Genomic DNA, 57,671 nt, shown 5'->3' on the forward strand with positions numbered 1-57,671 from the left:
GAGCCGATCCAGGGCGAGGCCGGGGTGCTGGTGCCGCCGGCCGGTTATCTGCGCGGGGTACGGGAGTTGACCCGGGCGCGGAACGTGCTGTTCATGGCGGACGAGATCCAGTCGGGGCTCGGCCGGACCGGGAGGACGTTCGCGTGCGAGCACGAGGGCGTGGTGCCGGACGTGTACATCCTGGGCAAGGCGCTGGGCGGCGGTGTCGTCCCGGTCTCGGCGGTGGTGGCGGACCGCGACGTCCTCGGGGTGTTCCGGCCGGGTGAGCACGGCTCGACGTTCGGTGGCAACCCGCTGGCCTGCGCGGTGGCCCTGGAGGTGATCGCGATGCTGCGGACCGGCGAGTACCAGCAGCGCGCGACCGAGCTGGGCGAGCATCTCCACGCCGAGCTGGGGCTGCTGGTGGGCGGAGGAGCCGTGGAGCGGGTGCGCGGTCGCGGGCTGTGGGCGGGAGTGGACGTCGTCCCGTCCCGGGGCACGGGCCGGGAGATCTCGGAGAGGCTGATGGCCCGGGGCGTGCTGGTGAAGGACACGCACGGTTCGACGATCCGGATCGCTCCTCCGCTGGTGATCAGCAAGGAGGACCTGGACTGGGGTCTGGAGCAGCTTCGGACGGTCCTGTCGGACTGAGCGGAGCAGGCGGAGGGAGGGGCGCCGGGGCGGCTGTCACGTACAGCGCTCCGGCGGCCCGTCCCCCTCGCTTCTCACAGGATGACGTGCGGCAGGAAGCGGGCGTACTCGTCGGTGATCAGGCCCGCCGACTCCCGGATGCCGAGCCCGGCCGCCTCGTCCTCGACGACCCACGCGCCGAGCACGACCCGGTTGCCGTCGAAGTCGGGCAGGGGGCACAGCTCCTGGTAGCAGCAGGGCTCTTCGCGTACGACGGCCGGGGCGCCGGGCTCGTGGATGGTGACGCCCGCGCCCTCGCGGCCGAGGAGCGGCTTGGCGACGTAGCCGCCGTGGGCGGCGAGGTCGCGCGGGCCGTCCAAATAGGCGGGGAGCAGGTTCGGATGGCCGGGGTACAGCTCCCACAGGACCGCGAGCAGCGCCTTGTTGGACAGGAGCATCTTCCAGGCGGGCTCGATCCAGCAGGTGGTTCCGGTGCCGCCGCCGTTGTCGAGGGTGTCGAGGACGTAGGGGCCGAAGCGGTCCGTGGTCAGCCACTCCCACGGATAGAGCTTGAAGCAGCTGCGGATGAACCGCAGCCGGTCGTCCACGAACCGCCCGGAGAGGCGGTCCCAGCCGATGCGCTCGACCGACAGGGCCTCGGTGTCGAGTCCGGCCTGCTGGGCGGTCTCGCGCAGATACGCGACCGTCATCAGGTCCTCGCCGAGCTCGTCCCCGTCGGAGTGGACGAAATGGACCGGGCTGCCGGGCGGCAGCAGCGCCGCCTGCCGCTTCCAGGCGTCGACGAGCCGCTCGTGGAGGGAGTTCCACTGGTCCGCGCCGGGGAAGCGCTCCTCCATCCAGAACCACTGCGGGCTCGCCGCCTCGACGAGGGAGGTCGGGGTGTCGGCGTTGTACTCCAGCATCTTGGCCGGGCCCGTGCCGTCGTAGCGCAGGTCGAAGCGGCCGTAGAGGGAGGGGAGTTCGGCCCGGCGGCGCCAGGACTCGGCGACCAGGGGGACGAGCCGGGGATCGGTCAGGCCCAGCTCGGCGAAACGGTCCTTCTCCACGATGTGGGCGGCCGCCGCCAGACACATGGCGTGCAGCTCCTCGACGACCTCCTCCAGCGCCTCGACCTCGGGAAGGGTGAAGGAGTAGTACGCGCTCTCGTCCCAGTACGGGCGCAGCGAGCCGTCGGGGTATCGGGTCAGGGGGTAGACGAGTCCCTGCTCCTCCACGGTCCGCTGCCAGCCGGGACGGGGTTCGATGGTGTGCCGTTCCATGGGCGTGGGTCAGCCGCCGCCGGAACCGGAGCAGCCGAAGCCGCCGGTGTCGACGGCCGACTTGTCGAAGCTGCCGCCGCTGACCCTGTTGTCGCTGACGCTGCCGCCGTAGTAGTACGTGCCGCGCGTGGTGCTTCCGCCGCCGCTCTCGCACTCGTAACTGGGCAGCTTCTCCCGGCTCAGCGGGTCGACGCACCGCCTGTCCGGCTCGGAGCCGCAGGAGGTGATCGTCGCCGCGAGCACCCCCATACCGCCGAGCACCACGGTGCTCGACCTCAGTCTGCGCATGTCCGTCCTCCCCATCCCGTGGTCGCGACCGCACAGTGTAGGCCGAGGGGTGCGGGCGCTACGGCAGCACCCGGCACAGCGCCCGCAGCGCCCCCGCCCAGCCGCTGTCGGGAGGCGTCGCGTAGCCGACGACCAGGCCGTCGAGCGTCCTGGGCACATCGGGGTGGCGGAAGCGGTCGAGGCCGAGGACGGCGAGGCCGTGCCAGGCGGCGGAGCGCAGGACGTCGGGCTCGGTTCCAGGGCGGAGCCGCAGGACGGCGTGGAGACCGGCCGCGATGCCGCTCACCCGCGTGTCCGGGGAGTGCGCGGCCACCGCCGCCACCAGCTCGTCGCGCCGCCGCCGGTAGCGCAGCCGCATCGCCCGTACATGGCGGTCGTACGCGCCCGAGGCGAGGAACTCCGCGAACGTCAGCTGCTCCAGCGCGCTGGACATCCAGTCCACCGTCCCCTTGGCGGCGGCGACCTCGTCCACCAGGCTCTCCGGCAGCACCATCCAGGCCAGCCGAAGGCCGGGCGCCAGGGACTTGCTGGACGTCCCCAGGTAGACGACCCGCTCGGGGTCGAGGCCCTGGAGGGCGCCGACCGGCTGGCGGTCGTAGCGGAACTCGCCGTCGTAGTCGTCCTCCAGGACGAGGCCGCCCGAGGCGCGCGCCCAGTCGATGACGGCGGCCCGCCGGTCCGCGGGGAGGGCGCCGCCGAGCGGGAACTGGTGGGCGGCCGTCATCAGGACCGCGCCGACGTCCTTCATCCCGCCCAACTCCTCGGTGCGGGTGCCGAGTCCGTCGTAGGGCAACGGCCGGGGCCGCAGCCCCGCGCCGGTGAGCACGTCCCGGTGCACGGAGAGTCCGTACGACTCGACCGCCACCTCCCGCGCCTTCCCGCCGGGCCCTGAGGGCGCGGCGGGGCTCCCGGCCCGCAGCACCTGTGCCATCAGCATCAGCCCGTGCACGAACCCGGAGCAGATCACGATCCGCTCGGGCCGCGCGTACACGCCCCGCGCCCGGGCGAGGTACTCGGCCAGCACGGTGCGCAGTTCGATCCGGCCGCGCGGATCGCCGTAGCCGAACGCCTCGTGCGGCGCGGCCGTCAGGGCACGCCGCGACGCCTTGAGCCACTCGGCGCGGGGGAAGGACGCGAGATCGGGCATCCCGGGTCTCAGGTCGTACGCCGGGCGGGGGGTGACCGGGCGGGCCGGTGCCGGCCGCGTGCCCGGCCCGGCGGTCGGGCGGGGGGCGGCCCGGCGGGCGACGCGCGTTCCGGAGCCCTGCCGGGCGGTGAGCCAGCCCTCGGCGACCAGTTCGGCGTAGGCGTCGGCGACGGTGTTGCGGGCCACCCCGAGGTCGGCGGCGAGCGAACGCGACGACGGCAGCCGTACGCCCGCCTCCAGACGGCCGCTGCGGATCGCCTCCCGCAGGGCGTCCATCAGCCCCGTGCGCAGCTTCGGACCACGCAGCTCCAGATGGAGGTCGGCCCCGAAAGTGGCCCAGCCGTTTTCCATGGAAATGGACCATACTCCCGGGCCATCCGCCTCGTACGGTGATCACCATGACCACCATCCCGCAGAACGCCGCACCGACCGGACACGCCCACGAGCACGGCCCCCGCCTCCCCTTCGCCGAGCTGGTCCCGGACTTCCACCGGGCGATGGTCCGGCTGGAGGCCGCCGCCGCGAAGGATCTCGACCCCACCCTCTACCACCTGATCAAGCTCCGGGCCTCGCAGATCAACCACTGCGCCTTCTGCGTCGACATGCACGCCAAGGACGCGCTGGCGGAGGGCGAGTCGATCGAGCGGATCGTCCAGCTGTCCGCGTGGGAGGAGTCGCGCCACTTCTACACGGAGCGCGAACTCGCCGCCCTGGCGCTGACGGAGGCCGTCACCGTCCTCACCGACGGCTTCGTCCCCGACGAGGTGTACGCGAAGGCGGCCGCCCACTTCGACGAGACGGAACTCGCCCGGGTCATCGCCGCGATCACCGTCATCAACGCCTGGAACAGGATCGGCGTCACCACCCGCATGACGCCGGGCCATTACGTCGCCGGGCAGTACCGGAAATGAGCGCCGGGCGAACGCGCAGCGCCCCCGGCCCTGAAGGACCGGGGGCGCTGCGTCGCGCTCAGTGCGCCGAGTCGGTGCGCCGGGCTCAGATGAGGCCGAGCTCGCGGACCGCGTCGCGCTCCTCGGCCAGCTCCTGGACCGAGGCGTCGATGCGGGTGCGGGAGAACTCGTTGATGTCCAGGCCCTGGACGATCTCGTACGTGCCGTCCTTGCAGGTGACGGGGAAGGACGAGATCAGGCCCTCCGGGACGCCGTACGAGCCGTCCGACGGGATGCCCATGGAGGTCCAGTCGCCCTCGGCGGTGCCGTTGACCCACGTGTGGACGTGGTCGATGGCGGCGTTCGCGGCCGAGGCGGCCGAGGACGCGCCACGGGCCTCGATGATCGCGGCGCCGCGCTTGGCGACGGTCGGGATGAAGGTGTCGGCCAGCCACTGCTCGTCGTTGACGACCTCGGCGGCGTTCTTGCCGGCGATCTCCGCGTGGAAGATGTCCGGGTACTGGGTCGCCGAGTGGTTGCCCCAGATGGTGAGGCGCTTGATGTCGGTGACCGGCGCGCCGGTCTTCTTGGCCAGCTGCGAGATCGCGCGGTTGTGGTCCAGGCGGGTCATCGCGGTGAAGCGCTCGGCCGGCACGTCCGGGGCGGCGGCCTGGGCGATCAGGGCGTTGGTGTTGGCCGGGTTGCCGACGACGAGGACCTTGATGTCGTCCGCGGCGTTGTCGTTGATGGCCTTGCCCTGCGGCTTGAAGATGCCGCCGTTGGCCTCCAGCAGGTCGCCGCGCTCCATGCCCTTGGTGCGGGGGCGGGCGCCGACGAGGAGGGCGACGTTGGCGCCGTCGAAGGCGACGTTCGGGTCGTCGGTGATCTCGATGCCGCGCAGCAGCGGGAAGGCGCAGTCGTCGAGCTCCATGGCGGTGCCCTCGGCGGCCTTGAGGCCCTGCGGAATCTCGAGGAGGCGCAGCTTGACCGGCACGTCCGCGCCGAGCAGGTGGCCGGAGGCGATGCGGAAGAGCAGCGCGTAGCCGATCTGGCCGGCCGCGCCGGTCACGGTGACATTCACGGGAGTGCGGGTCATGGCGATCTCCGTAAGACAGCTGGCGGTGGGGGTCCCTGCCCCTGATGCTGGACGTCTCTTGATCGATCGGTGTCTCGATGTGAAGAGATATCCAGCGGTCAGGCTATCCGACCCGGGGCCGGTCGAACCCCCACCCCCTTGTGGTCCGGCTCACTGCCGCCCGACTGCCCTCCCGCGCGCCCCTCGCAAGTACCGGAATGGTCACCTCCGTGCCACAGGCCGCTGACGCCCCTTGAAGCACTGTTGTCGCGTCCATGACCCTGAATACCGACGGCGCCCGTCCTCCCTCGGGGGAGAGGACGGGCGCCGTCGTCCGTTCCGGACCGGGGGCCGGTGCCTACGTGATCGTGAGGTGGAGGACGTCCTCCAGGAACGGGATCCGCAGCCAGGGGGCCGGTTGCACCATGAGCGCGAGCAGCACGATGAGGGCGCCCATCAACCCGTACGTGATCATGTCGGTGAAGCGCGACCGTACGGCGAGCATGCCCACCGAGGGCAGCGCGCGGCGCAGTCCGGCGCCGGTGAGCAGGGCGACGCCGACCAGGAGCGTGCCCACCCGGAACGACTGCGGGAACAGGTCGGTCCCGACGACGAGCAGGCCGAGGGCGGCCAGCCCGAGGACCGTGAGCAGCGGCCACTGCCGGGCCGGCGCGGGGGCGTCCCCGGGCGCGGCGCGCCCGCCGCCCTCCGGCCGCGCGGTGTCGGTGGTCATGGTGGGCGGCCGCCGCGTCCGCGCGGAGGCCACGCCTCCGCCGGCCTGCGCCTCGGCGCCACCGGTGCCTGCGAGGCCGGTCCCTTCGGCACGGGGCGCCTTGGTGCCGGGCTTCGCGGCGGCGGGCTTCGCGGCGCCGGGCTTCGCGGCGGCGGGCTTCCCCGTGCCGGGCACCTCGGGTCCGGCCCCGGCCCCGTCCGAAGCGGGCGTACCGGCGGCCATCGTCAGAGCGCCGCGGCCGCGCGCTCGGCGGCCTCGACGACGTTGACCAGGAGCTGCGCCCGGGTCATCGGCCCCACACCACCCGGGTTCGGGGAGATCCAGCCGGCGACCTCGGCGACCCCGGGGTGCACATCGCCGACGATCTTGCCCTCCCCGTCGCGCGAGACGCCGACGTCGAGCACGGCCGCGCCCGGCTTCACGTCCTCCGGCTTGATCAGGTGCCCCACACCGGCGGCCGCGATGACGATGTCGGCCCGGCGCAGGTGCGCGGCGAGGTCCTTCGTCCCCGTGTGGCACTGCGTCACGGTCGCGTTCTCCGAGCGGCGGGTCAGCAGCAGCGGCATCGGGCGGCCGATCGTCACTCCGCGTCCGACCACCACGACCTCGGCGCCCTTGATCTCCACACCGTGCCGGCGCAGCAGCGTGATGATGCCGTTCGGCGTGCACGGGAGCGGCGCGGGCTCGTTCAGTACGAGACGGCCGAGGTTCATCGGGTGCAGACCGTCCGCGTCCTTGGCCGGGTCCATCAGCTCCAGGACGCGGTTCTCGTCGATGCCCTTGGGCAGCGGGAGTTGGACGATGTACCCCGTGCACGCGGGGTCCTCGTTGAGCTCCCGTACGACCGCCTCGATCTCCTCCTGGGTCGCGGTGGCGGGCAGTTCACGCTGGATGGAGGCGATGCCGACCTGCGCGCAGTCGCGGTGCTTGCCGGCGACGTACTTCTGGCTGCCCGGGTCGTCGCCGACCAGGATCGTGCCGAGGCCGGGCGTGACGCCCTTCTCCTTCAGCACCGCCACGCGGGTGGTGAGATCGGACTTGATCGCGGCTGCGGTGGCCTTGCCATCGAGAATCTGGGCGCTCATACGGCCATCCTCCCGGATGGACCCCGCCTTGTTCCAATTCGCCGGTGCCGGACCACCGGCGCGCGGATCCCGAGTTGCACTTGCACAACGCCCGCACAACCGACTGGACAAAAAGTCGGCGTTGCGACGACGATGATCCGCGCAGTGCCGCGGCAGCGCAGGGGGGCGGACCGCTCGAGATCAGTGATGTTCCTCCGCTCGGACCGCACAGTCCCCGCACCACCCCCACGGAGGAAACCGTCATGAGCTTCGGTGAACCGAACAACCCGTACGGCCAGCAGCCGCAGCAGCCCCAGGGGCAGCCGGGTTACGGCTACCCGCAGCAGGCCCCCCAGGGTGTGCCGCCGCAGTACGGCTACCCGCAGCAGCAGCCCGCCCAGCCGTACGGCGCGTACCCGCAGGCCCCGCAGTACGCGCAGGCCCCGATGGGCTACGGCGGCATGCCCCCGCTGGCGCACTGGGGCTGGCGTGTCCTGTCCCGCCTGATCGACAGCGCGGTGATGCTCGGCCCGTTCTACCTGCTGTCCGGCATCGGTGCCGCCATCGGTGGCAACGAGGGCAGCGCCGCCGCGACCGTGCTCGGTCTGATCGGCTTCCTGTACCTGGTCTTCATGTTCTTCTTCCAGATCTACAAGGAAGGCGCCACCGGTCAGACGATCGGCAAGAAGGCCGTCGGCACCCGTACGCTGCGCGAGTCGGACGGCCGCCCGCTCGGCTTCGGCATGGCGTTCGTGCGGCAGCTGGCGCACTTCCTCGACGGCATCGCCTGCTACATCGGCTACCTGTGGCCGATCTGGGACTCCAAGAAGCAGACCTTCGCCGACAAGGTGTGCAGCACCCTGGTCATCAAGGAGAACGGCTGACAGCGGCCGCTCCCCGCAGCCGAAGGGCCCCCGGTCTCGTCGAACCGGGGGCCCTTCGCCGCTTCCTCGGCTGCTTCCTCGCCGCTTTCTCCGCGCGTACGCCCAGGCGCCCGCCGGTCAGGCGCGCCGCAGCACCACGAAGTGGCCCGCCTGGAACGACACCGTGTAGCGCGCCTCCGGATGCAGCGACGCCGCCAGTCCGACCGGGTCGGAGACGGGCTGCGACCAGCCCGAGGCGAGGTCGAACGCCAGGTAGTCGGGGGTGACGCCCTTCGCGCCGCCGACCCAGTAGACCGTGTGGTCCGCGGTGAGATGCGCCATGAGCGTCACGTTGGTCTCCACGCTCGCCCCCTCGGGCACCGCCTCCACGGCCTTGCGCGCCTGAAGCGTCCGGCTGTCCGTCCGGTACGTCTCCGGTCGCAGCAGGTCCCGCAACGGCAGGTCCAGGGCGAGCACGACCGAGACGGCCGTGACGACGGGGACGACGACCTTCCCGTACGAGACGAGCCAGCCGCGCCGCGAGGTGCGGACGGCCCGGACGGCGTCGACGAGGGCGAGGAAGACGACCGGCATCAGGATGGCGCTGTAGTGCCAGAGCATCCCCCAGTGGTTCGGGTCCTGGGAGAGGAAGCGCCAGCCGAGCGTCGGCAGCACGAGCAGCATCAGCGGGGAACGCAGGGCGAGGAAGCCGGTGATGCCGACGAGGAAGAAGAGCATCTCCCACTTCTCGCCGGCGCCGAGCGAGGTGAGCAGCACCTCGGTGAAGGGGACGTCCGCGCCCGCGCTCGACTTCTCGATCTTGGCCCAGTAGTCGTACTGCCCGACGCGGCTCGCGGCCGGGATCAGGACCAGGACCGTCAGGGCGAAGGCGGCGACGCCGAAGGCGGCCAGGGCCGCGCCCAGCCGGCGGGCGCCGCGCAGGAAGAGGACCGCGCCGACCATGGCGACGGTGAGCCCCATGTCCTCCTTGACCAGGACGAGGGGGGCGGACCAGGCGACGGCGGCGGTCCACCGTCCCAGGAGCAGGGCCCGGCAGGTCATGGCGAGCATCGGGACGGCGAAGGCGATCTCGTGGAAGTCGGATCTGACCGCTTCCTGGAGACCCCAGGACAGGCCGTGGGCGACGGCGATGCCCAGGCCCGCGGCCCGGCTGCCGAGCACCTGCTGGGCGGTACGGCCCACGACCGCGGCGGAGGCTGCGAAGAGCGCGGCCTGGGCGAGGAGGAGCGCGAGGGGGGAGGACCAGATCCAGTACAGGGGCGCCAGGAGGGCGGTCACCGGACTGAAGTGGTCCCCGAGTATGAGGAAGCCGGGCCCCTTGATATCGACGATGGGCGCGCGGAGCTCGGAGTAGGCCCGGACGGCCTGCTCGAAGATGCCGAGGTCCCAGGAGGGGGTGCGGAACCGCTCGTACTGCACCCAGGAGTAGAGGAAGTACAGGACGCCCAGGGCCCCGGCGAGGAGCGCGTACGGGCGGACGGGCGTGCCGGGCGGGCTCTCCCCGGCCCCGGTGGGGACGGTCTCGCGGCTGGGCGTCCCGGGCGCGGGGATCGCCGTCGCGGCCCCGTTCTGCACATCCAACACCGCGCGCCCCCACTACCAGCCGCCGACAAAAGAGCAACCCATTAGACCAGAGAGCCCAAGGCCGGTGGAATCGCCGAGCCGAGCAGGCCGACGGGCCGCCTGACGGGGAGGGCCCGCCGGTACGGGAACGTACCGGCGGGCCCTCGGACCCTTCGCGGATCAGTGGAAGAAGTGGCGCGTGCCCGTGAAGTACATCGTCACGCCCGCCTTCTTCGCCGCCTCGATGACCAGCTCGTCCCGGACCGAACCGCCCGGCTGCACGACCGCCTTGACGCCGGCCGCCGTGAGGATCTCCAGGCCGTCGGGGAACGGGAAGAACGCGTCCGACGCGGCGTACGCGCCGCGCGCCCGCTCCTCGCCCGCGCGCTCGACCGCGAGCTTCGCGGAGTCGACGCGGTTGACCTGGCCCATGCCGACGCCGACCGAGGCGCCGTCCTTGGCCAGCAGGATCGCGTTGGACTTGACCGCGCGGCAGGCCTTCCAGGCGAAGGCGAGCTCGGCGAGCTCGTCGGCGGACAGGGCCTCGCCGGTCGCCAGGGTCCAGTTCTCGGGCTGGTCGCCGTCGGCCTGGAGGCGGTCGGTGACCTGGAGCAGCGCACCGCCGTCGATCGGCTTGACCTCGACCGGGGCGGCCGGTGCGCCCTCGGCGCGCAGGACGCGGATGTTCTTCTTCCTGGCCAGGATCTCGACCGCGCCGTCCTCGTACGCCGGGGCGACGATGACCTCGGTGAAGATCTCGGCGACCTGCTCGGCCATCGCCACGGAGACCGGACGGTTGACCGCGATCACACCGCCGAACGCCGACAGCGGGTCACAGGCGTGCGCCTTGCGGTGCGCCTCGGCGACATCGGCGCCGATCGCGATGCCGCACGGGTTGGCGTGCTTGATGATCGCGACGCAGGGGTCGGAGTGGTCGTACGCGGCCCGGCGCGCGGCGTCGGTGTCCGTGTAGTTGTTGTACGACATCTCCTTGCCGTGCAGCTGCTCGGCCTCGGCCAGGCCGCCCGTGCCGTCGACGTACAGCGCGGCGCCCTGGTGCGGGTTCTCGCCGTAGCGCAGGACGTTGTCGCGCGCGTACGTGGTGCCCAGGAAGTCCGGGAAGCCGCTGTCGTCGGCGGCCGCGTAGTCGTCGGCGAACCAGGAGGCGACGGCGACGTCGTACGCGGCGGTGTGCTGGAAGGCCTCGGCGGCCAGGCGCTTGCGGGCGGCGAGCTCGAAACCGCCCTCACGGGCCGCGGTGAGCACGTCGGCGTAGCGGGCCGGGCTGGTGACGACCGCGACGGACGGGTGGTTCTTGGCGGCGGCGCGGACCATCGAGGGGCCGCCGATGTCGATCTGTTCGACGCACTCGTCGGGGGTCGCGCCGGAGGCGACGGTCTCCTTGAACGGGTAGAGGTTCACGACGACCAGGTCGAACGGCTCGACGCCCAGCTCGGTCAGCTGGTTGCGGTGGTCCTCCAGGCGCAGGTCGGCGAGGATGCCGGCGTGCACGCGCGGGTGGAGGGTCTTGACGCGGCCGTCCAGGCACTCGGGGAAGCCGGTGAGCTCCTCGACCTTGGTGACCGGGACGCCGGCCGCGGCGATCCTGGCGGCGGTGGAGCCGGTGGAGACGAGGGAGACACCCGCCTCGTGCAGACCGCGGGCCAGCTCCTCGAGGCCGGTCTTGTCGTAGACGCTGACGAGTGCTCGACGAATCGGGCGCTTCGTACCTTCGGCGGTCACGGGATTGTTACCTTTCGTCCCTCAATGCGGTAGCCGTGCCGGGCCAGACGCCCCACGACCTCGACGAGCAGCGAACGCTCGACTTCCTTGATGCGCTCATGGAGAGCGGCTTCATCGTCCTCGTCCCGGACCTCGACCACGCCCTGGGCGATGATCGGTCCGGTGTCGACGCCGTCGTCGACGAAGTGGACGGTGCATCCGGTGACCCGCACGCCGTAGGCGAGTGCGTCACGCACCCCGTGGGCACCGGGAAAGCTGGGCAGCAGCGCGGGGTGCGTGTTGACGATCCGGCCGCCGAAACGGGAGAGGAATTCCTTCCCGAGGATCTTCATGAACCCCGCCGAGACGACGAGGTCGGGCTCGTGGGCGGCGGTGGCCTCGGTGAGCGCGCGGTCCCACGCCTCACGGCTCGGGTGGTCCTTGACCCCGCACACGAAGGTGGGCAGACCGGCGCGCTCGGCGCGCTCCAGGCCCGCGATGCCCTCGCGGTCGGCACCGACGGCGACGATCCGCGCGCCGTACCCCTCGGGGTCGGCGGCGATGGCGTCCAGCAGGGCCTGGAGGTTGGTGCCGGACCCGGAGACCAGGACGACGAGGCGGGCGGCGGCCACTGAGTCACTCTTTCCGTGGGTGTTTGTGTGGTCGTACGAACGAATCGTGCCCCTCGATACGGGGAACCCTACGAATGGCTCGACCGTCAGCAACGATACCGGCACACCGGACAGCCCCCACGGGACGGGGGCGGGGCCGGGAGGTAGCGTCTGGGTTCGACACCAGATGAGACATCCGTTGAGACAGCACGTGCGGCCGTACGCGCGAGCGCACATGAGACCGCAGTTGCGACGACAGAGGGAAGACGTTCAGCAGATGCCGGAACGCCAGTCCACGGACGACAACAATCCGTTCGCGCCGCCGCCCGAGGGGCAGCCGGACCAGCCGTGGCAGCCACGGCGGCCGGAGGGCTCGGACGACGACTCGTCGTCCGAGCCGTCGGGATCCTCCGGAGGCCGCTGGAGCAGCCGCCAGCCCGGCCGCTCCTCCGACGGCTGGGGTCGCCGCCCCGAGCGTCCGACCGGTCAGGGCGGCCCGGGAGAGGGGCAGGGGCCCGGTCTGAAGTGGGACCCGACGGACCCGGCGCAGCGACGGGCGCGCTACGCGCTGCTCGCCGGCATGTGGGCGTTCTTCTTCGCCGTCTTCGAGATCCAGGAGCTGGCACTGCTCCTCGGCGCCCTGGCCCTGTACTGGGCGGTCAGCGCCCTGCGCGCCAAGCCGAGGACGGCCGCGGCCACCGATCCGTCCACCCCGCCGGCGCCCGCCGCCCCCGCCGCCACCGGTACGGGCGCTCGAAGCGCCCCGGCCCGCGCGCAGCGCACGGCGGCCGTCAGCGGTCTGGTCGCCGGAATCCTCTCCCTGCTGATCGTCGCGGGCGGCTTCACCCTTCAGCTCGTCTACCGCGACTTCTACACCTGTGCCGACGACGCCCTGACGGTGTCGGGCCAGCTGGCCTGCAACGAGCTGCTGCCGGAACCGCTGCGGGACGTCTTCGGCGTACGGAAATGACTTCGGGACGGCCGGCCGAACCAGGGGCGCCCGCGCGGTAGGCCGCGGCGGTTCACACGGCTACGCGAAGGGGGCCGGGCGCTCGGGCGCGGGCGGGGGCTGCGGCCCGGGCGGAGTCTCCGGCATCGGCGGGACGGCCGGGGGCGGAGGCTGAGGCGGAGACGAGGGGAGCGGCGGGGCGGAAGGGGGCGGCGGCGGAGTCGGCTCCCAGGCCGCCGGAAGGTAGTCGTACGGCTCGAAACCGGAATCGTCGTCGTTCTCCTCCGGCTTCCCGCGTCCGGCGGCTTCCCCCGGCTCCGGGGCCGGCCCGTGCCCCGGCGCCGGAACCGAGGCCGCCGGAACCGGGCCCGGCGGCGCGGAGGCCCCGGCCGGTACCGCCGGCCGCGGCCGCGGGGTGAGACCGCGCCGCGCCCAGACCCGTACCCCGAGCGCCGTCGGCACCCCCACCACCACGCTCCACAGCACCGCCGCGGCCCCCGTACGCCACCACACCGGGCCGAACTCCGCCAGCCGCCCGGACCCCAGCGGCCCGCCGGCGACGGCCGCGAGCACCGCCATCGCCACTCCGCACAGCCCGGCGGCCGACAGGACCGTCAGAGCCGCCTCCCGGGCCTTCCACAGCCGGGCGGACCGTCCCACGCTCCAGCCCAGCGCGAGCGCCGCCGCCGACGGCACGGCCACCGCCGCCCACTGCGGCCAGGAGCCCGGCCCTTCGGGGGGCAGCGCGGCCAGCAGCGGGAACGGCGGAACGGCCGCCGCGCCCGTGAACGCCAGCGGTGTCGCCACGGCGCCGGTACCGAGCGCGAAGCCGGGCCCGAGCCCGTACGCCGCACCCCAGACGGCCGCGTTCGGAAGCAGCGTCACGGCGAGGAGCAGCAGGGAGACCCGCCCGGACCAGTCCCCCGCGAGGCTCGTGAAGGACTCCCGCGTCGCGCTCGCGTGCCAGCCGAGGGAGACGCCGATCAGCACCGCTCCGCCGCCGAGCAGGGCCACCAGGGCCGGCACCGCCGCCCGCAGCGCCACGGCCGACTGCTCCCGCTCCGGCAGGGGCCGGCCGACCGCCGTCCAGACGCCGAGCCCCGCCGACGCCACCACCACGGCGGGCGGCCACAGCGCGGTCGTGAGCGGGTCGGGCGAGAGCGGGCCGCTCGCCGCGTAGGCCGCGACTCCGGCCGCGACCAGCAGGTACCCGGCGGTGACCGCGGCCACCGCGCCGCCGAGGGACGGCTTGGGGCCGTCCTCGTCCGCTTCCAGCGTGTCCCGGGCGGCGCGGTGCGCCAGCCAGCCCGGCAGGACCATCAGCAGCAGCGGGGAGACCCCGAGGGGCGCGGGCGCTCCGGACAGGGTGTCGCCGCGCACCAGATCGGCGCCGTGGGCGAGCAGCCAGAGGCCGGCCGCCGTGTGCAGCGCCCCGCCCGGTCCGCTGTCCGGGTACGGGGAGCCGATCCACGCCGTCATGACCAGGACCGCGAGCGCGCCGAGCCCGAGCCCCGCCGCGACCCCGCCCCGCACGAAGGCGGTGCCCAGCGCTGCGGAGCGGCCGCCCCGGACCAGCGGATCGGCCGGCGGCGACAGGGGGCGCTCGGTCATTTCGGTCACGCGCCCATGCTGCCAACGACACGCGCTTTTCACGCGTAACAGGCAAACCGCCGTTGTGTCGCTCAATATACGTTTATGTACTTTTCCGCCCAGTGGAGCTCTGCGGGAGGTCGTCACCGATGAGTGCGAGTCGGAGCACCGCCGATTCCACCTCCTCCGCCGCGCTGCCCTCGCCGAAGGAGCGACGCAGACTGCGGGAGGCTCTGGCCCTGAGCGAGGACCAGGTCGCCGATGCCATGGGTGTCACCCGGGCCACCGTCCGGTCCTGGGAGACCGGCCGGACCGACCCGCGGGGCCGGAAGCGGGAGGCGTACGCCAAGCTTCTCGGCGCGTACGACGAAGAGCCCGCGCCCCTGGGTACGGACCCCGCGCCCCTCTCGGAGGCGCCCGAGCCCACGCCCGCCGAGTCCCCGGCGCGTACCAGGACCGCCGCCGCGCCCACCCGTCCGAGGACGATGGCCAGACGGGCCGCCAAGCCCCCGAAGACCCCGGGCCCGGCCGCCGCGGCACCGTTCCCGGGCCGCGAGGCGGCCCAGAAGCCGCTGGAACGCCTGAAACCCGCCGCCGAGGGCCGGGCGGTCCGGGCCACCCATGAGGCCGATCCGGCGCCGTCCGCCACGGCCGCCGGGACCCTCACGGAGACCGCTCCCGGGGCGGATCCCGACCCTGAAGCCGGGTCGGAACACGTCGCGCAGCGCTCCTCCCTCACTCCGGAGGAGGCCTTCGACGCGCTCTACGCCTACGCCGCCCCCGCTCTCGTCCACCAGACGTACCTGCTCACCGGCCGCCGCAGGCTCTCCCGGGAGTCCGTGGAGCGGGCCTTCCACCACGCCTGGCAGCACTGGCCCCAGGTCGCGGTCGACCGGGACCCGGTGGGGTGGGTGCGGGCGGCCGCGTACGAGTACGCGCTCTCCCCCTGGTACCGGCTGCGCCGCGCGCACCGGCACCCCGACGCCCTGCCCACCGAGGCCGGGCGGCGGGCCCTGCTCACCGCCCTGCTGGAGCTGCCGCCGCCGCACCGCCGTACCGTCCTGCTCTACGACGGGCTCGGCCTCGACCTGCCGGACACGGCCGCCGAGACCGAGGCGAGCACCCCCGCCACCGCCAACCGGCTGATGCACGCCCGTACCGTCATCGGGCAGCGGGTGCCCGAACTCGCCGACCCGGACGCCCTGCACAGGCGGCTCGTCGCGCTGGTCACCGAGGCGCCGACGGCGACGCTGCCGGCGGCCGGGGCCGTACGGACCAAGAGCGAGCGGCGTGCGCGGCTGTGGACCCGGGCGGCGATCGGCGCCACGGCGGCGCTCATCGGGCTGACGGCCTTCACCCTCGCCACCGCGCCGACCCAGTACCTCCCGGTCCACGCCCCCGGTGAGACGGTCAACGGCGTCCCGGTCCGCGGCGGCTCGCCGAAGCTCACCCCGGAGGACAAGGAGCTGCGGGAGATGCTCCGCGCCCGGCCGCATCCGGGGCCGGAGCGGCTGGTCCCCGCCCCGCACTGACCTCGTACGCGACCCGTATGCGACCGGGGACGAGAGGGCCGAGCCCTGGGCGCGACGGGGCCGCCGTGGACGCGTTCTGGACGCGAGAGGGCCCCGCCCTTCCCGGAGACCGGGAGGAGCGGGGCCCTCTCACCTGTGCGGCAGCCTGGTTCAGCCCGCGAGGATCGCGCGCGCCAGCTTGGCCGTCTCGGTCGGCGTCTTGCCGACCTTGACGCCGGCGGCCTCGAGGGCCTCCTTCTTCGCCTGGGCCGTGCCGGAGGAGCCGGAGACGATGGCGCCGGCGTGGCCCATGGTCTTGCCCTCGGGCGCGGTGAAGCCCGCGACGTAGCCGACGACCGGCTTGGTGACGTTCTTCGCGATGAAGTCGGCCGCACGCTCCTCGGCGTCGCCGCCGATCTCACCGATCATGACGATCAGGTCGGTGTCGGGGTCGGCCTCGAACGCCGCGAGGGCGTCGATGTGCGTCGTACCGATGATCGGGTCGCCACCGATGCCGACGGCGGACGAGAAGCCGATGTCACGGAGCTCGTACATCATCTGGTACGTCAGCGTGCCGGACTTCGAGACCAGGCCGATACGGCCCGGCTTCGTGATGTCGCCCGGGATGATGCCGGCGTTGGACTGGCCGGGGGTGATGAGACCCGGGCAGTTGGGGCCGATGATCCGGGTCTTGTTGCCCTTCGACTGCGCGTACGCCCAGAAGGCGGCGGAGTCGTGGACGGCGATGCCCTCGGTGATGACGACGGCCAGCGGGATCTCGGCGTCGATCGCCTCGACCACGGCGGCCTTGGCGAAGGCCGGCGGGACGAAGAGGACGGAGACGTTGGCGCCCGTCTTCTCCATCGCCTCGGCGACCGTGCCGAAGACCGGGACCTCGGTGCCGTCGAAGTCGACGGACGTGCCGGCCTTGCGCGGGTTCACGCCACCGACGATGTTGGTGCCGTCACCCAGCATGAGCTTGGTGTGCTTCATGCCCGTGGCACCGGTCATGCCCTGGACGATGACCTTGCTGTCCTTGGTGAGGAAGATAGCCATGGTGTGCTGTGACCTCGTCCCTTACTTCGCAGCCGCGAGCTCGGCGGCCTTGTCGGCCGCGCCGTCCATGGTGTCCACGCGCTGCACCAGCGGGTGGTTCGCGTCCGAGAGGATCTTGCGACCCAGCTCGGCGTTGTTGCCGTCGAGGCGCACGACCAGCGGCTTGGTGACCTCTTCGCCCTTGCTCTTGAGGAGCTCCAGGGCCTGGACGATGCCGTTGGCGACCTCGTCGCAGGCGGTGATGCCACCGAAGACGTTGACGAAGACGGACTTGACGTCCGGGTCGCCCAGGATGATCTCCAGGCCGTTCGCCATGACCTCGGCGGACGCGCCGCCGCCGATGTCGAGGAAGTTGGCCGGCTTCACGCCGCCGTGGTTCTCACCGGCGTACGCGACGACGTCCAGGGTCGACATGACCAGGCCGGCGCCGTTGCCGATGATGCCGACCTCGCCGTCGAGCTTGACGTAGTTGAGGTTCTTGGCCTTGGCAGCAGCCTCGAGCGGGTTGGCTGCTTCCTTGTCCTCGAGCGCCGCGTGCCCGGGCTGGCGGAAGTCGGCGTTCTCGTCGAGAGACACCTTGCCGTCCAGGGCCAGGACGTCGCCGGAGGCGACCTTGGCCAGCGGGTTCACCTCGACGAGGAGCGCGTCCTCGGCGATGAAGGTGTCCCACAGGGTCACGAGGATCTCGGCGACCTTCTCGGCCACGTCGGCCGGGAACTGCGCCTGCGCGACGATCTCGCGCGCCTTCTCGATGGTGACGCCCTCGTTGGCGTTGACCGGCACCTTGGCGAGCTTCTCGGGGGTCGTCGCGGCGACCTCCTCGATGTCCATGCCGCCGGCGACCGACGCCATGGCCAGGAAGGTGCGGTTGGTGCGGTCGAGGAGGTACGAGACGTAGTACTCCTCGAGGATTTCCGGAGCGGTCTCCGCGATCATCACCTTGTGGACCGTGTGGCCCTTGATGTCCATCCCGAGGATGTCCGTCGCGCGAGCGACGGCCTCGTCCGGGGTGGCGGCCAGCTTCACGCCGCCGGCCTTGCCGCGGCCGCCGACCTTCACCTGCGCCTTGACGACCGACTTGCCGCCAAGACGCTCGGTGGCCTCGCGCGCCGCCTCAGGCGTGTCGATGACTTCACCGGCCAGCACCGGTACACCGTGCTTGGCGAAGAGGTCCCTCGCCTGGTACTCGAACAGGTCCACGCGCGTCCGTCCCTTTTCTGATGATCGCGGTTCGTTGTCTGCGTGGGCGTGCCGCGAAGGGCAACGTGACTGCGCTGTCACAAGGGAGGCGTACACGGTGTCCGTGGACGCGGCATGTCCGTCTCGCAGGTTATCCCCGAGGGACGTGGGTCCCTAAATCGCAGATCACAACGGGGCGGTGATACGGGTCACAGATTGTAGGGGTGGGGAGGCGTTCCGTAGGAGGCCCCTGGGGTGCCCTCGAGCCCCACCGCACAGGTGGGAACGGGACGTTGCCCAGCTCACGACGCACCCGCCCCCGAAGTGAGGGGCCTGCGGGTCCGGTTGTGACATGGACCTCAGTGCGCCCTGGGCGCACCCGGCCGACCGTGTCCGGCTACGGATTCCGCAGCCGCTGCGGAGCGTCCGGATGTGTTCTAGAGGGTGTCCGGCACCGGCAGGGGGCGTTTCTCGATCGCCGCCGCCATCACCTCCGGGAAGAGGTCCGGGGTGCAGGCGAACGCGGGGGCGCCGAGCGCGGCGAGCGCGGCAGCGTGCTCGCGGTCGTAGGCCGGGGCTCCCTCGTCGGAGAGCGCGAGCAGGACGACGACCTGCACCCCGGAGGCCTTCATCGCCGCGACCCGCTTGAGCATCTCGTCGCGTATCCCTCCTTCGTAGAGGTCGCTGATGAGGACGACGACGGTGTCGGCGGGCCGGGTGATCCGCGACTGGCAGTAGGCGAGGGCCCGGTTGATGTCGGTGCCGCCGCCGAGCTGGGTGCCGAACAGGACGTCGACCGGGTCGTCGAGCTGGTCGGTCAGGTCGACGACCGCCGTGTCGAAGACGACGAGCCGGGTGGCGATCGAGCGCATGGAGGCGAGGACCGCGCCGAACACCGACGCGTACACCACCGATGCCGCCATCGAGCCGGACTGGTCGACGCAGAGCACGACGTCCTTCTTCACCGACCGCGCGGCCCTGTCGTAGCCGATGAGCCGTTCGGGGACGACCGTGCGGTGCTCGGGCAGGTAGTTCTTGAGGTTGGCGCGGATCGTGCGGTCCCAGTCGATGTCCCGGTGCCGTGGCCTGCTGATCCGGGCGGAACGGTCGAGGGCACCGGTGAGCGTGGCCCGGGTGCGGGTGGCGAGGCGCTTCTCCAGGTCGTCGACGACCTTGCGGACGACCGCGCGCGCCGTCTCCCTGGTCGTCTCGGGCATGGCCTTGTGGAGGGAGAGCAGGGTGCCGACGAGATGGACGTCCGCCTCGACGGCCTCCAGCATCTCGGGCTCCAGGAGCAGGGTGGAGAGGCCGAGGCGGTCGATGGCGTCGCGCTGCATGACCTGGACGACGGAGCTGGGGAAGTACGTGCGGATGTCGCCGAGCCAGCGGGCCACGGAGGGGGCCGAGCCGCCGAGCCCTGCCGATCGGTCCCGTCCGCCGGACGCCCGGGGGTCGGCGCCCGGGCCCGGCCCGCGTCCGTAGAGCGCGGTCAGCGCTCCGTCCATCGCCGCGTCCGTACCGGTGAGGGAACACCCCGTGCCGTCCGCCTCGCCTCCGCCGAGGACCATGCGCCAGCGGCGCAGCCGCTCCTCGTGTCCGGTCCGGTTCACGGGCCCACCTCCACGGGAGTGGAGAGGGGCTCCCTCACCGGTGCGTTCACGGGTTCCCGCATGGGTTCCTGCATGGGTTCCTGCATCGGGTCCTTCATGGGTTCGGCGGTGTCGAGCAGCAGGCGCAGGACGGGCAGGACTCCGTCGGCCCGGGCCTCGTCGAGGCCGGGGGCGAAGCCGGCGACGCCTGCCTCCAGGTGCGCCCGGCCACCGGAGGACGGCCCGCGGGCGACCAGTTCGCCCAGGATGCGGCGGACGCCCGGTTCGTACGCGGAGAACGTGCGGCGCAGCAGCGGCAGCACGTCGGTGAACGCGTGCGCGGGCACCGAGGTGAGCCAGTCGTCGACCAGGGCGAGAAGGCGTTCGTCGTGGACGAGGAGCATGCCTCCGCCCGGGGCGCCGCCGACGAAGCCCTCGATCCAGGCGGCCGCGTCGGCGGGCGGGGTGCCCGGTGAGAGGGCGAGGCCCATGAGGCGGGCGGCCTCGCCCTCGTCGAGCCGCCCCTCGTCGAGAAGGAGCCGGGCGCATCGGCCGCGGAGGGTGCCGGGGACGGTCTCGCGGGTGGCGAGCCCGCGCAGCACGCCCGTCCAGCGGTCGGTCAGCCGGGCGCTGTCGGGGAGCAGCCCGAGGGCGGTGTGGACGCCGTCGAGATGGCCGCGCATCTCGGTGGCGGCGTCGGTGTCGAGTCCGGTGCAGGCGGGTGGCAGTCCGACGCAGATCCGCTCGGCGAGTCCCGCCGCGACCTTGCCGAGCGCGGCGGTGTCGGTGGCGCGGACGTCTCCGTAGCGCAGGGAGCGGGCGAGCGCGGGCAGGGCCTGGGCGAGGTGGCCGACGTCGGTGTCGAGCGCGGCCCGGTCGGCGAGCGCCGTCATGACCGTGGGCAGCGCCTCGGCGAGTCCGGCGAGGAGGCATCGCTCGGCCAGGGCGGTGATGTCGGCGAGGGCGGTGGCCTCCCGGGCGCGGCTCTCGGCCTTGGCGGTGGCGGCGGAGGCGACGGTGGTGCCCCAGACGCCCGCTTCCGCGACGCGCACGTGCAGTTCGGGTTGCCAGCGCAGCCGCCAGCTCTCCCTGAAGGTGCCGGTGCTGCCGCGGCCGGTGACCGGTTCGCCCCAGCCGACGGCGAGCAGGGTCAGCCGGTGCAGGAGCCGGCTGCGGGCCGCGTCATTCTCCTTGCGCAGGTCGAGTTCCAGCTCGCGCTCCCGCGCCTCGGGTCTGAGGCGCAGGCCGCGCTGGAGCCTGGTGAGGTCCCGCTGGAGCGGTACGGCGGGGGCGGCGGCCGGGACCTCGCCGAGGACGTCGCCGATGACGAGGCGGTCGCGTACGAGGTCGAGCGGGACGTCGGAGCCGTCGCACATCACGGCCCGTACGGCGTCGGTGGTCTCGCCGAGTCCGGCCAGCGGGCGGCCGCGCATCACCGCGAGGGTCTCCGCGAGCCGAACGGCTTCGATGACGTGGGCGGAGGACACCATCCGGTCCTCCTCCCTGAAGAGGCGGGCGACCTTGGTCATCCAGCGTTCGACCGGCCGGTCGGGGGCGGCGAAGAGGTGTGCGTACCAACCCGGCGAGTCGATGCCTGCGCCGTACCCCGAGCGGCGGGCCAGCCGGCGGTGGGTCCAGGGAACCCACGTCATCTCGGTCTTCACCTTGGGCAGGCCCTTGAGCAGGGCGCGGTCGGCGGTGGCGGTGGTCCTCGCGGTGAGCGCCGGCACATGCCAGGCGCCGCACACGACGGCGACCCCGTCCCCGAACTCCTTGCGGGCGGCCCGCAGCCGGAGCCGCATATGGGCCTCGCGTACGAGGTCACGGGGGTGTCCGCCGTGGCCGTACGCCTCCCGCAGGGCTCCCATGGCCTCGGCGAGCGCGGTGAACGGGGCCAAGGGGTCGCCGGGGCCGCGGTGTTCGACGGCGTCCTCCCACCAGCGCTCGGGGTCGTCGTAGCCGGCGGCGTCGGCGAGTTCGGCGACCGGGTCGATCCGGACCGCCCGGTCGGCCCCCTCCCCTTCGCTGTCGCCCTCGCCGTCGCTCCAGGTCGGGTCGGTGGCGGCCAGGGTGTGAGCGGCGGGCAGGTCGATGAACCGGACGGGGACGTCGTGGGCCAGCGCCCAGCGGAGGGCCACCCATTCGGGCGAGAACTCGGCCAGCGGCCAGAAGGCGGCACGGCCGGGGTCGTCGACCGCGTGCGCGAGCAGCGCCACGGGAGGCCGCATGGCCTCGTCGGCGGCGAGGCCGAGCAGCCCGTCCGCCTCGGGCGGTCCTTCGATCAGCACGGCCGTGGGCCGCTCGGCGTCGAGTGCGGCCCGCACGGCGCGGGCGGACCCGGGGCCGTGGTGCCGGACGCCGAGGACGAGCGGCTCCCGGCGTGGTGCCCCGTCGCCTCGGCCCCGGGTTCCGGCTCCGTGCCCCGCTCCGGCTCCGGCTCCGGGCCCGGCGCCGGTGGGGCGGGGGCCGTGGGGGCCGGCCGCGTCGTGGGCGGAGACGGGCGTGAGCGCGCGGGTGGCGGCCGTCATGCGCTCACCTCACGACAGGCGCGGTAGAAGTCCTTCCAGCCGTCTCTCTCCCGTACGACCGTCTCCAGGTACTCCTGCCAGATGACGCGGTCCGCCGCGGGGTCGCGGACGACCGCGCCCAGGATGCCGGCGGCGATGTCGCCGGCGCGCAGGACGCCGTCGCCGAAGTGCGCCGCCAGGGCGAGGCCGCCGGTGACGACGGAGATCGCCTCGGCCGTCGACAGGGTCCCCGAAGGGGACTTGAGCTTGGTGCGGCCGTCCGTGGTGATCCCGTCGCGCAGCTCGCGGAAGACGGTGACGACCCTGCGGATCTCCTCGACGCCCTCCGGTACGGCGGGCAGGTCGAGCGAGCGGCCGATCTGGTCGACGCGGCGCGAGACGATGTCGACCTCCGCCTCCGGGCTGGCGGGCAGCGGCAGTACCACCGTGTTGAAGCGGCGGCGCAGCGCGCTGGAGAGGTCGTTGACCCCGCGGTCACGGTCGTTGGCGGTGGCGATGAGGTTGAAGCCTCGGACGGCCTGCACCTCCTGCCCCAACTCCGGTACGGGCAGGGTCTTCTCGGACAGGATCGTAATGAGTGTGTCCTGCACGTCCGCGGGGATGCGGGTGAGCTCCTCGACGCGGGCGGTCAGGCCCTCGGACATCGCGCGCATGACGGGGCTGGGCACGAGCGCGTCCCGGCTGGGCCCGTGGGCGAGCAGCCGGGCGTAGTTCCAGCCGTATCGGATCGCTTCCTCGGGTGTGCCGGCGGTGCCCTGGACGAGCAGGGTGGAGTCTCCACTGACGGCGGCGGCGAGGTGCTCGGAAACCCAGGTCTTGGCGGTGCCGGGCACGCCGAGCAGGAGCAGCGCCCGGTCGGTGGCGAGTGTGGTGACGGCGACCTCGACGATCCGGCGCGGCCCGACGTACTTGGGCGTGATCACCGTTCCGTCGGGGAGCGTGCCACCGAGGAGATAGGTGGCGACGGCCCAGGGCGAGAGCTGCCAGCGGACGGGCCTGGGCCGGTCGTCGGCGGCCGCGAGCGCCTTGAGTTCGTCGGCGAAGGCGTGCTCGGCGTGTGGCCGCAGCGCCTCGCCGCCGGCGTCCGGCGCAGCGCTCGCGATGGTTTCGGGCACGGTCATGGATCCCCCTCCAGATCGTTCGACCTGATGTGGGATCCACCGTGCACCATGCCACTGACAATCGGCCGTCGCCGCAGCTCAGGGCCTCAATTGGGCGCTCTGGGACGGAAGTCAGCCGGCGATCGGGGAGACCGCGACGCAGCCTCCGGTCATCGCCTCCTCGCCCTTCGCCTCCTTGATGACCTTGCCCTCGTGGATGACCTTGCAGGTGATGTCGGCGGGGGTGAGCGAGACCGGCATGACGGCGGGCGGCATGACCCCCTTCAGCGTCACCGTCTTCTTCCACGGCGTGGTCGGCTTCTTCTCCGACTCCATCTTCGGCTCCATCGCCGTGCCGCCACCGGCGTGGTACTCGATCGAATCGACGCCCTTGCCGCTGACTTCGTACGTGACTTCGTAGGTCTCGTTCACGGCCTTGTCGACCTGGTCGACGGCCGTGGAGCAGGCGCCGAGGCCGAAGGCCAGGCCGGTGACGGCGAGGGCCGAGGCGGCGGTGCGGACGGTGCGAGCGGTGCGCTTCATGGCGCGGTCCCCCTGAACTGCCGGTGTGCGGCGGATGGTGTGGTGAGCCCTCGCAGAAAATCGTAAAGAGAGAGTAAAGTCAAGCGGCCTTTCGGTCGGCCCGGGGGCGCGAAACAGCAGGCCGGGGGCGTTGTCAGTGGTGCCCCCTACCGTCGGGGGCATGGACACACAGGGGGTGCGCTGGACGGCGGATCAGGTGCTGGCTCTGGCTCCTGACGACGCCTCGCGCAGAGCGGGAAGCAAGCTGGGGACGGCCGGGCCGTGGTCCGGCGCGGGCAGCAGCGGCGAGGGCGCCGTCTGGGGCCTGTGCCGGGGCAGCGGCAGCAAGCCGTACCGGACGGTGGTCGACACCACGGGCCCGGCGTACACGTGCAGTTGCCCGAGCCGGAAGTTCCCGTGCAAGCACGCGCTGGGGCTGCTGCTGCTCTGGGCCACGGACGGCACGGCCGTCGGCGGCGGCGAGGTCCCGGACTGGGCCGCGCCATGGCTGGAGACGCGGCGGGAGCGCGCCGCCGCCCGCTCGGGCGACGGGGGAGGCGAGGCCGCGGCCACGCCCGCCGACCCGGAGGCCGCGCGCCGCCGGGCCGAGCGCCGGGCGGCCAGGATCACCGCGGGAGCCGAGGAGTTGGAGCAGCGGCTCGCCGATCTGCTCTGCGGGGGTCTGGCGTCGGCCGAGCAGTCCGGTTACACCCTGTGGGAGGAGACGGCGGCGAGAATGGTCGACGCCCAGGCCCCCGGTCTGGCGGGCCGCGTCCGGGAGTTGGGGTCGATTCCGGGCTCGGGGCCCGGATGGCCGGTGCGACTCCTGGAGGAGTGCGCGCTCACCCATCTCCTCGACAGGGCCTGGCTCGGCGTCGACCGGCTCCCCGATCCGCTCGCGACCACCGTCCGCGCCCGGGTAGGCCTCACCGCGCCCGCGCAGGGTCCGACGGTACGGGACGACTGGCTGGTTCTCGCCCAGTACGACGCGGCCGACAGCAGACTGACGACCCGCCGCGTCTGGCTGCACGGCCGGGAGAGCGGACGGACGGCCCTGCTCCTCTCCTTCGGAGCGGCGGGACGAGCACCTCGACTCTCCCTCCCGGTGGGCTCCGTCCTCGACGCGGCGGTCACCCTCCACGCGGGCGCGGGCGCGCTGCGGGCCGAATGGGCCGAGCAGTTCTCCGCCCCGGCACCGCTCGACGCCCCGCCTCCGGGCGGCACGGTCGCCGACGCCCTCACGGCCTACGGCGACGCCCTGCGGGAGGACCCGTGGCTGGACTCCTGGCCGGCGACCCTGACCGATGTCGTGCCGATCCCGACGGAGTACGGCTGGCAGCTGGCGGACGCGAGACCGACGGGCCGAGGTGACCACACCGGCGCCTCCGGAAGCCAGGTCGGCGGCGAGGCGGTGCCGTTGAGCGCCCCGGCGCTCGCGCGGGCCGGCCTGTGGCGGCTGGCGGCACTGTCGGGCGGCCGGCCGGTGACCGTCTTCGGCGAGTGCGGCCACCGCGGCTTCACCCCGCTCGCCGGCTGGTCCCCGGAGGCCCCGGGCGAAACGGTCCCGCTCCACTGACCGCCCGACCCCTGACCGGACCGCTCCGGTGCCGACGCGACTCCTGCCGGGCTGACGCGGCCGCGGGTTGTCGCTCACCGCCCGGCGCCACCGCCTCGCACCCGCGCCACCGCCTCGCCCCGTACGACGACCGCCACCGCCCGGCGCCACCACCTCGCCCGTACGACGACCGGCCCCGCACCGGCGCCGCCGCCACCCACCCGGTACGGCGGTTCCGCGCGGCCCGACCAGCTGACACCAGCCCACATCCGGCGGCGCCCACCACTCGACCGACGACAGCCTGGAGGACTTTGATGGACGCCTGGGAAGAGCTCGTCACCTCGGCCCTGCTCGGCACCGATCGACGACCGCCCACGTCGCCCGCGCTGTCCGGTACGGCGGCGGCCGCTGACGACGCTCCCGTCGTCCTGCTCGACGCCGCGGCCCTGCACACCGTGCGCCGCAGGGCTGGCCTGCGCCCCGGCCCCGCCGCCCCCGCGCCCGAGCCCGCGCCCGACGATCACCGCCGTCCGCTGCCGGAGGCGGCCCGTCGCCGCCTCGGTCGGCTGCTCGCGGACCGGGCGGCCCCGGCCCCGTCCGGCGGGCGAAGGGGAGCCGCGCCCGACCTCGCCGAACTGCTCCCGCAGTGGCTCGCCGCAGCCAACGAGCACGGCTACAAGGCCCCCGCGTCCGCGCTGCCCGCCCTCCTCGACGCCGCCCGCGCCCGCACCGACCTGCGGCCCCAGGCGCTGGCCCTGGCCGGACCGCGCGGGCGGTGGCTCGCCGGGCTGAACCCTGAGTGGAAGTTCGCCCTGCGCGGCGCGTCCGGCAGCGCCGTGCTGCCCGACCCCCGGGACGGGGCGGCGGTCCGGGCCCTGTGGGAGGAGGGCCTGTTCGCCGAACGGGTCGCGCTGCTCTCCTCCCTGCGGGCGGCGGACCCGGCGGCGGCGCTCTCCTTGCTGCGCTCCACCTGGCCGGCCGAGCGGGCCGAGGACCGGCTGATGTTCGTGGACTCCCTCCGGAACGAACTCTCCGATGCCGACGAGGAGTTCCTGGAGGCGGCCCTGTCCGACCGCAGCCGCAACGTCCGCTCCACGGCCGCCGAGCTGCTCTCCGCGCTGCCCGGATCGGCGCTCGCCGGCCGCATGGCGCGCCGGGCCGCGTCCTGCGTCAGCCTGGACCGTACGGAGGGGGCCGAGACGATCGTCGTCGAGGCGCCGCACGAGTGCGACGCGGGCATGCGGCGGGACGGTCTGATACCCACCCCGCCGACCGGGCGGGGCGAGCGGTCCTGGTGGCTCGGCCAGCTCGTCGAGTCGGCGCCGCTGGCCTGCTGGCCGGCCCGGTTCGGCGGGCGCGGCCCCGAGGAGATCGTGGCCCTGCCCGTCGCCGACGAGTGGCGGGCCGAGCTGCACGCGGCCTGGTGCCGGGCCGCCGTACGGCAGGGCGACGCCGCCTGGTCGAGGGCGCTGCTCGGGCCCCCGTCGGCCCCGCCCGCGACAGGTCCGGGCACCGCGTCCCTCGCCGAACGCGCGAAACTCCTCTCGACCCTCCCGGACGAGGAGCGGGCCCGCTGGGTCGCCTCCTTCATCGCGGCGCACGGCCTGTCGGAGGCGTTCCAACTGCTCGGCGTCTGCGCGGTTCCCTGGGCGGAACCCCTGGGCGGCGCGGTGATCGACGCCCTGGACATCGCGCGGGAGGCGGGCAGCTACCCATGGAGCTTCAGCGGCGTGATGGGCCTGGCCGAACGCTGCCTCTCCCCCGACGCGGCACCCCAACTGGAGTCCCTGACGGCCCTCCCCGCCGAACCGGAGGACGCCTCCCCCGGGGCGGGCGGTTACTGGTCCGAGGCGTTCCAGCGCCTGGTGTCGACGCTGCGCCTGCGCGCGGAGATGCTCGCCGAGCTGACGGTCTGAAACCGCCCCGGAAGAATCCCTGATGGACAGGCCCGCAGGCCCGCCCGTCCGGCCCCGGCTACCGGCTGTCGAGCCCGACCGCTCGACAGCCGGTGGTCCGCCGGCCCTGACGCTCCTGAGCACGCGTCAAACCGCACACCATGGCTGCCCGAGCGCGCCTCGGCCGACCGGGCGCCCGGCGGTCCACGACCTTCAAGCACCCGTCACCCGGCGGCCCCGCCGTTACGCCGCGACCCGTACGTTCGCGTTGACCCAGTCGACGATCGACGCCGTCGTCGCGCCCGGGGTGAAGATCGCCGCGACACCCTTCTCCTTCAGCGGCGCGATGTCCGCGTCGGGGATGATCCCGCCGCCGAAGACCTTGATGTCCTCCGCGTCGCGCTCCTTCAGGAGCTCCAGGACCTTCACGAAGAGCGTGTTGTGCGCCCCCGAGAGGATCGACAGGCCGATCGCGTCGGCGTCCTCCTGGATCGCCGTGTCCACGATCTGCTCGGGCGTCTGGTGCAGGCCGGTGTAGATGACCTCCATACCGGCGTCGCGCAGCGCCCGCGCGATCACCTTGGCCCCGCGATCGTGGCCGTCGAGACCCGGCTTGGCCACCACCACGCGGATCGGACCGGTCACACCCATCACTGCCTCCACATGCGACCCCCGGGCCTGATGGCCGGGGAGGTGAACGAACGTTATCGCCAGCATCCCGCAAGCGGCCGTTTCGCGGTGGGCAGGGAGGGGGAAATCACACGGAGGGACATGTTCGCTCTGCGCCGCACCCTCCCCGGGCCCTCCTCCTGGGCCCTTCAGCCGCAACCGGGTCGTGCGCAAGGGAGCCGCGACGGGGGTCGCGGGCCCCGTGCCGTACGGCACAGGGCCTGGCGCACCGACCGCCGTACGGCGCCCGCGTGCCGTTCGGGAGGCCGCTCATGGTGCTCACCAGGCTCACCAAGGTCACGACCGCGCTGAAGGCCAACGCGCTGGAGCTGGCGATCCTCACCGGCCACATGCTTCTGTATCCCTCCGGAATCGTCCGTGAGCGCCCCGTGACCGTCTCCGCCTCGGGTCAGGGGTCCGGCCGTCCCGTGGTCCTCCTCCACGGCCTGGTCGACAACCGTTCCGTCTTCGTCCTCCTGCGCCGCGCACTCGTCCGCAACGGCCGTGACTGTGTCGACTCGCTCAACTACTCTCCGCTCACGGGCGACCTGCGGACGGCCGCCGACCTCCTCGGCCGCCGGATCGAGGAACTCTGCTCGCGCACCGGCCACGAGCGGGTCGACCTGGTCGGACACAGCCTCGGCGGACTCATCGCCCGCTATTACGTACAGCGACTGGGTGGTGACGCACGGGTGCGCACGCTGGTCATGCTCGGCACCCCGCACGCCGGGACCACCGCCGCCCCATGGGCCGGCGCGCACCCCCTGGTGCGGCAGATGCGTCCCGGTTCCGAGGTGCTGCGGGAGCTGGCCGGGCCCGCACCCGACTGCCGGACCCGCTTCGTCAGCTTCTGGAGCGATCTGGACCAGGTGATGGTCCCGGTCGAGACGGCCCGGCTCGACCACCCCGATCTGCTGGTCCACAACGTGCGCGTGAGCGGAATCGGACATCTCGCCCTGCCCGTTCATCCGACGGTCGCCGCCGGGATCCTGGAAGCCCTCGACGCCGAGGAGCGGGAGAGCGACGCTCCGGGGAACGAACCCGGAGCCACCTCCGTCGCCTGACGACCCGCCAGAAGAAGCCTGTTCTTCGAACGTTCCTCGAACACAGAGCCAAAGCTCTTCCCTCAGATCGCCGAAACACGGCCGATTGCCCGTTTCCTGCGGACCCAAAACCCTCCGAAGATTGTCGCTTGCGCATACCGCCGGGTACAGTCGCGCCACTGCTTACCCCCGGGACACCCCTCGTCGGGCCCGCCCCGGACTGGTCCTGCCGCCGAGGCGAGAGAGAAGTTGGTGAACGACCAGCACCCCCACGCCGGATACGTCGGAGACGACGCCCACACCACCGGCAGCTTCGCCACCGACCCGCTGTTCGGTGCCCTCCCGGGCGGTTACGAAGCAGGTCACAGCGGTCAGTACGACACCACTCAGTGGAACGGCAGCCAGCAGTGGGACGCCGGCACGTACGACACCTACGTCGCGCCGCAGCCGATCCCCCAGCAGTACGACGCCCACAGTCAGTACGACACCACCGGACAGTACGACACCACCGGACAGTGGGACGCCACCGCCTGGAGCGAGGCGCAGCAGACCGGCCAGTACGAGACGGCGCACCTTTCCTCGTACGACACGACCGGTCAGTGGACGACCCCCACCTTCGACACCGGTACGTACGACGCCACCGCCTGGAACCACGCCGCCGCGCTCGAGCCCGAGCCGCGGGTCGCCGAGCCCGTCGTTCCGCAGCAGTACACCCCCGCGTACGAGTTCGTCCCCGACCAGGGCGACGGTCACGGCATCGGCCCCGGGGACGAGCACGCCACGGAGGCCGAGCACACCGCGCGATTCGAGGCCGTTCCGGCCGACGAGCAGCCGTACGACTACGGCTACGACTACGAGACCCCGGCCGAGGCCGGGGAACCGGCCGTCGAGATCCTCACGGAGTCTCCGGCCGCCCCCGCCGCCCGCCCCGTACGCCGCTCCTCGGGCGGCAGCCGAGGCCGTCGCCGTACCCCCGCCAAGCGTTCGGCGCTCCTGACCGTCGCCGTCCCGTCGGCCTGCGTCATGGGTGTCGCCGGGATCGCCGCCGCTTCCGTCGGCGGGCTCGCGGAAGCGGGCGCCGAGACCAAGGACGACACGACCGCGCTGGCCGCGGCCGATCCGTCGTCGGTGGAGCCGGTCGCCGCCAACAACGAGCTGGACACCCAGCTCGCGGCGCTGAGCGCCGAGGCCCGCGACTTCGGTGACCGCGCCAGCCGCACCCAGGAGCGCATCGACCTCAAGCTGCGGCAGGAAGCGGAGCGGAAGAAGCGCGAGGAGGAGGCGGCCCGCAAGGAGGCGCTGCGCCCGAAGTTCGCGCTGCCCGTGAAGCTGCACCAGCTCAGCGCCCGTTACGGCCAGGCCGGCGTCAACTGGATGTCCGTGCACACCGGTATCGACTTCCCGGTCCAGTACGGCTCGAAGGTGATGGCCGCGACCGACGGCACCGTCCGTACGCAGTGGAACAGCGCCTACGGCAACATGGCGATCGTGACGGCCGAGGACGGCACCGAGACCTGGTACTGCCACCTGAGCAGCACCAAGATCCGCTCCGGCAAGGTCAAGGCCGGTGACGTCATCGCGTACTCCGGCAACTCCGGCAACTCCACCGGCCCGCACCTCCACTTCGAGGTACGGCCGAACGGCGGGGCGGCGATCGACCCCGAGTCGTGGCTGCGCAGCCACGGCCTCAGCCCGACCGGCTGACGTAGACGAGCACAGAGCGAAGGGCCCCGGCCGAAGCCGGGGCCCTTCCTCGTGTGCCCGCGGTCAGCGGGTCAGAGCTTCTCGACCGGCGCGTACCGCAGCAGCAGACGCTTCGGCTTCTCGTCACCGAAGTCGATCGTCGCCTGGGCGTCCGCGCCCACGCCCGTCACCTGCATGACCGTGCCGAGGCCGAACTGGTCGTGCGTGACCCGGTCGCCGACCTGGAGCGCGAGCACCGGCTTCTCGCCGGCGCGGCGCGTCGCGAAGCCCGAGGGACCGGTGCGCGAGCGCGAGGAGGAGAGCTGGGAGGTGATCCCCGAGGTCGGCCCGGCGGGCTTCACCATCGGACCGGTCCGCTTCCACTCCAGATACGTCGCCGGGATCTCCTCCAGGAAGCGCGAGGCCGGGTTGTACGAGGGCTGGCCCCAGGCGCTGCGCATCGAGGAGCGGGTCAGATAGAGCCGCTCGCGGGCGCGGGTGATGCCCACGTACGCCAGGCGCCGCTCCTCCTCCAGCTCCTTGGTCTGGCCGAGCGCGCGCATGTGCGGGAAGACGCCGTCCTCCATGCCGGTCAGGAAGACCACCGGGAACTCCAGGCCCTTGGCGGTGTGCAGGGTCATCAGCGTGATGACTCCGGACCCCTCCTCGTCCTCGTCGGGGATCTGGTCGGAGTCCGCGACGAGGGCGACCTGCTCCAGGAACTCGGCGAGGGTCCCGCCCTCTTCCCCGCGCTCCTGCTCGAACTCCAGGGCCACTGCCGCCAGTTCCTGGAGGTTCTCGATCCGGGTCTCGTCCTGCGGGTCGGTGGAGGCCTGCAGCTCGGCGAGATACCCGGTCCGCTCCAGCACGGCCTCGAGGACGACGGCCGGGCCCGCGCCGGAGTCGACGACGGTGCGGAGCTCCTCCATCAGGGCGTTGAAACGCTTGACGGCGTTGGCGGAGCGGGCCGCCATGCCGTACGCCTCGTCGACCCGCTTCAGCGCCTGCGGGAAGGTGATCTTCTCCCGCAGGGAGAGGGCGTCGATCATCGCCTCGGCGCGCTCGCCGATGCCCCGCTTGGGGACGTTGAGGATGCGGCGCAGCGGGACGTTGTCCTCGGGGTTGGCGAGCACGCGCAGGTAGGCGAGGACGTCGCGGACCTCCTTGCGCTCGTAGAAGCGCACGCCGCCGACGACCTTGTACGGCAGGCCGACGCGGATGAAGATCTCTTCGAAGACACGGGACTGGGCGTTCGTACGGTAGAAGACGGCGACGTCGCCGGCCTTCGCCTCGCCCGCGTCGGTCAGCCGGTCGATCTCGTCGGCGACGAACTGGGCCTCGTCGTGCTCGGTGTCCGCGACATAGCCGGTGATCTGCGCGCCCGCGCCCGCGTTGGTCCACAGGTTCTTGGGGCGACGGCTCTCGTTGCGCTCGATGACGGCGTTGGCGGCGGAGAGGATGGTCTGCGTCGAGCGGTAGTTCTGTTCGAGCAGGATCGTCGTCGCGTCGGGGTAGTCCTCCTCGAACTGGAGGATGTTGCGGATGGTCGCGCCTCGGAAGGCGTAGATCGACTGGTCCGCGTCACCGACGACGCACAGCTCGGCGGGGCCCAGATCTTCGTAACCGGTGCCGACCAGTTCGCGTACGAGGGTGTACTGGGCGTGGTTGGTGTCCTGGTACTCGTCGACGAGGACGTGGCGGAAGCGGCGGCGGTAGTGCTCGGCGACGTCCGGGAACGCCTGGAGCAGATGGACCGTCGTCATGATGATGTCGTCGAAGTCCAGGGCGTTGGCCTCGCGCAGCCGCGCCTGGTACATGCGGTACGCCTCGGCGAGCGTCTTCTCGAAGCCGTCGGCGGCCTGGTCGGCGAAGGTCTCCTCGTCGATCAGCTCGTTCTTCAGGTTGGAGATCTTGGCGCTGAACGACTTCGGGGGGAACTTCTTCGGGTCGAGGTCCAGGTCCCGGCAGACCAGCGCCATCAGGCGCTTGGAGTCGGCGGCGTCGTAGATCGAGAACGAGGACGTGAAGCCGAGCCTCTTCGACTCGCGGCGCAGGATGCGGACGCACGCGCTGTGGAAGGTCATGACCCACATGGCGTTGGCGCGTGGGCCGACGAGCTGCTCGACCCGCTCCTTCATCTCGCCGGCGGCCTTGTTGGTGAAGGTGATCGCCAGTATCTGGCCGGGGTGGACGTGCCGGGTGGCCAGGAGGTGGGCGATGCGGTGGGTGAGCACCCGGGTCTTGCCGGAGCCGGCTCCGGCGACGATGAGCAGCGGGGTGCCGGTGTGCGTGACGGCGGCGCGCTGCTGTTCGTTCAGCCCCTCCAGGAGCGCGGCGGCGTCCACGACGGGGCGCGGGGCTCCGTCGCGGTAGTGCGCGTCCCTGGCCGGCGGCACGTCGAACCGGCCCCCGAAGAGGTCGTGCGGGACCTCCGCCTCGGCCGGGGCGCCGTGCTCGTGGTCCTCGGGCGGGGGCGGGGGCTCCTCCGAGGAGTGGTTCTGGAGGCTTGCCAGGAAGCTGTCGTCAAAGAGGCTGCTCATCGCTTATCGAGTCTAGGCCGCCGGACTGACAGCCCGCTCCCACCTCTCGAAGTGAGGCCGAACTCACTGAGGGTGATCATCCGCTTCAGGTCACGAAAATGTATCGGGCATATCGAACATCGGTCTTCCCAGCCGCCGTACGGGTTGGCTAGCGTGCTCCGCCAAGCAGCCCGTCCCCTTCGACGGCGAATCACGCCGAGCGGGCGGCTCACGCCGAACCCGGCCCTGCCGCGAGGCAGTCGCGCCCGTGGGCACCGGCGTCCACGGAAGGAGATGCCGGTCTTGGCGTCCCATCGCAAGCCGCGCAGCACACGTCAGCACTCCCCCGCCGTCGGGGTCACGACGGCCGCTCTCGCCTCGGTCACGCTGCTGTCCACGCAGAGCGCCGGGGCGGCTCCGGCGAAGCCGACGGTGGAGGAGGTCCAGAAGAAGGTCGACGCCCTCTACCGGCAGGCCGGCACGGCGACCCAGGAGTACAACCGGGTCAAGGAGGCCACCGTTCAGCAGCGGCGCAAGGTCGACCGGATCCTGGACGACGTGGCGCGGCGGACCGAGGCGATCAACGAGTCCCGCCGCACGCTCGGCTCGTACGCCGCAGCGCAGTACCGGGCCGGGGCGGTGGGGCCGACGGCTGCGCTGATCTTCGCGGACAGTCCCCAGTCGTACTTCGACCAGACGCACCTCATGAGCCGGCTCTCCGAGCGGCAGCGCGGCGCGGTGGCGGACTACGAGAACAAGCGAGCCGAGGCGGCGAAGCGGCGCGCGGAGGCGGCGCGGAGCCTGGAGAGCCTCACCGCGTCGCAGGCTGCGCTGCGTACCAGCAAGCAGACGGTCCAGCGGAAGCTGGCCGAGGCGCGCACGCTCCTGGCCCGGCTCACGGCCGAGGAGAAGGCCCGGCTCGCGGAGCTGGAGCGCAGGCGCGAGGCGGAGGCCCGGCGCAAGGCGGAGGAGCGGGCCGAGGCGGAGGCGGCGAAGGCGGCGGCCGAGGCCGAGCGGCGCCGGCAGGAGGCGGCCCGGCGGCAGCAGCAGCTGCCTGGGACGCCCGCGACCACCCCGTCGCCCACCGGAGGCGCCACCTCCGGGTACGCCGTCAAGGCCGCGAAGGCGCTGGCGTTCGCGCGGGGCCAGATCGGCAAGCCGTACGTGTGGGGAGCGACGGGTCCGAGCTCGTACGACTGCTCCGGCCTCACCCAGGCCGCCTGGAAGGAGGCGGGCGTCGACCTGCCCCGTACCACCTGGGACCAGGTGGAGGCGGGGACACGGGTCGCGACCGACGATCTGCTGCCGGGCGATCTGGTCTTCTTCTACGACGACATCAGCCACGTGGGCCTCTACATCGGCGGCGGGAAGATGATCCACGCGCCGAAGGCGGGCGCGAACGTGCGCGAGGAGTCGGTCTTCTCCATGCCGGTCCACGGCGGCGTGCGCCCGGCCTGAGGCGTCATCGGACGGTCAGGTCCACAGGGTGGCGATGAAGATGTTGGCGACGGTCAGGCCGCCGACCGCGCCGAAGAGGCCCTTGGCGACCCTTTCCTCGTCCCGCTTCACATAGACGAGGGCGAGGATGACGACGAGCACCGCCATCTTGACGCCGATCTTCACGTTGTCGACGGTCTGGTCGTCCGCCTGGTTCAGGCCGACCAGGGCGATGCCCGTGATCAGCATGGTCAGCGCGCCGTGCAGCATCGCGGGGACGAAGCGGGCCGTACCCGCGCCCATCGCCTTCACCTGCGTGAGGAACCCGCCGAGCAGGGAGGCGATTCCGATGATGTGCAGGGCGACGAAGACATTGATGAGGACGTCCATGGAGCGGAGCCTAACCGGGCCATAGCACCGCTCTCCGGTCGGGGCCGCCTTCTCCGGCGCATCGGTCGGGCCCGATCCGGAAAGCGGTGCCCACTCGTCTCCGGGGTCGGACGAGACCGGTCCCGGAGCGTCAACTGACGCCAGTAGCGGTCATCTCCCCGCCGGACCGTGACGCACGGGTTTAGCGTCCTGCCCCAGGTGGTCGGCTCCCACCACCGCCGGTCCTTCCGGCGGCGCCGACCGCCCCCGCCGAGAAAACCCGGCGGCGGCCCGTCTCCCCTGTGCGGGCCGCCGTCGGTCCCGGCGGGCATCGGCCCTCACAGGGAGAGGATGTGACCCGCCCTCGTGGCAGCGCACCGGAAGCCCCAGCAGTCCCCTCTCGGCGGCCGGGCGGCACGGACCGCCGCCACGCTCGCTCTGGCCTCGGCGGCGACGGCGACAGTGTTCGAGGGCTCCGGGCACGCCGAGCCCCGGCCGACCCCCGCCCAGGTGAAGGCGGAGGTGGACCGGCTGTACCAGGAGGCCGAGGTGGCCACCGAGAAGTACAACGCGGCGAAGGAGAGGGCCACCGAGGCGCGGGGCTCGCTGGACCGGCTGCGTGACGAGGCGGCTCGCAGGACCCAGCGGCTCAACACCCTCCGCAACGGCCTGGGTGCGATCGCCACCGCGCAGTATCGTTCCGGCGGTCTGGATCCCGCCGTGCGCCTGGCCCTGACCTCCGACCCGGACCAGTATCTGGCGCGCGCCGCGATCGCCGAGAAGGCCGGGGAGCGTCAGGCCGCCGCCCTCGGCTCGGTACGCCGGGAGCTCACCGGGATCGGGCAGTTGCGCGCCGAGTCCACCCGACGGCTGACGGAGCTGCGCGGTCACGAGGCCGAGCTGCGCCGGCAGGAGGCGGCCGTACGGGCCAAGCTCGGCCAGGCGCGCGCACTGCTCGCCCGGCTGACCGCCGAGGAGCGGGCACGGTACGAGGCGGCGGCGGCGACGGGATCGGGACGGGTCGGGACGGCGGGTCCGAGCGGTGCGTCCGGGGCCCGGGCGGACCGGGACTCCCTGGCACGCGGGCCGGTGACGGCGCCGAACGCCCGCGCCGCACAGGCCGTCTCCTTCGCCCGGGGCCAGCTGGGCAAGCCGTACGTGTGGGGGGCGACCGGTCCTTCGGCGTACGACTGCTCGGGGCTGACACAGGCGGCCTGGCGGGCCGCGGGCGTCGCGCTGCCCCGCACCACCTATACGCAGATCAACGCCGGGCAGCGGGTCTCACGCTCCGAACTGGGCCCCGGCGACCTGGTGTTCTTCTACTCGGGCATCAGCCACGTGGGCCTCTACATCGGCGGCGGGCAGATGATCCACGCACCACGACCGGGCGCCCCGGTGCGGGTGGCACCGATCGACGAGATGCCGTTCGCCGGCGCGACCCGGGTGGGGTGACGCCCCGGCCGCCCCGGCCGGGGGCGGGGGGCGGGGGACGGTGGGGAGCGGGGGCGCGTCGTGGGCGGCGGATCAGATCAGGCGGCGGGCGGCCTCGTCGGGTCGCGGGTCAGACCAGGCGGCGGGCGGTCGCCCAGCGGGTCAGCTCGTGCCGGTTGGAGAGCTGCAGCTTGCGCAGTACCGCGGAGACATGCGACTCGACCGTCTTCACCGAGATGTAGAGCTGCTTGGCGATCTCCTTGTACGCGTATCCACGCGCGATCAGCCGCAGCACCTCCCGCTCCCGCTGGGTGAGGCGGTCCAGGTCCTCGTCCACCGGCGGGGCGTCCGTGGACGCGAAGGCGTCCAGGACGAATCCGGCCAGGCGCGGGGAGAACACCGCGTCGCCGTCCTGCACCCGGAAGATCGAGTCGACCAGGTCCGTGCCGGTGATCGTCTTGGTGACATAGCCACGGGCACCGCCGCGGATGACGCCGATGACGTCCTCCGCCGCGTCGGAGACCGAGAGGGCCAGGAAGCGGACCGGGTTCTCGGGCGCGGCCATCAGGTTCGCGCAGCGGCGCAGCACCTCGACCCCACCGCCACCCGGCAGATGCACATCCAGCAGGACGACCTCGGGACGGGTCGCGGTGATCACCGTGACGGCCTGGTCGACATCGGCGGCCTCGCCGACGACCTCGACACCGGTGATGTCGGTCCGGCCGATCTCGGCCCGCACGCCGGTGCGGAACATCCGGTGGTCGTCGACGAGGACGACCCGCACCCGGCGCTCCGTGGTCGGTACCTCCGTCGTCCCGGTCCCGGTCTCGTCGCTCATCCGTCCGCCCTCTCCATCTCAAGCTCCACTTCGGTGCCCCCGCCCGGCACGGACCGCAGCCGGGCCGAACCGCCGTTGCGCTGCATCCGGCCGATGATCGATTCTCGTACGCCCATCCGGTCCTCGGGTACGGAGTCCAGGTCGAAACCCGGCCCCCGGTCGCGGACGGAGACGAAGACCGTACGGCCCTCGACCTCGGCGTAGACCTGCACCGCCCCTCCCTCGCCACCGTACTTGGCGGCGTTGACCATCGCCTCGCGCGCGGCCTGCATCTGCGCGGCCAGTTTCTCGTCGAGCGGGCAGTCGCCGACGACCACGACCTCCAGCGGGACACCGTGCTTGTCCTCGACCTCGGCGGCGGCCTTCTTCACCGCCTCCGCGAGTGTGTCGGGCTCCTCGTCCTCGTCCTTGCCCGTCCCCTCCGGCTTGTACAGCCAGTTCCGCAGCTCCCGCTCCTGTGCGCGGGCGAGTCGGCGCACCTCCCCGGGCTCGTCCGCGTTCCGCTGGATGAGGGTGAGGGTGTGCAGGACGGAGTCGTGGACGTGGGCCGCGACCTCCGCGCGCTCCTGGGCGCGGATGCGCATCGTCCGCTCCTCGGAGAGGTCCTGCGACATCCGGACCAGCCACGGCCCGGCGAGCAGGGCGATGCCCGTGAGCACGGCTATCGCGGCGGTGAACGCCGTGCCGAGCTGGGCGGCGGACCCCCGGACCACCATGAAGGCGGTCAGGCCGAGGCCGACCAGGGCGACGCCCGCGAAGCCGCGGGCGAGTTGGAGCGTGCGCCGCCGGCGGCCCGGCTCGGTCCAGCTGGCCCGGCGGGCGTTGTCCGCCTGCCGCCAGACGAGCACCACACCGACGCCGATCAGCAGCGTCGGCCAGACGTAACGGTCGGCCTGGTTGCCGAAGTCGACGTTGCCGACGAAGACGGCGGCGCCGAGGGCCAGCGCGATCAGCGCGAAGACCTGGCCGCGGTCCGGCTTGCGCAGCCGCCGCCGGCCGTCCGCCGTCGTCTCGAACACGGGCCGGGGCGCGGCCCGTCCGCCGACACCCAGCGGGACGACGATCCAGAAGACCGCGTACAGCAGGGCGCCGAGCCCGTCCGCGAGGAGCAGCGCCACGAACACGGCGCGGACCCAGACGACGGGCAGTCCGAGATGTCCGGCGAGGCCGCGTGCGACACCACCGAGCCACCGTCCGTCGGCGCTCCGGTAGAGCTTGCGCACGGGCGGTTCGTCGGTCTCGGAGACGCGGGCGGCTGCTGGCATACACCGATCGTCACACGCCCTCCCAGGCCCGGACATCAGGGTCTGGCCCTGAGATGGCCCCTAGGTGGACCGCCCCGGGGAGGCGTCGGGGTGGGCGGGCGGCGGAATATCAGGGTCGGGCCAGGGTCGGTCCCGGTGCCGCCGGGGGTCACGGGCCGTCACCATGGACGCATGACGAGTTCGACGCCTTCCTCGCACGAGGCCCCGCCGCCGGCGGAGGCTCACGCCGTCGCGCCGCTGCGCCGCTCGCGGGGGCACAAGGTCGTGGGCGGGGTGTGCGGCGGTCTCGGGCAGCACTTCGACCTCGATCCGGTGATCTTCCGGATCGCGGTCGGTGTGCTGTCGGTCACCGGCGGCATAGGGCTGATCTTCTACGGCTTCGCGTGGCTGCTGATCCCGCTCGCGGGCGAGGAGGAGAACGAGGGCCGCAAGCTGCTCTCCGGCCGGGTGGAGGGTGCGTCGCTCGCCGCGCTGCTGATGGCCCTGGTCGGCTGCGGCGTGTTCCTGTCCATGCTGCACAACGGCGGCACGATCGCGTTCGCGATGATGCTGTCGACAGCGGTGTGCGGGGCAGCCGTCTGGTCGCAGCGGCGTCGGCAGGCCGTGGGCGGCGACGCGGAGAGCCGACTGGACGCGGCGACCGCCGCCGCGGTCGCCGAGGCGCCGCCGGAGGCCAAGGCGCCGCCGCTCGTGGAGTTCACGTCCTGGTGGAAGGATCCGATCGTCAAGGACGGCTCGACCGGCCCCATAGCCGTCGGCTACCTCTGGGGCCCGCACGGGGTGGACGCCGACGGGCTGACCGCGGACGGCGAGCGGCCGGTGCCGGGCAGCCAGTGGGGCACGTGGGTCCCGGAGCCCGGCCGGCCGGTCCCCGCCACCCCCGCGGTCCGGCGCGGTCCTCGCTCGATCGGCGGCCTGGTCCTCTTCCTGGCCCTGGTGGCGGGTGGCCTGGGCACGTTCCTCGCCTGGGAGGGACATCCGCTCGGCACGAGCGTGCAGATCGGGCTCGTGGCGGCGCTGGTGGTCTTCGGCCTGGGACTGGTGCTCAGCAGCTTCCTCGGCCGGACCGGCTTCGGCACGATCTTCATGACCGTGGTGACGGCCGGCCTGCTCGCGGTGGCGGCGGCGCTGCCCAAGCAGATCTCCACGGACTGGGTCCGTACGGACTGGCGGCCGGCATCGGTCACCGCCGTCCAGCCGCGCTACGAACTGGGCACGGGCGTCGGCACGCTCGACCTGTCCGGGCTCGCGGTCCCCGCGGGCACGACGGTCGGTACCACGGTGGAGGTGGGCGCCGGAAAGCTGGAGGTGGTCGTCCCGAAGAACGTGACCGTGAAGGTGCGGGCGCAGGTGGGTCTCGGAGACCTGCGGCTGCCGCAGCAGCCGCCCGGCGACATCGACATCGCGCCGGACCGCGACGAGACCCGTACGCTCACCCCTCCGGAGGGCACCGCCCCGGCCGGAACGCTCGACCTCTCCCTGGAGGTCGGTCTCGGACAGGTGGAGGTCACCCGTGCTGCTTCATGAGTTCCGTCCGGGTCGGCTCGTCGCCGGCGCGACCGCCCTCGCCCTCTCGGTCCTCTACGCGGGCGATGCCGCCGACACGTGGGTCGCGCCCTGGTACGGCGTGATCCCGGTGCTCTGCGGCGGCCTGGCCGCGGCCGCCCTGGTGACCTGGGTCGCCTACCGCATACGCCGCCGGTCGGCCCGGACCGCGTCGAGCGAGAACATCGAGGCCCCGGCGAGCACGAGCGGCAGCCAGGACATCAGATAGGCGAGGTCGTTCCCGTAGTAGTACGGGTCGCTCTGCCAGCTGACGGTCAGCCAGAGGCTCAGTGAGATCAGCGCCCCGCCGAGTGCGGCCGGCCTGGCGAAGAACCCCACCAGGGTCCCGATGCCGACGGCCAGCTCACCCAGCGCGATGGTGTACCCGAAGCCGACGGGGTTCTTGAGCGCCAGGTCGACGAGGGCGGGCACGGCGGAGCTGTCACGGACGCCCCGCATCATCTCGCCGATCGATCCGTTGCCGGTCTCGGCCATGAAGGAGGAGTCGGTGAGCTTGTCGAGACCGGCGTAGATGAAGGTGACGCCGAGGAAGACGCGCAGCGGCAGCAGCGCGTAGCGCGAGGCGGTCTCCTTCCAGCCGGCCGCGTCTCCGCCGCGACCGCGCGCGTGACCGCCGCCACCGGGCCCGTACGACCCGTTCGTCCGCCGCATTCGTGCCATCGCCGGCCCGCCTCTCCACGCCACACGCCAGTGTCCGGGGAAATCGATTGTCCTCGGACGCCCCGCATCTGGATACGTGGGAGGCCCGCCGGTGGTTCAGGCGGACAGGCGGTCCCGCCCGGACGGCTCAGTCGACGACGTCGATCGTGACCCGGTTGGACTCCGCGCCGGCGGCGGTCACCACCCACACCTCCACCCGCCCCGGTTCGACGTCAGCCGGGAGCGGCACGGTGAGGGACGCGTCGGTCGGGTTGGCGAAGCCGCCGGGGACGGGGACCAGCGGGACACGGGCGTGGACCGTGCCGATGCGCACGACCAGGCGGGTGAGCGGGTCGGGGCCGTGCCCGCCGGGCGGGACGAAGCCGATACCCCGGATCTCGATGTCGTCGCCGGTGCGGATCGGGGCGTCCAGGTCGCCCGCCTCCCGGGAGCGGACGACGGAGAGGATCACGGGCCGGCCGCCCTCGACGCACTTCCCGGCGAGATAGCCCGCCGCGGAGAGGGCGACCAGCAGCACCAGGGACCAGGGAGGCACCGGCAGGCGGTCGGGTTCACGCGCCAGCCGCACGGCGCACAGGAGGAGGACGGCTGTGGAGACCAGGACGTACTGGAGGTCGGTGAGGCAGGCGCGGCCGTCGTCGTCGGAGACGAGGTCGGCGGCCCTGGGGCGGTCGGCCCGGACTTTCTGCAGACGCTGTCCCAGGATCCTTCCCCACACGATCCGACGGACGGCGACGGCCACCGCCGACGTCACGGCGAAGGCCGTGAGGAGCCCGGCGGAGCGCGCGAGCCCGAGGCCGACCCCGTCGGCTCCGGTGATCAGACGCAGCGTGAGGAAGAGCAGGGCGTAGAGGGTGAAGAGCAGCCAGCCGGCGGCGACGGCGCGGGAGGTGGAGAGCCGGTTGTCCTCGCCGATCAGCGGCGCGAGGATCCCTCCGTGCGCCCGGTGGGCGTGGGCGGCGCCGGTGAGCAGGCCGGCGAGGGCGAGCGCGGCGCCCAGCGCCGCGGTGCGCGGACCCGTCCAGCCGGTGCCGACCGCGGTGAGCGCCTGCCCGAGGAGCAGCGCGACGACAGCGCCCCAGACGGCCCCGAAGGTGGCCGGACGCACACGCCGGAGCCAGGCCTCGCCCGCCTCGCGGCCGCGCGTGGCGACGGTACGGGCGGACTGGCCGAGCTCGTCGGAGACCCACTGGCGGGAGGCGACCGGCGAGTGGGCGACGGCGGCGGGCACGCCGTGCCCCGCGGCCAGTTCGTCGCGCAGGGCGAGGAAGGCGGCGACGGCGCGCCGGTGCCCGGCTCGCCCGCCCGCTACGCAAGGCCCGGCGTCACCGTACAGCGTCGACTCCTGGCACCGTCTCGCCTCTTGCACCGCCACGGCGCTCACTTCCCGATCCGTCAACCAGCCGTCGATCCTTGGGAATTGTCCCGCACCGGGACGCTCCTCGTGTGCTCCGAGCGCCCCGCGCGAGAGTGATTGAACAGTCATCACATTGACGTAAAGGCACGTTCTACGACAGGAGTTCGGGATCCGTGCGACTGACCAGAGAGATCACACGACGACCACAGGGGTCGGCCACAGGCGATCGACCGGAGGCATCGACCGGAGGGACCAGACGACGAAACCGCCGCCCCGTGGAGACGGGACGGCGGTTTCACCCACGTACGGGAGGGGTCACTCCCACTCGATGGTGCCCGGCGGCTTGCTGGTCACGTCGAGCACGACACGGTTGACGTCGGCGACCTCGTTGGTGATCCGGGTGGAGATCTTCGCGAGCACGTCGTACGGCATGCGCGTCCAGTCCGCCGTCATGGCGTCCTCGGAGGAGACGGGGCGCAGGACGATCGGGTGGCCGTAGGTCCGGCCGTCGCCCTGCACGCCCACGGAGCGCACATCGGCGAGCAGCACGACCGGGCACTGCCAGATGTCGCGGTCGAGACCGGCGGCCGTCAGCTCCTCGCGGGCGATGGCGTCGGCCTCGCGCAGCAGGTCCAGGCGCTCCTTGGTGACCTCGCCGACGATCCGGATGCCCAGGCCGGGGCCCGGGAAGGGCTGCCGCTGGACGATCTCGTCCGGCAGGCCGAGCTCCTGGCCGACCATACGGACCTCGTCCTTGAACAGCTGGCGCAGCGGCTCGACGAGCTCGAACTCCAGGTCCTCGGGAAGGCCGCCCACGTTGTGGTGGGACTTGATGTTCGCCGTGCCGGTGCCGCCACCGGACTCGACGATGTCGGGGTAGAGCGTGCCCTGGACGAGGAAGGCGACGTCCTCGCCGGCGCCGGCCGACTCGGCGACGATCTCGGCCTGCGCCTGCTCGAAGACGCGGATGAACTCACGGCCGATGATCTTCCGCTTCTCCTCGGGGTCGGAGACCCCCGCGAGCGCGGTGAGGAATCGCTCCTGCGCGTCGACGACCTTCAGCTGGACGCCGGTCGCGGCGACGAAGTCCTTCTCGACCTGCTCGGTCTCGTCCTTGCGCATCAGACCGTGGTCGACGTACACGCAGGTCAGCTGCGAGCCGATGGCCTTCTGCACGAGCGCCGCGGCCACCGCCGAGTCGACGCCGCCGGAGAGACCGCAGATGGCGCGCTTGGTGCCGACCTGCTCGCGGATGGCCGCGACCTGCTCCTCGATGACGTTGCCGGTGGTCCACGTCGGCTGGATACCGGCGCCCCGGTAGAGGAAGTGCTCCAGGATCTGCTGGCCGTGCGTGGAGTGCATCACCTCGGGGTGGTACTGCACGCCGTACAGCTTCTTCTCGTCGTTCTCGAAGGCCGCGACCGGCACGACGTCCGTGGACGCGGTGACGGTGAAGCCCTCGGGGGCGGCGGAGCAGGCGTCGCCGTGCGACATCCACACGGACTGCTCGGTCGGCGTGCCCTCGAAGAGGGTGGAGCCGGCCTTGAAGACGTGCAGCGGCGTACGGCCGTACTCGCGCGCTCCGGTGTTGTCGACGGTGCCGCCGAGGGTGGTCGCCATCAGCTGGAAGCCGTAGCACATGCCGAAGACCGGGACACCGGCCTCGAACAGTTCTCGGTCCAGGCGCGGGGCGCCCTCCGCGTACACGGACGACGGGCCGCCGGAGAGGATGATCGCCTTCGGGTTCTTGGCCAGCATCTCGGCCACCGGCATGGTGGACGGGACGATCTCGCTGTAGACCCGGGCCTCACGGACTCGGCGGGCGATGAGCTGGGCGTACTGGGCGCCGAAGTCGACAACGAGGACTACGTCCGGGTTGGAGACGTCGGGCGCGGCAGCGGGAGTCGCTGATGACACTACGGCGGCCTTCCGGCGGTAGGAGAGGTTCCCCGAAAGAGGGGGCTATTTATCGATTCTACCGGCGCGCCGGTGTCGCTTTTCGTCTCACCATCCGAACCCGGTTTGGCCGGGAGCGCGAGGCGCGGTCCATACTGTCCGCATGCGCAAGCTCACGATCTTCGTCTTTACCTATGGCACCGGCCCGTCCGGCTGCCATGGTCGTGCTGCTTGATCTGACAAGCGACTTCCCAGGCGCCCCGGGCCGACAAGGCCCGGGGCGTTCTGTCGTTTTCCGGGCCGTGCCGCTCCGGGGCCTTTCGAACCCGACACCACGAGGAGCCCCCGATGACCACCGCGACCGCCGCCGCCGCTACGACCGTGACCGCCAAGGCCCTGACCGCGAAGACCGTGACCGAGAAGACCGTGACCGAGAAGACCGGCGCCCGTACCGACGAGGCCGCCGCGCTCATCGGGGACGCCCGCGAGCGGATCGACGCGCTCGACGACCGGATCATCGGCCTGATCCAGGAGCGGATGGCCGTCTCGGCCGTGATCCAGGAGGCCCGGATCGGCTCGGGCGGCCGCCGCGTGAACCTCGCGCGCGAGATGGAGGTCCTCGGCCACTACAGGGACGCGCTGGGCAAGCCGGGCACCGCCCTCGCGATGACCGTGCTCGAACTGTGCCGGGGCCGGGTCTGACCCGCGGGGGCGGGGGTACGGACCTGAGTTCGGACCCGCTCTCACCCGTACGGCGCGTGACCGGCTCCCGCACCCCTTCGTTGGTCCCGGTGTCCGTGCCAGCCAGGGGCGGGCCCGAAGAAACCACGCGTGGCTCCGCTGGGGTGTGTGGCGTACCACTGGTACGCCGTGGGACCTCGCCCCAGCGTGTGTGACCGGACGGCAGGGGACAGCAGCCCGGTCACCCATGAAGAGCGGTCGGCCCCGGGGACGCCCGGGGCCGACCGCAACCGGCCCGACGGATGCCCGGCGGCATCCGCCCAGCACGATGCGATCCACCCCGCGTACCGTCCCGACCTTCGAGTCCCCTCGAGTCCCCCTCACCCCTGCGGCGCCTCCTCCCCCCCGGGCGCCGCTCTCCGCCGGCACCGCCACCGCCCTGACACCGGTGCCGCCCAAGGGCCCCGCCGCGAACGACATCGCGCCGCGGGGCCCTTGCCGTGCGCGAGGGGCGGACGGGCCGGGATGAAGTGACGCGCGTCACACCATGATTCCGCGCATCCGCTACAACCAATCCCCCCGGTCGCAGGTCATGCATGCGGCACCACCAGAAGCTGGAGAGGCGCTGCACTCGGAGGGGGGTGCAGCGCCTCTTCCGTTCGGAGAGCCTCCTCGGGTGTCAGGACACGGCCGTGTCGGGGCTCGTCCGCGTCGCCTGCCTCGGCGGGACCGCCGGCATGCCAAGGAACGGCAGGTTCAGCGCGCCGAAGGCGTCCGCCGGGACCGCCGGGGACTTCGGCGCGACCGGGGCGAGCCGGACGTACCCCTCGCCCCGGCGCGGACGCGGATCCTCCTCGCCCTTGTTCGGCCAGAAGGACATGGCCCGCTCCGCCTGCGCCGTGATCGTCAGCGAGGGGTTGACGCCGAGGTTGGCGGAGATCGCCGCCCCGTCGACGACGGAGATGCCCGGGTGGCCGTAGAGGCGGTGGTACGGGTCGATGACGCCGGACTCGGCGTCGGCGCCGATCGGGCAGCCGCCGAGGAAATGCGCGGTCAGCGGGGTGCCCATCAGCTCGCCGATGTTCGAGCCGGCGAAGCCGTTGATCTCCTCCGCCATCAGGGAGGCGGCGCGGGTGGCCGCCTCGATCTGGGTCGGGTTCGGGGCGCCGTGCCCCTGGCGTGCGGTGAGCAGGCCCTTTCCGAGACCGCCGGGCTTGCGGTAGGTGGTGAGCGAGTTGTCCAGGGACTGCATCACCAGGCCGATGATGGTCCGCTCCGACCAGCGGCGGTTGGAGAGGGCGCGCAGAGCGAGGGCGGGGTGCTTGACCATCTCCAGGAGCCACCTGCGGACCCGGTGGGCGCCGTAGGGCACCTGGAGGACGGTCAGACCTCCCATGGAGTTCGAGCCCCTGCCGTAACGGACCGGCTCGATGTGGGTGTTCTCGTCCGGGTGGATCGACGACGTGATCGCCACACCCCTGGTGAAGTCGACCCGGTCCTCGCCGTGCCGCCTGCGGTAGCGCCGGTCGGTGGTCTGCGAGCCCACCAGCGCCTCGGAGTTCGTGCGGGTCAGCTCGCCGAGGCGGGCGGAGATCCGGGGCAGCAGTCCGGAGTCCTTCATCCGGTGCAGCAGCGTCTGGGTGCCGTACGTGCCGGCCGCGACCACCACCTTGCGGGCGGTGAAGGTCCGCCCCGCGCCCTTCCTCCGGTTGTCGGTCGGGAGGGTCCGCACGGCGTAGCCGCCGCGCGAGTCCTCGGTGAGGGCGACGACCGACGTCATGGGGTGGACCACGGCGCCGGCCCTCTCCGCGAGGTGGAGGTAGTTCTCGTTCAGGGTGTTCTTGGCGCCGTGCCGGCAACCGGTCATGCACTCGCCGCACTCGGTGCACGCCTTGCGCGAGGGGCCGGCGCCCCCGAAGTACGGGTCGGCCACCTCGTCGCCCGGCTTCGCCCTGGCCGTGCCCTCGGCGTCGTTGCCGTCGCCGAAGAAGACGCCGACCGGCGCCATGTGGAAGGTGTCGCCGATCCCCATCGCCTCGGCGGTGGCCTTGAGATGCACGTCGGAGGGGGTCATCGTCGGGTTGAGCCGCACCCCGAGCATCCGCTTGGCCTGGTCGTAGTACGGGGTGAGCTCGTCGCGCCAGTCGGTGATGTCCCTCCACTGCGGGTCCTCGAAGAACGGCGCGAGCGGCTCGTAGAGGGTGTTGGCGTAGTTGAGCGAGCCGCCGCCGACGCCGGCGCCCGCGAGCACCATGACCTTGCCGAGCAGATGGATGCGCTGGATGCCGTAGAGACCGAGGGAGGGGGCCCAGAGGAAGTTCTTCAGGTCCCAGGAGTTCTTCGGCAGGGTCGCGCGCGTGAAGCGGCGGCCGGCCTCCAGGACGCCGACCCGGTAGCCCTTCTCGGTCAGGCGCAGGGCCGTGACCGAGCCGCCGAAGCCGGAACCCACGACGATGACGTCGTAGTCGTACGCGCCGTCGTCTTCCTGATTCCGGGCAGGGGGTACCGCGGTCATGGCTCTCCTCGTACGTGAAAAGTGCGGGAACGTGCGGAAGTATGCGGAAGCGGGCGGGTGTCAGCGCAGGCGCAGGGCCTTCATCGCCTTCAGGGACACGCTCATGAACGCGGCGTACTTCTCGTCGTCCATGCCGAAGGACGGCGCCAGCGGAATCAGCCGCTGCTGGGCGACGGTCTGGGCCTCGGTGAACTTGAGGATGCCCTCCGAGCCGTGGCGCCGCCCCAGACCGGAGTCCTTCATGCCGCCCATCGGCGCCTGGACGCTTCCGTACGCCGGGGCGTACCCCTCGTTGATGTTGACCGTGCCGGTGCGCAGCCGGGCGGCGATGGCGTGGCCGCGGCGCGCGTCCCGGGTCCAGACGGAGGAGTTGAGGCCGTACGGCGTGCCGTTGGCCAGCTCGACGACCTCGTCCTCGTCCTTGAAGCGGTAGATCGAGACGACGGGGCCGAAGGTCTCCTCGGTGCAGACGGCCATCGGCGCCTCGACGCCGTCGAGGATCGTCGGCTCGTAGAAGAGCGGGCCGATGTCGGGGCGGGCGACGCCGCCCGCGACGACCTTGGCGCCCTTGGCGACGGCCTCCTCGACGTGCCGGGTGACCGTCTCCAGCTGCCGGTCGCTGACGAGGGAGCCCATGTCGGCGCCGTAGGCGAGGGAGTTGCCCAGCCGCATCGCCTTCGTGCGGGCGGCGAACCGGGCGACGAAGTCGTCGGCGACCGACTCGTGCACGTACAGCCGCTCGATGGAGATGCAGAGCTGTCCGGCCGAGGAGAAGCAGGCGCGGACGGCGCCGGCGGCAGCCTTCTCGATGTCGGCGTCCCGCAGGACCAGCATGGCGTTCTTGCCGCCGAGTTCGAGCGTGACACCGACGAGCCGGGCGGCGGCGCCCTGCGCGACCTCGCGGCCGGTGCGGGTGGAGCCGGTGAAGGAGACGTAGTCGGCGTGCTTGACGACCTCGGGGCCGACCACGGGCCCGTCGCCGAGGACGACCTGGAAGACCTCGGCCGGCAGCCCCGCCTCGACGAGCAGGTCCCGGGCCCACAGCGCGGTGAGGGCGGTCTCGGTGTCCGGCTTCATCACCACGGCGTTGCCCGCGACGAAGGCGGGCAGCGCGTCGCCGACGGAGAGCTCCAGCGGGTAGTTCCAGGGGGCGATCTGCCCGACGACCCCGCGCGGCTGGCGCAGCTCGGTGACCTTGGTGAGGGTCGGTACGACACCGGTGTGGCGCTTGGGGCGCAGGTAGGAGGGGGCCTTGCGGCCGTAGTGGCGGGCGGCTACGGCGACCGCCTGGACCTCCTCGTGGGCGTGGAGCCGGGCCTTGCCGGTCTCCAGCTGGATGAGGTCGAGCACCTCCGCCTGGCGCTCCAGGACCAGGTCGTGGAAACGGAGCAGGACGGCGGCGCGGGCCCGGACCGGGGTCGCGGCCCAGACGCCCTGGGCGGCACGGGCGCGGGCGAACGCCTCGGCGACGTCCTCGGGGGTGGACTCGGGCAGCTCGGCGAGCTTCTCACCGGTGAAGGGGGTGTGGTTGGCGGTACGGCCGGAGCCGACGACCCCGCGAGTGAGCTGGGCGACCACCTCGGGCGTCACCACGTCGGCCGCGGTGCGGGCGCCGGCGGGCGAGGGCGCGAGGGGGTTCGTACCGGTGGTGGTGACCGCCGTGAGCGTGGTGGCGCGAGCCTGCGAGTCCGTCATGAGGGCGAGAGTAGGCCGCATTCCGGCCTTTGGGTACCCGTCGGTAACGCGTTTTCACCGGGTGCGCACAATCGCGCCAGTGATCACTGGCATATAAGCCCTGATCAGGGGCTTACGGTCGGGCGCGCGGGCGGTGTCCCCGGATCAGGGGCTTACGGTCGGGCGCGCGGGCGGTGTCCCCGGATCCCTGGCGCGCTCACCGCGTCTGCTCGCCCGGCGCCCGCCAGTGCCGCAGGACGATGTCGAACTGCTCCCGGGTGGTCTTCCAGCTCGACTCCGGCGAGGACATGTACAGGGCGTACTCGGTGCCGTCGTCCGTGAAGTACAGCTGGTCGATGGCGTGCCTCGGGCCCGGGAACTCCTGCTTCTCGTACCAGGTGAACTCCCACCGGGCGGAGCGGACCTGGTCGCGGTAGGTGTTCTGGTTGAGCTTGATCCGCTGGTACCGCATGCGCTTCTCGAGGGTCTTCTCCAGGTCCAGCACGTGCACGTACGGGTTCTCGAAGTCGGGCGTGGGGTCGATGCTGATCCGGATCCGGTGGCGGCCGTTGTCCGGCGTGTAGTCGATGTTGTCGCCGTCGGTCTGCCGCTTCCAGCCGTCGGGGACGAGGAGGCTGAAGCCCTCGGGGTCCTCGACCCTGTGCCAGCCGGCGGGTATCCCGGCCTCGGCCGGGCCGGTGACGGCCGTGCTCCGCTCCGCGGCACGACGGTCGCGGTCGGCGTCCCCGGCGGCGGTGTAGTTCATGGCGGCGAAGACGGCCCCGCCCGCGACCAGGCCCGCGAGGACGGCCGCCAGGACCGCCGTACGCCACCGTCCGCGGCTCCTCTCGGGGACGGCTGCCGGTACGTCGGCGAGGGTCGCCGTGGAGCCGGCGCCCGTGCCCGCGGGGTCCCGGTGCGGCTGCCGCGCGCGCTCGGGCAGGGCGGTCTCGGGCAGCGAGGAGGTGGCGGCGGTCAGCGCCTCCTCCGGCACCCGCTGCGTCGGGACGTACGCCTGGGCCGCTCGCGGTGTGCGGCCCTCCATGGCGTCGAGCAGCATCCGCTCGGCCTCGTCCGCGAGCGGCCGGTGCGCCGGGTCCTTGCGGAGCAGCGCGACGATGACGGATGCCAGCGGCCCGGCCTTCGCGGGGTGCGCCGGCTCCTCCGTCACCACCGCCTGCATGGTGCTGATCGGAGAGCTCCGCCGGAACGGCGAGCCGCCCTCCACCGCCGTGTACAGCGTCGCGCCCAGCGACCACAGGTCGGATGCGGGACCGGGGTCCCCGCCCCGTACCCGCTCGGGCGCCAGATAGTCGATGGAGCCGACGAGTTCACCGGTGCGGGTGATCGTCGAGTCGCCCTCGATCGCCGCGATCCCGAAGTCGGTGAGCAGGACCCGGCCGTCGCGGGCCAGCAGGACGTTGCCGGGCTTGACGTCCCGGTGCAGCACCCCGGCCGCGTGCGCGGCCCGCAGGGCGCCGAGGACGTGCAGACCGATCCTGGCCGCCTCCCGGGGCTCGATCGTGCCGGACTCCTTGGCGGCGTCGGCGAGCGAGGGCCCGTCGACGTACTGCATCACGATCCACGGCCGGTCGTCGTGCTCCAGCACGTCATGGACGGTGACCACGCCGGGGTGGGTGATCCGGGCAGCGGCGCGGGCCTCCTTCTGCGTACGGGCGTGCAGCACCAGGCGGTCGGCCTCGGCCACGAACCGACCCGCCGTCAACTCCTTGACGGCGACGATCCGGTGCAGGACCTCGTCGTGGGCGCGCCAGACCTTGCCCATGCCACCGCGGCCGATCGTCTCGCCCAACCGGTAGCGCCCGGCCAGCAGGAGGCCCTCCCCCGTGCCCGCCCCGGCCCCGGTTCCCGCGCCTGCGCTCTGTGAATGCTCCACTTGCCCCCGCCCGTTCCTTCGGAGGCCAGATTACGGAGGCGGAACGGGTGGCGGAAGCTCGGGGCGGGCAACGGAACAAGCCTGTGACCGGGCGGCGGACGGGGCGAGCGGCGGCAGACCGTGGGACGGGAGGCAAGCCGCGGCGGACGGGGCGCGGGGAGGAAGAGCGGCGGCCGGCCGATCCGGGGGGGGGAGCCGGCCAGGCGTGTCAGCGCGTCGCGCGGTACGCCTTCACGGCCTGGTCGTAGATCTCGGACACCTTGTCGCGTTCGGTCTCCGGGCCGATGACCTGGACCACGTGGTAGCGGCCGCCCTCGATCAGCGCCAGGTTGCGGACGAACACCTCACGGCCGGTGCTGTCCTGCCAGGTGAACTGACCCACCGCCATGGCCTGTCGGCCGACGTCGATGCGGCGCAGCCCGGAGGCGCTGGACCAGGAGGAGTCCCGCCAGGGCTGGAGCTCGCGCTCCTTGGTGCGCTGGTACGCCATCGGGTCCGCGCCGTGGGCCTGCACGGTGTCCCGCCCCGGCACGACGATGAGGGTGAATTCGCCGCCGGTGTAGCGGACTTGCCCGGCGTCGTTGATGGGGCTGCGCCGCCAGCCGTCGGCGACGCCGACCTGGAAGCCTTCCGGGTCCTTGCGCAGGGAGTAGCCCGCCGCGAGCTCCGCGCCGGGGGCCGGTTCCGTGCTCGCGCCCGGTTTCGTGCCGGGGGTGGGTTTCGTGCCCGAGGTGGGTTTCGTGCCCGAGGTGGGTTTCGCGCTCGGCGTGGTCTTCGGCGGACCGGGATCCGAGGGCGCGGTGGACTGCCCGCCCGGCTGCCCGGCGGCTCGTTGGCCCCCGGCGCCCCCCTCGTCGGGCATGAACATCACGGCGTACGCGACGGCCCCACCGAGCAGCAGCAGGATCAGGAGCAGGAGCGTACGCCCGAGCGCGCGCGGGGAGCGGGAGGCTCCGGATGACCGGGCAGGCCGTGGGGTGCGGGGGGCCCGCTGCGGGAGCTCCTGGTGGAACTCCTCCTGCCGGAGCTCCCGCCGGGGCTCGTGGCGCCGGTCCTGGCCACGGGCCCGGCGGGGCTCGGCCGGTCCATGGGGCTGCGGAGGCAGATAGGGCTGCTTGTTCCTCTTGTGCCGGTGGCGGCCGCCGGCCGCTCCCCCACGACGCCTGCGCACCAGTTCGCCGCGGCGGCGCACGATGGGCAGCCGGGTGGCGTCGACGGACGGCAGCGGGACGACCCCGACGCCTGCGTCGGGCTCGGGCGCCGACCGGACGAGGGAGCGCAGCCAGCCCCGCACCTCCTCGAAGTCGGGGCGCTCGGTGGGGTCCTGGCGTAGCAGCGACTCGACGACGGGGCGCAGCGGCCCGCACTCCTCGGCGAAGGCGGGGGGCTCGGCGCACACGAGCTGGACCAGCTCGGCGGCGTTGTCCTCGGGGTACGGGGCGTGGCCCTGGACCGCCCGGTAGAGCAGCGCGCCCAGCGCCCAGAGGTCGGTGGCCGGACCGATCGGCGGAGCCAGCCGCCAGTTCTCGTGGACCGGTCCTGCCTGTTCGGGGGCCCAGCGCTCGGTCACGGCGCCGACGACGGCGATCCGCGTCTGGCGGGCGCGCTCGCCGGCGAGCCGGGTGGCGGGACCTCGGTACGGGTGCCCCGGGCCGTCCGCGTCCGGCGCGGGCCCGTCCCAGCGGCCGACGGCCGGCACCGGCACCGGAACCGGGGCGGCGGGCACGGGGGCCGGATGCGGGGCCTGGGCGGGGGTGTAGCCGGCCGGGAGAGCGGGCCGGCCGGAACCCGGGAGCACCTGGCCGCTTTCCCGGCCTCCGGCCGGGCCCGAGCCGCCCGCGGGGATCGGCCCCGCGCCGTCGCGCGAGGCGTGCGGCCCGTCGCTCCAACTGCCGGCGAGCAGCGCGCGGGGCGGCCCGGCGCCCTCGTCCTCGTCGTCCTCGCCCTCGTCGTCCTCGGCCTGGGACCACCACTGCGGCTCGGGACCGAGTCCCCGCGCGGGCACGGTCGCGGTCTCGCGCTCCGGGCCGGGGACGTTCCTGGAGTCGCGCTCGAAACCCGGCTCGGTCGCACGGCCGGGATCGGACTCGTCACCGGGGCTCAGCTCGGGGCCCGGGCCGGCGTCCGGGTAGGGACGCGGGCCGGGGCCAGGGCTCACGAGCGGGTCGGGGCGCGGGTCCACGTGCGGGTCCGCGTGCGGGTCCGGATTCGCGTGCACGTCCAGGCCCGGGTCCGAGCGCCGCACCGGCGCCGGTCCGGTCTCCGCGAGTCGTGCCGCGGCGCGGGCGCCCGCGCGGTACGCGGCGATGGCACCCGCGCGGGCCGCCCGTACGTCCGTGGCCGGACTCGCCACCGGGTCGTCCGACCCGGTGTCCGACTCGTCGGCCGGCCTCGGGCGCTCGGGCCCCGGCGCCTCGATCTCCGCACGCGTACGTGCGCCGGGAACGGGGACGGCCGTACCCGGGTCCGGCCGCTCGGCGGCAGCGGGAACACGCGGACCCCCAACGGCCCCAGCGGCACCGGAGGCAGCACCGGGCAGTTCGGCGTCCCCCGCGTACCGCCGGTCGTCCTCCTCGGGCTCCGGCACCGGTGCGTACCCGCACAGGGCCTCCTCCGCCGCGCCCGTCGCCAGCCCGGTGAGCACCACCCGTCCGTCGTCGCAGACGAGCACCGTGCGCGGGGTGATGTTCCGATGGGTCCAGCCATGGGCGTGCAGAGCCCGCAGGGCCGTGAGGACGTCGGAGCCGATCTCGGCCGCCCGGTAGGGAGTGAGGGGACGCTCGGCGAGGAGCGCCGCCAGCGGCCTGGCCGCCACCAGTTCACTCACTATCCACAGCGAACCGGCTTCGGCGAACACGTCGAAGACCTGGTCGAGACGGGGGTGGTCGGGGATCCGCGCGGCGGCCTGCGCCGCCTCGACAGCCCTCCGCACGGCGGGGTCGGCCGGGCGCCGGGACGCCCGTCCCCGGGTCGGACGAGCCACGGACCCGCCGCCCGCGTCACCGTCGAGGAACTCGGCGTCGACCACCTCGGGCAGCGGCACCTGGCGGACCAGGACCTCCTGCCCGCTGTACGTGTCGAAGGCTCGCGTCTCCACGAGCTCGTACGCGTCCGACGGCGGCAGCGGCAGGCGGTAGCGGTCGGCGAGCACCCTCCCCGCGTAGTCCTCCACGACGCCTCCCCACCGAGCGCGCTGTGCCCCTGTTCCCACGATCCCACGGACCCCCACGCCCCAGGGATCTCACGGACCATGCGATACCGTCAATTATGGTCGGAACCCGTGCAGTTGTCGGCCCTGTCCAGCTGCGTACGGTCCCCGGCCTCTCACGATACGTGCCGTCGGTCAGTCCTTGGGGCTGAACGTGGCGAACGCCGTGTCCCGCAGTGTCTTGCACTCGGCGGCGTTCCACGTGTCCGCCTTGCAGCTGATCATGATGGAGTAGCCCCGCTTGGCGTCCACCTTGAAGCCCCGGTTGAGGATCCGGACCCGGATGCCGCTCTGGTCGCGCTCGAACTCCCAGTCGGCGACGGTGGGATATCCCTTGTACGAGACCGGCTTGATGCCGATGTGGCGGTAGCCGCTGCTGCTGGCGGACACCCCGGCCACGGCACCGGCCCACGCGCTGGCCGCGTCGTCCTTCGGGCTGTCGTTGAAGTCGACCTGGACGCGCGGGAAGCCGCCGTCGGCGTTGAATATCCCGCCGGAGTTCCGGCCCGCTATGGCGTTGAGCTTGAAGGACGACGGCATCGCCATGCTGAAGTGGAACCGGTCGTTGGCCACCATGGCGTAGCCGGCGGGCAGCGATGCTCCGCCCGTACCGGGGCCACCGGTGCTGGGCTTGCCCGACGGCGTCCCGCTCTGCTCGCCCGTACCGCCGGGCTGCTCGCCTGGCTCGCTCGGTGTCTGGCCCTGCCCCTGCGTCTGTCCCTGTTCCTGGGTGTCACCGTTTCCCGCCGTGGCACCGGCCGAGGTCACCTGGTCACCGCCGCCCGTACCACCGCCCTTGTTGCCCGTACTGTCGTCGCCTCCGCCCAGCGCGACGGCGAGGATGGTGCCGAGCAGGGCGAGGACGACGATCGCGGCGATGATCACCAGTGTGCGGCGCGGCACCACGTCCGTGAGCGACGCCCGGGCCTGGGCCGGTCGGTTGCCGCCCTGCGCCGGCTTCGGCGCGGTGGCGGCGTTGCGCACGGACTTCAGCGCGCCGAGCATCCGCTCGGCCGCCGCCTCGCCGCTCCTCTCCGTGGTGGCGGGCCCGAACGGCGGCTTCGAGGGTGCCGGTGGCAGGGGAACGACCCGGGTGGCCTCCGGCGACGGCTCGGGCGCGAAGGTGGGCGCGGGAGCGTCCAGCACGGCCCTGAGGAGCGCGCGGGCGCCCGCGTCGTCGAGCCGCTGGGCGGGGTCCTTGGCGAGCAGGCCGTAGATGACCTTCTCGAGCAGCGGCCCGGCGTTCTTCGGCGGGTCGACGGGCTCGGTCATCACCGCGGTGAGCGTCGCGATCGCGGAGCCCTTGTCGTACGGCGGGCTGCCCTCGACGGCCGCGTACAGCAGTCCGCCGAGCGACCACATGTCGGCGGCCGGTCCCGGCTTGTGGCCACGGGCCCGCTCCGGCGAGATGTAGGAGGGGGCGCCGACGAGCATGCCGGTGGAGGTGATCGAAGGGTCGCCCTCGACCTGGGCGATGCCGAAGTCGGTGAGGACGACCCGGCCGTCCTCGGCGATCAGCACGTTCGACGGCTTCACGTCGCGGTGCAGGATGCCCTCGCGGTGCGCGGAGCGGAGCACGTCGAGGATGGCGAGGCCGACCTCGGCGGCGCGGTGGGGCGTGAGGGTGCCGTCCTCCCGGACGGCGTCGGCGAGCGACTTGCCCTCGATCAGCTCCATGACGATCCAGGGCCGGTCGTCCTCGTCGACGACGTCGTAGACGGTCACGGCGCCGTTGTTGCGGATCCGGGCGATGGCCTTGGCCTCGCGCAGGGTCCGGGTGATGAGGCGTCGCTTCTCGTCCTCGTCGATGCTGTTGGGGAAGCGAAGCTCCTTGACGGCGACGGTCCGTCCGAGCGTCTCGTCGACGGCACGCCACACCGTGCCCATGCCGCCGCGCCCGAGCACCGCGCCGAGCCGGTAACGCCCGGCCAGCAGGCTGCCCTCGGCCGTCGCCCCGGGCGCCGCCTTCGCGGAGCGTCCGGGCGCACCGGCCTTCCTGGCGCCCTGGGCCCCTCCGGCTGCGACGCCCGTGCCCTTCACGGCGGGCCTGGCGTCGACGGGCCGGTCGTCGACCCGCCCCGCGCTTCCCGCCTTCACGTCACCGGGCCGCGCATCGACAGGCGGCTTCGCGTCGACAGGCTTCCGATCGGCCGCCTTCGGGTCGGCCGGCCGCGCATCGGCCGGCTTTTTCAGGTCGGCAGGCTTCGCGTCGGCCTGCTTCCCGTCGGCCTGCCGGGCGGACGGAGAGCCGGCCGGGCTCTCGCCCTTCGCGACGGTCTTCTCCGGCGCGCTGCCGGCAGGCTTGCCGTCCGCCGGTACCGCGTCCGCCGGGGCGGTGTCCGACAGAGCCCTGTCCGCGGGCTCCGCGTCCGCCTTCGGGGGCACGGTGTCCGTGACCGGCTTCGAGGCCGTCGCGGCCTCCCTGGCCGTCGCCGGTCCCGGTACCTTGCCCGGCCCGGCGTCCGAGGGCTCGACGGCGGCTTCGGCGCCGCTCGCGCCGCCCGCCTTGCCCGTCTCCGCGCCGGAGTCCCCGTCCCGCTCCGCTTCACGCGCCGCTGGGACCACACCCCGGTCGCCGTCGGTTCCGGCACCCGCGCCGGCGTCCCGCCGAGGGTCCCGCGCCGTGCCCCGCGACTGCTCCGCCTCCGACATGCGTCCCCTCTGCGATCCCTGATCTTCGCCCGCGCCTGCCGCTTCCCGCGCGATGCGGTAACCCGCCCTGGAAGAGAGCCCATTGTCTCTCACTCCGGGACCCGCGCTGCTCCCGGGTCCGCAGTCCGAGAAGACGGCCCCGGGGAACGACACTCCCACCATGCCACCCGACGCGCAGCCACCCCCCTGAGGTTCCCCGACCCCGCGAACGGGGCGTCAGGCCCGGTTGCCAACGCGCCGGACGCCCCGCCGAGTTGGCGCCCCTGCTCCCCCCTGCTCCCCGCCCTCCGCACCTCCCCGGTCCCGACAGAGCGTCAGATCGGCACGATGTCCGGCGCGCCGAGACGCGCCGCGTCCGCCGTCAGGTCGTCGGGCTGCCGCTGCGACTCCCGCTCCGCCTCCACCCGCTTCTCGTAGTGCTCGACCTCCTTCTCGATCTGCTGCGCGTCCCAGCCCAGTACCGGTGCCATGAGCTCCGCGCACTCGCGCGCGCTGCGCGTGCCCCGGTCGAAGGTCTCGATCGAGATCCGGGTGCGCCGGGTCAGGACGTCGTCCAGGTGCCGGGCCCCTTCGTGCGAGGCGGCGTAGACGATCTCGGCGCGCAGATAGTCCTCGGCGCCGGTCAGCGGTTCGCCGAGACTCGGGTCACTGGCGACCAGCTCCAGGATCTCCTCCGTCAGGGCGCCGTAGCGGTTGAGCAGATGCTCGACCCGTACGACATGGAGCCCGGTCCGGGCGGCGATCCTGGCCCGCGCGTTCCACAGCGCCTTGTAGCCCTCGGCGCCGAGCAGCGGGATGTCCTCGGTGACGCAGGCGGCGACCCGCTGGTCGAGCGCGTGCACGGCCTCGTCCACGGCGTCCTTGGCCATCACGCGGTAGGTGGTGTACTTGCCGCCCGCGACGACGACGAGACCGGGGACCGGGTGCGCGACGGTGTGTTCGCGCGAGAGCTTGCTGGTCGCGTCCGACTC

Annotated in this window: 44 protein-coding genes (2 of these 44 only partly in view); 13 read left to right on the top strand and 31 right to left on the bottom strand. The window is 72.9% G+C overall.

Annotation, left to right across the window (positions count from 1 at the left end; genetic code table 11):
• On the top strand, nt 1-630 hold the 3' portion of the coding sequence (gene rocD / locus ACWDX6_RS03060; RefSeq protein ID WP_451483195.1) for an ornithine--oxo-acid transaminase. The gene continues 576 nt to the left of window position 1, outside the view; only the last 630 of its 1,206 coding nucleotides appear in the window; the start codon falls outside the window, past its left edge; it ends in the stop codon at nt 628-630.
• A 74-nt stretch (nt 631-704) separates the two neighbouring features.
• Here rocD and ACWDX6_RS03065 read toward each other — a convergent pair whose 3' ends face one another.
• The 3 genes from ACWDX6_RS03065 to pdxR are packed head-to-tail and all read right to left on the bottom strand — an operon-like array spanning nt 705 to nt 3,675.
• Nucleotides 705-1,889 (bottom strand): glutathionylspermidine synthase family protein, encoded by a 1,185-nt coding sequence (locus ACWDX6_RS03065; RefSeq protein WP_451483196.1) that lies wholly within the window; start codon nt 1,887-1,889, stop codon nt 705-707.
• 9 nt (nt 1,890-1,898) lie between these two features.
• A complete protein-coding gene (locus tag ACWDX6_RS03070) occupies nt 1,899-2,177 on the bottom strand; it encodes a hypothetical protein (RefSeq protein ID WP_451483197.1) in 279 nt (92 codons plus the stop codon).
• A 58-nt stretch (nt 2,178-2,235) separates the two neighbouring features.
• Entirely contained in the window at nt 2,236-3,675 is a 1,440-nt protein-coding gene (gene pdxR, locus ACWDX6_RS03075; RefSeq protein ID WP_451483198.1) for a MocR-like pyridoxine biosynthesis transcription factor PdxR, read from the bottom strand.
• 47 nt (nt 3,676-3,722) lie between these two features.
• On the opposite strand from pdxR, the gene ACWDX6_RS03080 reads away from it, so the two are divergent.
• Nucleotides 3,723-4,235: a carboxymuconolactone decarboxylase family protein gene (locus tag ACWDX6_RS03080; RefSeq protein ID WP_451483199.1), complete on the top strand. Its 513-nt coding sequence runs from the start codon at nt 3,723-3,725 to the stop codon at nt 4,233-4,235.
• Between the two features lie 85 nt (nt 4,236-4,320).
• Here the strand turns inward: ACWDX6_RS03080 and ACWDX6_RS03085 are convergent, their stop codons facing one another.
• From ACWDX6_RS03085 to ACWDX6_RS03095, 3 genes are all read right to left on the bottom strand, one after another.
• Nucleotides 4,321-5,310: a malate dehydrogenase gene (locus ACWDX6_RS03085; RefSeq protein ID WP_451483200.1), complete on the bottom strand. Its 990-nt coding sequence runs from the start codon at nt 5,308-5,310 to the stop codon at nt 4,321-4,323.
• A 337-nt stretch (nt 5,311-5,647) separates the two neighbouring features.
• The gene (locus ACWDX6_RS03090) at nt 5,648-6,244 is read right to left on the bottom strand and encodes a DUF3017 domain-containing protein (RefSeq protein WP_451483201.1); all 597 of its coding nucleotides are present in this window, start codon (nt 6,242-6,244) and stop codon (nt 5,648-5,650) included.
• Nucleotides 6,245-6,246: 2 nt separating this feature from the next.
• A complete protein-coding gene (locus ACWDX6_RS03095; protein ID WP_451483202.1) occupies nt 6,247-7,107 on the bottom strand; it encodes a bifunctional methylenetetrahydrofolate dehydrogenase/methenyltetrahydrofolate cyclohydrolase in 861 nt (286 codons plus the stop codon).
• A 242-nt stretch (nt 7,108-7,349) separates the two neighbouring features.
• Between ACWDX6_RS03095 and ACWDX6_RS03100 the strand changes: the two genes are divergently transcribed.
• Nucleotides 7,350-7,970 (top strand): RDD family protein, encoded by a 621-nt coding sequence (locus ACWDX6_RS03100; protein ID WP_451483203.1) that lies wholly within the window; start codon nt 7,350-7,352, stop codon nt 7,968-7,970.
• Between the two features lie 117 nt (nt 7,971-8,087).
• Here ACWDX6_RS03100 and ACWDX6_RS03105 read toward each other — a convergent pair whose 3' ends face one another.
• The 3 genes from ACWDX6_RS03105 to purN form a co-directional block, all read right to left on the bottom strand.
• Nucleotides 8,088-9,554, bottom strand: a complete 1,467-nt coding sequence (locus tag ACWDX6_RS03105; RefSeq protein ID WP_451483204.1) for a DUF2079 domain-containing protein — start codon at nt 9,552-9,554, stop codon at nt 8,088-8,090.
• Between the two features lie 159 nt (nt 9,555-9,713).
• Complete coding sequence (purH, locus tag ACWDX6_RS03110; RefSeq protein WP_451483205.1) at nt 9,714-11,276, bottom strand: bifunctional phosphoribosylaminoimidazolecarboxamide formyltransferase/IMP cyclohydrolase; 1,563 nt, start codon at nt 11,274-11,276, stop codon at nt 9,714-9,716.
• Nucleotides 11,273-11,887: a phosphoribosylglycinamide formyltransferase gene (gene purN / locus ACWDX6_RS03115; protein ID WP_451483206.1), complete on the bottom strand. Its 615-nt coding sequence runs from the start codon at nt 11,885-11,887 to the stop codon at nt 11,273-11,275. Before purN ends, purH begins: the two co-directional genes overlap by 4 nt.
• 256 nt (nt 11,888-12,143) lie before the next feature.
• On the opposite strand from purN, the gene ACWDX6_RS03120 reads away from it, so the two are divergent.
• Nucleotides 12,144-12,836, top strand: coding sequence for a hypothetical protein (locus ACWDX6_RS03120; RefSeq protein WP_451483207.1), 693 nt, complete (start codon nt 12,144-12,146; stop codon nt 12,834-12,836).
• A 60-nt stretch (nt 12,837-12,896) separates the two neighbouring features.
• On the opposite strand, the gene ACWDX6_RS03125 is transcribed toward ACWDX6_RS03120, so the two are convergent.
• Nucleotides 12,897-14,426 carry a cell division protein PerM gene (locus ACWDX6_RS03125; RefSeq protein WP_451483246.1) on the bottom strand — a complete coding sequence of 510 codons (1,530 nt, stop codon included), beginning with the start codon at nt 14,424-14,426 and terminating at the stop codon, nt 12,897-12,899.
• A 128-nt stretch (nt 14,427-14,554) separates the two neighbouring features.
• Between ACWDX6_RS03125 and ACWDX6_RS03130 the strand changes: the two genes are divergently transcribed.
• Entirely contained in the window at nt 14,555-15,937 is a 1,383-nt protein-coding gene (locus ACWDX6_RS03130; protein ID WP_451483208.1) for a helix-turn-helix domain-containing protein, read from the top strand.
• A gap of 150 nt (nt 15,938-16,087) precedes the next feature.
• Here the strand turns inward: ACWDX6_RS03130 and sucD are convergent, their stop codons facing one another.
• From sucD to ACWDX6_RS03160, 6 genes are all read right to left on the bottom strand, one after another.
• The gene (sucD, locus tag ACWDX6_RS03135) at nt 16,088-16,972 is read right to left on the bottom strand and encodes a succinate--CoA ligase subunit alpha (protein ID WP_451483209.1); all 885 of its coding nucleotides are present in this window, start codon (nt 16,970-16,972) and stop codon (nt 16,088-16,090) included.
• Between the two features lie 21 nt (nt 16,973-16,993).
• Nucleotides 16,994-18,172: an ADP-forming succinate--CoA ligase subunit beta gene (gene sucC, locus ACWDX6_RS03140; RefSeq protein ID WP_451483210.1), complete on the bottom strand. Its 1,179-nt coding sequence runs from the start codon at nt 18,170-18,172 to the stop codon at nt 16,994-16,996.
• A 416-nt stretch (nt 18,173-18,588) separates the two neighbouring features.
• Nucleotides 18,589-19,719, bottom strand: a complete 1,131-nt coding sequence (locus ACWDX6_RS03145) for a VWA domain-containing protein (RefSeq protein ID WP_451483247.1) — start codon at nt 19,717-19,719, stop codon at nt 18,589-18,591.
• A 38-nt stretch (nt 19,720-19,757) separates the two neighbouring features.
• A complete protein-coding gene (locus ACWDX6_RS03150) occupies nt 19,758-22,268 on the bottom strand; it encodes a DUF5682 family protein (protein ID WP_451483211.1) in 2,511 nt (836 codons plus the stop codon).
• The gene (locus tag ACWDX6_RS03155; protein WP_451483212.1) at nt 22,265-23,389 is read right to left on the bottom strand and encodes an ATP-binding protein; all 1,125 of its coding nucleotides are present in this window, start codon (nt 23,387-23,389) and stop codon (nt 22,265-22,267) included. Before ACWDX6_RS03155 ends, ACWDX6_RS03150 begins: the two co-directional genes overlap by 4 nt.
• 111 nt (nt 23,390-23,500) lie before the next feature.
• A complete protein-coding gene (locus ACWDX6_RS03160; RefSeq protein WP_451483213.1) occupies nt 23,501-23,911 on the bottom strand; it encodes a hypothetical protein in 411 nt (136 codons plus the stop codon).
• Between the two features lie 160 nt (nt 23,912-24,071).
• Here ACWDX6_RS03160 and ACWDX6_RS03165 point away from each other — a divergent pair, with 160 nt between their 5' ends.
• The gene (locus tag ACWDX6_RS03165; RefSeq protein WP_451483214.1) at nt 24,072-25,466 is read left to right on the top strand and encodes an SWIM zinc finger family protein; all 1,395 of its coding nucleotides are present in this window, start codon (nt 24,072-24,074) and stop codon (nt 25,464-25,466) included.
• Between the two features lie 74 nt (nt 25,467-25,540).
• Here the strand turns inward: ACWDX6_RS03165 and ACWDX6_RS03170 are convergent, their stop codons facing one another.
• Nucleotides 25,541-25,714 carry a hypothetical protein gene (locus ACWDX6_RS03170; RefSeq protein WP_451483215.1) on the bottom strand — a complete coding sequence of 58 codons (174 nt, stop codon included), beginning with the start codon at nt 25,712-25,714 and terminating at the stop codon, nt 25,541-25,543.
• A gap of 45 nt (nt 25,715-25,759) precedes the next feature.
• Here ACWDX6_RS03170 and ACWDX6_RS03175 point away from each other — a divergent pair, with 45 nt between their 5' ends.
• The gene (locus ACWDX6_RS03175; protein ID WP_451483216.1) at nt 25,760-27,361 is read left to right on the top strand and encodes a DUF5691 domain-containing protein; all 1,602 of its coding nucleotides are present in this window, start codon (nt 25,760-25,762) and stop codon (nt 27,359-27,361) included.
• Nucleotides 27,362-27,583: 222 nt separating this feature from the next.
• Here the strand turns inward: ACWDX6_RS03175 and ACWDX6_RS03180 are convergent, their stop codons facing one another.
• Nucleotides 27,584-27,991 (bottom strand): cobalamin B12-binding domain-containing protein, encoded by a 408-nt coding sequence (locus tag ACWDX6_RS03180; protein WP_128976030.1) that lies wholly within the window; start codon nt 27,989-27,991, stop codon nt 27,584-27,586.
• Between the two features lie 290 nt (nt 27,992-28,281).
• Here ACWDX6_RS03180 and ACWDX6_RS03185 point away from each other — a divergent pair, with 290 nt between their 5' ends.
• Both ACWDX6_RS03185 and ACWDX6_RS03190 read left to right on the top strand, forming a co-directional pair.
• Entirely contained in the window at nt 28,282-29,073 is a 792-nt protein-coding gene (locus ACWDX6_RS03185; RefSeq protein ID WP_451483217.1) for an esterase/lipase family protein, read from the top strand.
• A 231-nt stretch (nt 29,074-29,304) separates the two neighbouring features.
• A complete protein-coding gene (locus tag ACWDX6_RS03190) occupies nt 29,305-30,756 on the top strand; it encodes a M23 family metallopeptidase (protein WP_451483218.1) in 1,452 nt (483 codons plus the stop codon).
• Between the two features lie 71 nt (nt 30,757-30,827).
• Here the strand turns inward: ACWDX6_RS03190 and pcrA are convergent, their stop codons facing one another.
• Complete coding sequence (pcrA, locus tag ACWDX6_RS03195) at nt 30,828-33,275, bottom strand: DNA helicase PcrA (protein ID WP_451483219.1); 2,448 nt, start codon at nt 33,273-33,275, stop codon at nt 30,828-30,830.
• A 273-nt stretch (nt 33,276-33,548) separates the two neighbouring features.
• On the opposite strand from pcrA, the gene ACWDX6_RS03200 reads away from it, so the two are divergent.
• Nucleotides 33,549-34,712 carry an NlpC/P60 family protein gene (locus tag ACWDX6_RS03200; protein ID WP_451483220.1) on the top strand — a complete coding sequence of 388 codons (1,164 nt, stop codon included), beginning with the start codon at nt 33,549-33,551 and terminating at the stop codon, nt 34,710-34,712.
• A gap of 15 nt (nt 34,713-34,727) precedes the next feature.
• Here ACWDX6_RS03200 and ACWDX6_RS03205 read toward each other — a convergent pair whose 3' ends face one another.
• Nucleotides 34,728-35,081: a hypothetical protein gene (locus tag ACWDX6_RS03205; RefSeq protein ID WP_451483221.1), complete on the bottom strand. Its 354-nt coding sequence runs from the start codon at nt 35,079-35,081 to the stop codon at nt 34,728-34,730.
• Nucleotides 35,082-35,426: 345 nt separating this feature from the next.
• Here ACWDX6_RS03205 and ACWDX6_RS03210 point away from each other — a divergent pair, with 345 nt between their 5' ends.
• Nucleotides 35,427-36,512, top strand: coding sequence for an NlpC/P60 family protein (locus ACWDX6_RS03210; protein ID WP_451483222.1), 1,086 nt, complete (start codon nt 35,427-35,429; stop codon nt 36,510-36,512).
• Between the two features lie 109 nt (nt 36,513-36,621).
• On the opposite strand, the gene ACWDX6_RS03215 is transcribed toward ACWDX6_RS03210, so the two are convergent.
• The gene (locus ACWDX6_RS03215) at nt 36,622-37,329 is read right to left on the bottom strand and encodes a LuxR C-terminal-related transcriptional regulator (protein WP_451483223.1); all 708 of its coding nucleotides are present in this window, start codon (nt 37,327-37,329) and stop codon (nt 36,622-36,624) included.
• Entirely contained in the window at nt 37,326-38,594 is a 1,269-nt protein-coding gene (locus ACWDX6_RS03220; RefSeq protein WP_451483224.1) for a PspC domain-containing protein, read from the bottom strand. Before ACWDX6_RS03220 ends, ACWDX6_RS03215 begins: the two co-directional genes overlap by 4 nt.
• A gap of 171 nt (nt 38,595-38,765) precedes the next feature.
• Here ACWDX6_RS03220 and ACWDX6_RS03225 point away from each other — a divergent pair, with 171 nt between their 5' ends.
• Entirely contained in the window at nt 38,766-40,121 is a 1,356-nt protein-coding gene (locus ACWDX6_RS03225) for a PspC domain-containing protein (protein WP_451483225.1), read from the top strand.
• Between the two features lie 156 nt (nt 40,122-40,277).
• On the opposite strand, the gene ACWDX6_RS03230 is transcribed toward ACWDX6_RS03225, so the two are convergent.
• From ACWDX6_RS03230 to guaA, 3 genes are all read right to left on the bottom strand, one after another.
• Nucleotides 40,278-40,820 carry a DoxX family protein gene (locus tag ACWDX6_RS03230; RefSeq protein WP_451483226.1) on the bottom strand — a complete coding sequence of 181 codons (543 nt, stop codon included), beginning with the start codon at nt 40,818-40,820 and terminating at the stop codon, nt 40,278-40,280.
• 127 nt (nt 40,821-40,947) lie between these two features.
• Complete coding sequence (locus ACWDX6_RS03235; protein ID WP_451483227.1) at nt 40,948-42,195, bottom strand: hypothetical protein; 1,248 nt, start codon at nt 42,193-42,195, stop codon at nt 40,948-40,950.
• Nucleotides 42,196-42,492: 297 nt separating this feature from the next.
• Complete coding sequence (gene guaA, locus ACWDX6_RS03240; protein WP_451483228.1) at nt 42,493-44,094, bottom strand: glutamine-hydrolyzing GMP synthase; 1,602 nt, start codon at nt 44,092-44,094, stop codon at nt 42,493-42,495.
• 327 nt (nt 44,095-44,421) lie between these two features.
• Here guaA and ACWDX6_RS03245 point away from each other — a divergent pair, with 327 nt between their 5' ends.
• Entirely contained in the window at nt 44,422-44,775 is a 354-nt protein-coding gene (locus ACWDX6_RS03245; RefSeq protein ID WP_451483229.1) for a chorismate mutase, read from the top strand.
• Nucleotides 44,776-45,433: 658 nt separating this feature from the next.
• Here the strand turns inward: ACWDX6_RS03245 and ACWDX6_RS03250 are convergent.
• The 6 genes from ACWDX6_RS03250 to ACWDX6_RS03275 all read right to left on the bottom strand — a co-directional run.
• Nucleotides 45,434-47,269 carry a GMC oxidoreductase gene (locus tag ACWDX6_RS03250; protein ID WP_451483230.1) on the bottom strand — a complete coding sequence of 612 codons (1,836 nt, stop codon included), beginning with the start codon at nt 47,267-47,269 and terminating at the stop codon, nt 45,434-45,436.
• A gap of 60 nt (nt 47,270-47,329) precedes the next feature.
• The gene (locus tag ACWDX6_RS03255) at nt 47,330-48,964 is read right to left on the bottom strand and encodes a succinic semialdehyde dehydrogenase (protein ID WP_451483231.1); all 1,635 of its coding nucleotides are present in this window, start codon (nt 48,962-48,964) and stop codon (nt 47,330-47,332) included.
• A 196-nt stretch (nt 48,965-49,160) separates the two neighbouring features.
• Nucleotides 49,161-50,840: a protein kinase domain-containing protein gene (locus tag ACWDX6_RS03260; protein ID WP_451483232.1), complete on the bottom strand. Its 1,680-nt coding sequence runs from the start codon at nt 50,838-50,840 to the stop codon at nt 49,161-49,163.
• Nucleotides 50,841-51,048: 208 nt separating this feature from the next.
• The gene (locus ACWDX6_RS03265) at nt 51,049-54,012 is read right to left on the bottom strand and encodes a protein kinase (protein ID WP_451483233.1); all 2,964 of its coding nucleotides are present in this window, start codon (nt 54,010-54,012) and stop codon (nt 51,049-51,051) included.
• Between the two features lie 171 nt (nt 54,013-54,183).
• Nucleotides 54,184-56,700, bottom strand: coding sequence for a protein kinase domain-containing protein (locus tag ACWDX6_RS03270; protein WP_451483234.1), 2,517 nt, complete (start codon nt 56,698-56,700; stop codon nt 54,184-54,186).
• 314 nt (nt 56,701-57,014) lie between these two features.
• Nucleotides 57,015-57,671: the end of a glycerol-3-phosphate dehydrogenase/oxidase gene (locus ACWDX6_RS03275; RefSeq protein ID WP_451483235.1), read on the bottom strand. 1,050 nt of this gene lie beyond the right edge of the window; the window shows 657 of its 1,707 coding nt (coding positions 1,051-1,707); its start codon lies off the right edge, out of view; its stop codon occupies nt 57,015-57,017.

This window comes from Streptomyces sp. NPDC003027 (assembly GCF_053591435.1).

Bases quoted from the DNA above. Each gene is read 5' to 3' on its own strand.
- ACWDX6_RS03090 (WP_451483201.1), bottom strand. From the start codon at position 6,244: ATGGCCGCCGGTACGCCCGCTTCGGACGGGGCCGGGGCCGGACCCGAG.
- ACWDX6_RS03205 (WP_451483221.1), bottom strand. From the start codon at position 35,081: ATGGACGTCCTCATCAATGTCTTCGTCGCCCTGCACATCATCGGAATC.
- ACWDX6_RS03070 (WP_451483197.1), bottom strand. From the start codon at position 2,177: ATGCGCAGACTGAGGTCGAGCACCGTGGTGCTCGGCGGTATGGGGGTG.
- ACWDX6_RS03200 (WP_451483220.1), top strand. From the start codon at position 33,549: ATGCCGGTCTTGGCGTCCCATCGCAAGCCGCGCAGCACACGTCAGCAC.
- ACWDX6_RS03220 (WP_451483224.1), bottom strand. From the start codon at position 38,594: ATGCCAGCAGCCGCCCGCGTCTCCGAGACCGACGAACCGCCCGTGCGC.
- ACWDX6_RS03255 (WP_451483231.1), bottom strand. From the start codon at position 48,964: ATGACGGACTCGCAGGCTCGCGCCACCACGCTCACGGCGGTCACCACC.
- ACWDX6_RS03185 (WP_451483217.1), top strand. From the start codon at position 28,282: ATGGTGCTCACCAGGCTCACCAAGGTCACGACCGCGCTGAAGGCCAAC.
- ACWDX6_RS03245 (WP_451483229.1), top strand. From the start codon at position 44,422: ATGACCACCGCGACCGCCGCCGCCGCTACGACCGTGACCGCCAAGGCC.
- ACWDX6_RS03165 (WP_451483214.1), top strand. From the start codon at position 24,072: ATGGACACACAGGGGGTGCGCTGGACGGCGGATCAGGTGCTGGCTCTG.
- ACWDX6_RS03095 (WP_451483202.1), bottom strand. From the start codon at position 7,107: ATGAGCGCCCAGATTCTCGATGGCAAGGCCACCGCAGCCGCGATCAAG.
- ACWDX6_RS03150 (WP_451483211.1), bottom strand. From the start codon at position 22,268: ATGACGGCCGCCACCCGCGCGCTCACGCCCGTCTCCGCCCACGACGCG.
- sucD (WP_451483209.1), bottom strand. From the start codon at position 16,972: ATGGCTATCTTCCTCACCAAGGACAGCAAGGTCATCGTCCAGGGCATG.
- pcrA (WP_451483219.1), bottom strand. From the start codon at position 33,275: ATGAGCAGCCTCTTTGACGACAGCTTCCTGGCAAGCCTCCAGAACCAC.
- ACWDX6_RS03100 (WP_451483203.1), top strand. From the start codon at position 7,350: ATGAGCTTCGGTGAACCGAACAACCCGTACGGCCAGCAGCCGCAGCAG.
- ACWDX6_RS03145 (WP_451483247.1), bottom strand. From the start codon at position 19,719: ATGGTCCTCGGCGGAGGCGAGGCGGACGGCACGGGGTGTTCCCTCACC.
- ACWDX6_RS03065 (WP_451483196.1), bottom strand. From the start codon at position 1,889: ATGGAACGGCACACCATCGAACCCCGTCCCGGCTGGCAGCGGACCGTG.
- ACWDX6_RS03170 (WP_451483215.1), bottom strand. From the start codon at position 25,714: ATGTGGGCTGGTGTCAGCTGGTCGGGCCGCGCGGAACCGCCGTACCGG.
- ACWDX6_RS03270 (WP_451483234.1), bottom strand. From the start codon at position 56,700: ATGTCGGAGGCGGAGCAGTCGCGGGGCACGGCGCGGGACCCTCGGCGG.
- ACWDX6_RS03130 (WP_451483208.1), top strand. From the start codon at position 14,555: ATGAGTGCGAGTCGGAGCACCGCCGATTCCACCTCCTCCGCCGCGCTG.
- ACWDX6_RS03120 (WP_451483207.1), top strand. From the start codon at position 12,144: ATGCCGGAACGCCAGTCCACGGACGACAACAATCCGTTCGCGCCGCCG.
- ACWDX6_RS03215 (WP_451483223.1), bottom strand. From the start codon at position 37,329: ATGAGCGACGAGACCGGGACCGGGACGACGGAGGTACCGACCACGGAG.
- ACWDX6_RS03155 (WP_451483212.1), bottom strand. From the start codon at position 23,389: ATGACCGTGCCCGAAACCATCGCGAGCGCTGCGCCGGACGCCGGCGGC.
- ACWDX6_RS03160 (WP_451483213.1), bottom strand. From the start codon at position 23,911: ATGAAGCGCACCGCTCGCACCGTCCGCACCGCCGCCTCGGCCCTCGCC.
- ACWDX6_RS03180 (WP_128976030.1), bottom strand. From the start codon at position 27,991: ATGGGTGTGACCGGTCCGATCCGCGTGGTGGTGGCCAAGCCGGGTCTC.
- ACWDX6_RS03250 (WP_451483230.1), bottom strand. From the start codon at position 47,269: ATGACCGCGGTACCCCCTGCCCGGAATCAGGAAGACGACGGCGCGTAC.
- ACWDX6_RS03175 (WP_451483216.1), top strand. From the start codon at position 25,760: ATGGACGCCTGGGAAGAGCTCGTCACCTCGGCCCTGCTCGGCACCGAT.
- ACWDX6_RS03225 (WP_451483225.1), top strand. From the start codon at position 38,766: ATGACGAGTTCGACGCCTTCCTCGCACGAGGCCCCGCCGCCGGCGGAG.
- ACWDX6_RS03125 (WP_451483246.1), bottom strand. From the start codon at position 14,426: ATGACCGAGCGCCCCCTGTCGCCGCCGGCCGATCCGCTGGTCCGGGGC.
- pdxR (WP_451483198.1), bottom strand. From the start codon at position 3,675: ATGGAAAACGGCTGGGCCACTTTCGGGGCCGACCTCCATCTGGAGCTG.
- ACWDX6_RS03230 (WP_451483226.1), bottom strand. From the start codon at position 40,820: ATGGCACGAATGCGGCGGACGAACGGGTCGTACGGGCCCGGTGGCGGC.
- ACWDX6_RS03080 (WP_451483199.1), top strand. From the start codon at position 3,723: ATGACCACCATCCCGCAGAACGCCGCACCGACCGGACACGCCCACGAG.
- ACWDX6_RS03085 (WP_451483200.1), bottom strand. From the start codon at position 5,310: ATGACCCGCACTCCCGTGAATGTCACCGTGACCGGCGCGGCCGGCCAG.